This is a genomic window from Aeromonas sp. 97A, assembly GCF_051919185.1.
GTDB classification, from domain to species: domain Bacteria; phylum Pseudomonadota; class Gammaproteobacteria; order Enterobacterales; family Aeromonadaceae; genus Aeromonas; species Aeromonas veronii.
Genome location: NZ_JBQBFF010000001.1, coordinates 3,942,501 through 4,000,171, shown reverse-complemented (window position 1 = coordinate 4,000,171; position 57,671 = coordinate 3,942,501). Strand labels below are relative to the sequence as shown.

Sequence of the window (57,671 nt, the reverse complement as noted above, 5' to 3'; positions counted from 1 at the left end):
GCGGGCGGGTTGCTACTCCCCAATGACTGAGGGGACGTTTTAGCAACTCGACCGCCGCCTCACAAGGCAAATTAATGACAACTCATTCAATAAGTTGTAAGGGAATGTAACCTCACCTGCGCACCCTCCCCGCCGCCATTGCGCTGTTGGCACACCGATTGCTGTAGGTAGTTCACTATCCACAACAGTTTGGGAAGGATGAACAATGAAACGGTGGATCCAACATTTCTATCAACTGAACCGCCTCAACTGGCTGATGGTCTGGTTGTTGCTCTGCTGCAGCATCATTCTGCTGTTTCCGGCCGGGCTGATGAAAGGGGCCGTCAGCCAGTGGGCTGCGGATCATGCGGCCTGGCTGGGGGTCGGCATGCTGATCGCCATCTCCTACTTCTGCAGTCAGGGCTTCCTGATCGCCTGGGAGTGGGCGTGCGAAGAGTGGCAGGCACGCCGTCAGCAGGACCAGCTGGCCCAGATGATCGGCTTCCTCGACTTCAACGAGAAGGCGGTGCTGCGCGAGTTCGTGCTGCAGCGTAAAAGCGTCATAAACTTGCCGATCACCGAGCCCGCCGTCAAAAACCTGATGGATGCCGGCGTCCTCACCTACGCCTACGGCAAGCCGACCCGGGAGAAGGATGACGAGAACCAGATCCGCGCCCTGATGATCGCCCTGCCCGCCCGACCGCTGCTCACCTACAAGGTGCTGGGGTTGTCGCGCGGCAAGATGAGCGACGAGCAGGTGGAGCAGATCATGAACGCCCGTCCCAAGTTCGCCCAGAAGGGGTTCCAGCGCTAAACGTCCCCAACCGCCAGATGCAAAAGAGCCGGACACTGTCCGGCTCTCTCGTTTCTGCACAACATTCTGTCCCGCTCAATTCTGTCCCGCTCAGCTTTCCCTTCTGCGCCCTACCCCTTGAGGCTGGAGCAAAAGCTGACATCGTCCTGCACCGGATCATCGCTCATGCTGTGATAAAGCTCAAAGCAGGGACCATTGCCAAACTCCAGCCCAGCAGCAACGATGTCGCCGATATGTTCCTGCCAACGCGGGCCATACTGACTGCGGTCGGTAATAAGATAACGGGACTGGGCGTAACGACCGGCGGGAATAAGCTGGATCTCGACCGCTCCCATCCCCACCGTCCCCGCAGGCACCGTCACCCCGATGTCAGTGCGACACTGGGCTGGCGGAGTCACCTCGGGGTTATCGTGATAGATGAAGATCCACTCCCCACCTTCCAGACCGCGGGCGCTGGCCCACTGTTGCAGCTGACTACAAACGGGAGCATACCCCTCGCCATAGGGGCCGGTGACACGTATATAAGCCAGAGTGCGGGCGTCCATCTCGATGGTTTTCATGGTATTGCTCCTTGCTGATGAGTGACCCTCAGCATAAGGATTCGGCTGCACAAGTGCGTGTCCATCCTTGCTCATCAAGTGTCCATTCTTGCTCTTGTCGCGGCGAAACTCTCCCGGCGTGCAACCATAGTAACGGCGAAATACCTTGGCAAACGCCTGGGAGCTGGCGAGCCCCGCCCCCAACGCAATGGCCGTGACACTGGCATCGGAATAGCAGAGCAGCCAAGCAGCCCGCTGGATGCGCAGACGACGACACATCTCCCCGGGCGTCTCCCCCACCACAGCCGTAAACACCCGGTGAAAATGGTAGAAAGACAAGCAGGCACTGCTCGCCAGCGTTTCGATGGAGAGATCGGGATTCTGCTCCAGCGCCCGGATCACCGGGCGCAATCTGGCCTGATAGTCGACCATGCCGTTAGCGACTGGCACCCCCCCGCGACTCTGGCCATATGGAACACATCTACATAGCGCCCCTGGCGGAAGGCATAGTCACGAGCCAGCCCCTCCTCGGTAAAACCGAACTTGCGATAGAGCGCCTGTGCGGCCTCATTGTCGGTATAGACGGTCAGCTCAATCCGGTGCAGGTTGAGCCAGTTATCGGCCAGATCCAGCGCCGCGGCCATCAGGGCGGAGCCCACCCCCTTGCCAGCCCAGTCATCCCGCACTCCCATGCCAATACCGGCCACATGCTTGCGTCTCGGATTAGGCTCAACCAGCAGCGATAGCTGGCCTACCAGCAGGCCGTCAACCTCGGCGACCAGTGCCACCACGCTGTCGCTCTCCAACCGCTTCTGCCACTGGCTAAGGGGTGGCATAGGCAGGTGCAAAGTGCCCGCCTGGGCATTGGGCATGGCGTATAGATCCCGCAAGGCGGGGGCATCGGCGGGTTCGGCATGACGGATAGTAATCTGCATATGAAGCTCCTTCTCGAAGCCACCATCATGCAATATCCGGCGCGGTTACACATCCCCTACCCACACCCATTTGTCTTGCCTATCAAAGGACGAGGAAAGGCCCATTGGCCGAGCACGGCGCAGATCCGTAGGCTGACCCCATATCAACAAGGAGAGAAGCCATGACTGACAAGACCCTGCACAGCGCCAACGGCGCCCCCGTCGTCGACAACAACAACAGCCTCACCGCCGGTCCGCGCGGCCCCATCCTGATGCAAGATATCTGGTTGATGGAGAAACTCGCCCACTTCGACCGCGAGCGCATTCCCGAGCGGGTGGTTCACGCTAAGGGCTCGGGCGCCTACGGCACCTTTACCGTGACCCACGACATCAGCCAGTTCAGCAAGGCCGATCTGTTCAGCGCCATCGGCAAGCAGACCCCGGTCTTCCTGCGCTTCTCCACCGTGGCCGGTGAGAAGGGCGCCGCCGATGCCGAACGCGATGTGCGCGGCTTCGCCCTCAAGTTCTATACCGAGCAGGGCAACTGGGATCTGGTGGGTAACAACACCCCGGTCTTTTTCATCCGCGATCCGCTGAAATTCCCTGACTTCATCCACACCCAGAAGCGGGATCCGCGCACCAACCTGCGCAGCGCCACCGCCGCCTGGGACTTCTGGTCACGCCATCCGGAATCCCTGCATCAGGTCACCATACTGTTCAGCGATCGCGGCATCCCCAAGAGCCTGCGGGAGATGAACGGCTACGGCAGCCACACCTTCAGCTTTATCAACGATGCCAACGAGCGCTTCTGGGTCAAGTTCCACTTCAAGACCGAGCAGGGCCACAGCTTCTACACCGATGAAGAGGCCGCCACCGCCGTCGGGCAGGATCGGGAGACCAGTCAGGCGGATCTGTTCAATGCCATCGAGCGGGGCGACTTCCCGCGCTGGAAGGTCTATGTGCAGGTGATGCCGGAGGCCGAAGCCCAGACTTACAACATCCACCCGTTCGACCTGACCAAGGTGTGGCCGCACAGCGACTACCCGCTGATCCCGGTGGGCGTGCTGGAGCTCAACCAGAACCCGGACAACTACTTCGCCCATGTGGAGCAGGCCGCCTTTACCCCGGCCAACGTGGTGCCCGGTATCGGCTTCTCGCCGGATCGCATGTTGCAAGGGCGACTCTTCTCCTACGGCGACACCCAGCGCTATCGCCTCGGCGTCAACCACGGTCTGCTGCCGGTCAACGCCCCGCGCTGCCCGTTCCATCACGGCGCCCATCGTGACGGTGCCATGCGGGCGGACAGCAATGGCGGCGCCAGCCCCAACTATCAGCCGAACCGTTTCGGTACCCAGCAGCCGAGCGAACAGCACGAACCGGCGCTGAGTCTGGAAGGGGCCGCCCTGCACTACGACTTCCGTGACTACGACAGCGACTACTACAGCCAGCCGGGTAACCTGTTCCGCATCATGGACGAGGGGCAGCGCTCGCGGCTCGCCGCCAACCTGGCCCGCTCCCTTATCAATGTGGAAGATGACGCCATCGTCGCAGCCCAGCTCAAACACTTCGAGCAAGCCGACCCCGAGTATGCCAAACGGGTCGAACTGGCACTGGCCGCCTTGCAGCGCTAAGCCGCAAGCAGGCAACATCTGCAAAAACAAAACGGGGGCCTGATGGCCCCCGTTGTTATTCTGCTAAGAGTAACAAACGCAAAAACGGAGCCAGAGGCTCCGTTTTTTAATGCAGTATCAATCCCTTACGGAACGCGCTTCGCGCTCTTCCCGCTCCCTTGCCAACAGGCGTTTGTACCACCAGCTACTGCGACGACGTTGTGCATTGGAAGAGCGACGAGCCATTTCTTAGGTTCCAGCCAAGAGAAGAAAGGAGCTGCATTATGCGACAGGGATCACGTCCATGTCTTTAGCTGGATCAAGAAAAGCCTCACTGACCCACGGAAATCGTCTTCTGATCTTTTGCCCCCCGGGTGGCAGGCAACACCACCACAGGAGAGCGCCAGGCCAGTGGGCCATTGCTCTCGAGGTCGTTCTGCGGGCCGCACTCCAGCCAGATATCTCCCTGCAGAATGCGGGCCCCTTCGGAATATTTCTGATCCGCAAACCAGCAGACCCGCTCGGGCAATGAGCCCAGCGGCAACACCAGCTCGGGACTGGCAGACTCGCCCACCACAGTGGTTTTGGACGCGGCCAGAGCGGGGGCGAGCCAGAGGGAGGCCAGCAGGCAGAGCAGTAAATTTTTCATGAGAGGGATCCTGTTGCGATGGGGGGCACTCTAGAAGAGTCGACCAGCCCCGTGGTTTACTTGACTGACAATCATACTGCCTGCTGGCATTGTGGAACCAATATGGTAGCCTGCCAGCGCCTGCGGGCAGTCTCTCGCTGCCACGCGCAAACTTCCGGTGAATTTGTCACGTCCTGACAAAATATAACCTTATTTATCAAGTCGTTATTTGGATATTATCCCAATGCGTATCATGCCGTTGCTTCAGGCGGCCTGCCTGAGCCTGATGTTGTCCGCCTGCGTTGCCCCATTGCTGATGATGAGCCCCACCAGCCAGCTGATGTGGGCCCTGCTCAAGCCGCTGGTCGGCTTTGACCCGAACGAGGTCAATCTGTTCGAACAACCCCTGATTAAGGATCGGATGACCGCCATCCTTGGTCCCAACTACGACAGCACCATGCAGTTGCTCAAGACTGCCGACAAGTTACAGCAGGAGGGGCCGCTTTTCTATGTGGTCTCCGAGTATGCGCCCGTGCCGGATATCGCCAAGCAGGCGGGGATGGTGTGGAACTCGCAAACCAACCAGATGTCGGTATTGCTGCAAAAAGGGGATGGCACCACCCTGACCTTCGGCGAAAATCTGGCGGGCACGGCACCGACCTGGCCAACCGCCATGCAGGGCTGGCAGACCCCCACCAGCCAGCTCACCCCGGCGGCCAATGCCCTGACCGGGGCGGCGACCAGTCAGAGTGGCGCCTCCCCCTTCTCCCTTGGCAGCGCGCTGGGCACAGTGACCCGCGGCGTCACCGGCTCGCTGACCAACAGCGCCAGCCAGGCCATCAGCGGCACAGCCGCCAACGTCACAGGACAGGCAACTCAAGCGGTGAGCCAAAGCACGACCGCACTTACCCGCACTGCAACCACCGCAGTCACTGCACCCGCCAAACAGGCGGTGAGCAGCACCGCTGCGACCGCAACGCAAGAAGCGGCCAAAGCCGTTGCCGTTCCTGCCCAGCAAGCCGTCAGCAGCGCCGCTGCGACCGTAACCCAAGAAGCCACAAAGGCCGTTGCCACTCCTGCCAAGCAAGCCGTCAACAGCGCCGCTACGACCGCGACCCAAGAAGCCACCAAGGCTGTTGCCGCTCCTGCCAAGCAAGCCGTCAACAGCGCCGCTGCAACCGCGACGCAAGAAGCCACCAAAGCCGTTGCCGCGCCTGCCAAACAGGCTGTCAGCAGCGCCGCTGCGACCGTGACACAGGAAGCCACCAAAGCCGTTGTCGCTCCGGCCAAACAGGCAGTCAGCAGTGCCGCCGCTACCGTGACGCAAGAGGCAACCAAGGCCGTTGCCGATCCGGCCAAACAGGCTGTCAGTGCTGCCTCTCATACGGCCGGAGAGAGCGTCGCCGATGCCGCCAGAGCGGCGGAAGCCAAGGCGCGCGCCAAGGCAGAGGCGGAGATGGAAGCCCTGCTCAAATAAACAGACAGGCCACCGCAAGGTGGCCTGTTTTTTATCCCGCGACCGGATCATGACGTTATGGAAAAGGCCACATAGACTGTTAGGTAACTACCCGCACAAGGAGTGCATCATGCGTCGTCTGCTCCCTGCTCTCGCTTCTCTCGCCCTGTTTATCGCGCTCCCGGCTCCGGCACTTATCTACTATTCGGAGCAGAACATGCCGCTCAATGGCCAGGATAAAAATGGTCAGCCTGTGGGGTTAGCGGTCGAGTTGCTGCGCCTGATGTGGCGTGAAATGGGGGAGCCGGAGCACCCCATCCACTTTCTGCCCTGGGCCCGCGGCTGGTATCTGCTGACCCAGCAGCAAGAGGCCGTGCTCTTTACCACGGCGCACACCAAGGAGCGGGATCCCCACTTCCTCTGGGTCTGCCCCATCAGCCACTCCAGGGTCGCGCTGGTCGGCCGCAAGCAGGATGCCCCCAAAGTGGCCAGCAAAGCGGATCTCGCCAAGCTGCAGATTGGTGTGATGCAGGCGGATGTCGGGGAGCAGTTGCTGCTCAACCGCGGGATCAGCCCTGGCAATATGATGTCGGTAGAGCGCATGGATCAGGTGGTGCGCCAGCTCATCATGGCACGCACCGATCTGGTGGCGGGCAACGAGGTGATGCTGCGCCATCAGGCCAAGGAGCTGGGTTTTCCCAGCGAGGATTTTGTCACCGTCGCGATCATTGAAGAGCAGGATAACTGCTTCGCCTTCAACCTGAGGGCAGACAAGCAACAGGTTGCCCGCCTGCAACAGGCGCTGGACAAGGTCAAACAGGGGGATGAATACAAGCAGCTGATGAAGCGCTACCAGTTGCTCAGTATCCTGCCCGAAACCACTCCCACCATCCCGCGCATCGAGTAACTCCGGCCCACCCTATGGCGGGCTCTCTCTATCTCCCGCCGATGACGCCTGCGATGCATCCACCGGCGCCGTAATGAGGTGGTTCAGAAAGAGATTGAACAGCTCGGCCCGCGAGCCGAGCCGCAGCTTGCTATAGAGATGCTTGCGGTGATTCTTCACCGTACCACAGCCAATCCCGAGCGCTGCGGCAATCGCCTCGGTATCCAGCCCCTGCAGCAGCAACTCCGCCACCTGCCGCTCGCGCCGGGTGAGCAGATCCCCCCCGACACTCGCCATCGCCTGCTCCACCGCACTCCGGAGGCTGGCGCTGTCTGGCAGCACAGTGCTCTGGGCCAACAGCGGCTGGCTCTGCCGCCACTGCTGACGACAAAGCGAATGTACCAGCGGGAACAGCTGCTCCAGCCTCGCCAGCTCGTCACGGCTGAGGGTACTGCGCTTGTCGAGTCGCCCCAGAAACAGCATCAGCGTCAGTCCGTCCCGCACCGGCAGGATCAGCCCCACCTCCTCCTGCCAGCCGGTGGCCTGATAGAAGTGGTGGCGATATTCGGGATCGAGCCGCCCTTGGGAGACCTGCGCCAGCGTCCAGACGCCGGCAGGCAAGCCCTGTTCCAGCGCCTGCATAAAGGGATCCTGACTGAAGTGGCTGGTGAGGTAGCGATCAAAGAGCAGGGCCCGCTGATGGTTGAGGTTGTCGTAGAGGTAGACGGGCCGCTGCCCCACCCCGAGCAGCAGGGCACAGTCAAACGCCACCTGCTGCTGGATCAGCCGCACCAGCGCCGCCGCAAAGGCGCTGCTGTGCAGGGCATCGACCACCTCGGTCATGCTGCGGGTCAAGGCATCTTTGGTGAATGGCTGGGTCATGGTGGCACGTTTCCGGTAACGGGGAGCGATTCCCCGCTATGGCTGAATGCTAGCACGAGAGTGGCAAAACTGTCCCTCAGGGGACATATCCGCCACTGGCCAGAACGGCGAGGATGACGGCTTTTCCCCTGTTGTTGGAGCACACATGATCAACCCCCACCTGCTCGATGAGCTGACCGAGCGCGGCCTTGTGGCCCAGAATTCCGACCCGGCGGCCCTGGCCGATCATCTTGCCACCCCGCGCACCGTCTATTGCGGGTTCGATCCCACCGCTGGCAGCCTGCATATCGGTCATCTGGTGCCGCTCTTGATGCTGCGCCGCTTCCAGCTGGCGGGCCACACCCCGGTGGCACTGGTGGGCGGGGCAACCGGCCTTATCGGCGATCCCAGCTTCAAGGCGACCGAGCGCAGCCTCAACAGTGCCGATACCGTGCAGGGTTGGGTCGCCAGCCTGTCGGCCCAAATCAGGGCGCTGTTGCCCGCCGATGATGGTCTGTCGGCCCCGCAGCTGGTCAACAATGGCGACTGGATGGGGCAGATGTCCGCCCTCGATTTTCTGCGGGATATCGGCAAGCACTTCTCGGTCAACGCCATGCTGGCGCGGGAATCGGTGCGTCAGCGGCTGGCTCGCCCGGATCAGGGCATCTCGTTCACCGAGTTCTCCTACGCTCTGCTGCAATCCTACGACTTTGCGGTGCTGCACCAGCGGCTCGGTTGCACCCTGCAGATTGGCGGCAATGACCAGTGGGGCAATATCACCAGCGGCATGGATCTCACCCGTCGCCTCCATCAGGCGCAGGTGCACGGCATGACCCTGCCCCTTATCACCAAGGCAGACGGCACCAAGTTCGGCAAGACCGAAGGTGGTGCAGTCTGGCTCGATCCGGCGCTCACCTCCCCTTACGCCTTCTACCAGTTCTGGCTCGGCACCGCGGATGAGGATGTCTACCGCTTCCTGCGCTACTACAGCTTTATGTCGCTGAGCGAGATTGATGCACTGGAGGCGGAAGACGCGAAGCGGCAGGGGCGCAAGCAGGCCCAGCAGGTGTTGGCGAACGAGCTGACCGAGCTGGTACACGGCAAGGCGGCGCTGGCTGCGGTGCAGCGCATCAGCGAGCTGCTGTTTAGCGGCGATGTAGCTCGCCTCGGCGAGAGCGATCTGGCCCAGCTGGCGCAGGATGGCATGCCGTGCAGCACCGTCAGCGGCGAGACGGATCTGGTCAGTCTGCTGGTCAGCTGCGGTCTGGCTAACTCCAGGCGCATCGCCCGCGAACTGCTGGCGGCAGGGGCCATCAGCCTCAATGGTGTACTCAAGCAGGATGAGCAGCTGAATGCTGCGGATCGACTGTTTGGCCGCTACCTGCTGCTGCGCCGGGGCAAGAAGCAGTATCAACTGGTGGAGTGGCAATAAGCCGCAGGGCGGGGAGCTCAGCTTCCCCGCCCGCACCATGAAACCCTTTTGAATCCTGAGTTGCGATCCCCCTCACAGCCCGTTTTTCAATCAGCCACCATACTGGCACCGGCGAACATGGAGTACGCCACACAATCTGTTCCTCACGAATCAACAAGGATGCTGATGATGAAGAGATGGCTTCTGGTGCTGCTCTGCACCCTGCCCATGCTGGCACACGCCAGCGGATACACCCAGACCCGCTACCCCATAGTGCTGGTGCACGGCCTGTTCGGCTTCGACAAGTTACTCGGGGTCGATTACTTCTACGGCATTCCCCAGGCCCTGAGCCGGGATGGTGCCAAGGTCTACGTGGCCCAAGTGTCGGCCACCGCCAGTTCGGAGCAACGGGGCGAGCAGCTGCTCGCCCAGATTGAGCTGCTGCTGGCAACCACCGGCGCCGAGAAGGTCAACCTGATCGGCCACTCCCACGGCGGCCCCACCATCCGCTATGTCGCCTCGGTCGCCCCCGAGCTGGTCGCCTCCGCCACCAGCGTCGGCGGGGTCAACTATGGCTCCGAGATTGCCGATCTGGTGCGGGCCAATGCCGCCCCCGGCAGCGCCGCCGAGAAGCTGGCGGCCGCCGCAGCCCACGCCCTCTCCGGCATGATTTCACTGCTCTCGGGCGGGAGCCAGCTACCGCAAGATCCGGTCGCCGCCCTCGATGCCCTCACCAGCAAGGGGGCCAGCCAGTTCAATCAGCGCTACCCGGAGGGGCTGCCCAGCCGCTATTGCGGTGAGGGGCCGATGCAGGCCAGCAACGGCGTCTACTACTTCTCCTGGAGCGGACGAGGCAATCTGACCAATCTGCTGGATCCGGTGGATCCTGCGCTGGCGCTGACCGGCGCCTTCTTCAAAGAGCCCAATGACGGACTGGTCGGGGTCTGCAGCAGCCACCTCGGCAAGGTGATCGGCACCAGCTACCGGATGAACCATCTGGACGAAGTGAACCAGTCCTTCGGCATCCACCATCTGTTCGAGACCGATCCGGTCACCCTCTATCGCCAGCATGCCAACCGTCTCAAGGAGCTGGGACTATGAAGATAGCCACCCTGCTCGTCGTGCCCAGTGCCATCACCCTGCTGCTTGGCGGGGTGTTGCTCTGGCCCACGGCTCCGACGGCAGACTCATCCCCCGCTCAAGCCAGCCAGCATGCACAGAGCCACCCGCACGATCCCGAGCAGGAGGCCGCCGATGCCCTGCAGGCGCGCTATCGCACCTTTGTCTCCGCCCAGAGCAGCCTGACGGTGCCCACCGAGATCTCCCTCGCCAGCCTGCAGATCCTGTTTGACGAGCGGGAGCAGCTGCGCCAGCAGAGCTTTACCCCGGCCGAGCAGGCCCAGCTGTTTGCCGAGGATCGGCTGATGGAGCAGCTGACCCTGCGCCGCAGGGCGCTGGCAGAGGCAAGAGACAGCGACAAGTCGCAGCTGGCCAGCGAGCTGGATCTCTGGCTGGCGGAGCAACCGGGCTGGTTTCGCGAGGCGGAGGCCAACAGCCATCTGCTTGAGGAGTTGCAAGGGCTGGCGCAGATGGACCCGGCCAAACGGGAGGCTCTGCTGCTGGAGACGGGGGGGCCGGAAGCGGTGGATCGGATGCGCCAACTGGAGCAGAACCGGCAAGGGTTCGAGGAGCAGCTCAGCGGCTTTCTGGCCGAGCTCAGGCAACTGCCGAACGAAGCCCGGGCCGAACAGCAGCAGGAGCTGCTGGCCCGCTGGTTCGATCCAGGACAGTGGCGCCGGGTCGAGGCGCTCACCCGGCTCAAACTGGGGGAGCCACACACCGAATGAGAAGGGGGCCCGTGATGGGCCCCCTTGCTATTGCGCTTATTGCGGCTTGTTGGCCCCCGGCAGCGGCTGCCAGGTGAGGCGGGTTACCTGAGTGCCCTGCACCTCGCACTTGAGGCTCAGCTCCTGCCACCCCTTCTCCTGACGCAGGGAGACCTCCCCCTCGATCCCCTGCTCGCCAATCTTCAGCTTATCCTGCTCGAATATCACCTTGTCGCCGTGGGCGAGATCCATCAGCTTGCCGTTGCAGAGCCAGTGAGCGAGATCCGCTCCCTTCAGCTTGACGCCACCCTTGGCCGCCTTCTGTTCGGCCGCGCTCACCACAAACAGCTTGCTCAGCTCGGCGGCTCGCTTGGTGAGCCACTCCTGACGCTGCTGCATGCTCATCTTGCTGACGAACTCGGCGGGCTGACCCTTCTCGTCCAGCCATTGGGTCAGCTTGCCGCTGTCGTCAAAGGCGAACTGGGCGGCGGGCTCTTTGACCCCGAACAGCTTGCCGCCCTTGAAGTAGTAGCGGCTCTCCCCTTCCAGCTTGCCCAGCTCGTTCATGATGGGCACGGCGATGATAACGGGGGCGCCATCGATCCAGGCCTTGATATCGACGCCGTCATGGCTGAATTGACGGGTATCGAGGGCGCTCTCGGCCCCCTTCTCCATCAGGGTAAACTGCTCGGCGAGAGAAGCGGCCAGAGAAGGAAGGGAGCAGAATCCCAGGGTCAGCGCGATCGCTGTGTTGCGCATTGAGTTGTACATAACACTCCTGTGATGGGCCATCCGGCCCGTGGTTAACTCTCTGTCAGCCAGGCCCGCAGCCCTTCCCGGTGAGCATCACTCAGGGGCAGGGATTGGCGGGCCCGGTAGTCAAAATGGATCAGGGTCGTTTCGGCGGTGACGGCCAGTTCGCCGCCCTGCCAGGCCTCCTGCCAGACCGTAAAGGAGCTGGTGCCAATGCGGCGCACGCCGGTCTTGATGGTGACCGGCTGGCCGTAGAACAGCTCCCGTTTGAACTGCACCGTATAGCCCGCGATGATCAGATGCCAGTTATGCACATCCAGATCGGGAGAGAAGATCCGGAACAGGGGATCCCGCGCCGATTCGAACCAGACCGCCGGCACCGTATTGTTGATATGGCCGAGGGCATCCGTCTCTTGAAAGCGGGGTTGGATCTGCATTTCCAGCATGAGTTGACTCCTTGTCTCTTTGTTCTGTCCTTGTCCTGTTGATTGGACATCAGTGGCCAATGGGGTGACAGCCGGGCATCACCAGCGGATCAGCATGTTACATGATACTGCTGGCCCAAGCACAGGGATGCCAGCGCCCCTGCGCGACCGGCCAGCGGGTGTCGCAGCGCAACGGATTGTAGGGCTGCACAGAAAAGCGGGCAGTAAAAAGCCCCGCACATCTTGGGTGTGCGGGGCTGGTGCAGATAACCAAACGGCTCGGGGACTAGCCCAACAGATCGAAGCGATCCGCATTCATCACCTTGTTCCAGGCGGTGATGAAGTCACAGACAAACTTCTCCTTGTTGTCATCCTGGGCATAGACCTCGGCATAGGCGCGCAACACCGAGTTGGAGCCGAACACCAGATCCACCCGGGTGGCCGTCCATTTCAGGGCGCCGCTGCGGCGATCGCGGATCTCGTAGAGATTGCTCGCTTTCGGCAGCCACTGGTAGCCCATGTCGGTCAGGTTGACGAAGAAGTCGTTGCTGAGCACCCCGACCCGATCGGTAAAGACCCCGTGCCCGGTACCGCCGTGGTTGGTGCCGAGCACCCGCATCCCGCCGACCAGCGCCGTCATCTCGCTGGCGGTGAGCCCCATCAGCTGGGCGCGATCCAGCAGCAGCTCCTCCGCCGTCACCACATAGTCCTGCTTGAGCCAGTTGCGGAAGCCATCGGCCAGCGGCTCCAACACCTCGAACGAGGCCACATCGGTCTGGGCCTGAGTGGCGTCCCCCCGGCCCGGCGCAAACGGCACGCTCACCGTCACTCCGGCAGCCTGGGCTGCCTGCTCGATGGCGAGGTTGCCCCCCAGCACGATGAGATCCGCGACGCTGACGCCACACTCGGCCGCCAGCTTGTCATAGACCGCCAGCACCTTCGCCAACTTCGCCGGTTCGTTGCCCGGCCAATCCTTCTGCGGCGTCAGCCGGATGCGGGCACCGTTGGCTCCGCCCCGCTTGTCGGAGCCACGGAAGGTACGGGCACTGTCCCAGGCGGTAGTGACCCGCTCGCTGATGGAGAGGCCACTGGCGGCGATCCTGGCCTTCACCGCCGCCACGTCATAATCGGCACGTCCGGCTGGCACCGGATCCTGCCAGATCAGATCTTCTGTCGGCACATAGGGGCCGACATAGCGGCTCTTCGGCCCCATATCCCTGTGGGTCAGCTTGAACCAGGCGCGGGCAAAGGCGTCGGAGAAGGCCGCCGGATCATCGCGGAAACGCTCGGCAATCTTGCGATACTCGGGGTCGAATTTGAGCGCCATATCGGCATCCGTCATCATGGGTTTGCAGCGGATCGACGGGTCCTCCACATCCACCGGCATATCCTCTTCGGCGATATTGATCGGTTGCCACTGATGGGCCCCCGCCGGAGATTTTTGCAACCACCAGTCGTACTTGAACAGCAGCTCGAAGTAGCCGTTGTCCCATTGGGTCGGGTGGGTGGTCCAGGCCCCTTCGATGCCGCTGGTCACAGTGTTGCGGCCGATACCGCGGCTGTGGTGATTGATCCAACCCAGTCCCTGCTCCTCGAGGCTGGCCCCTTCCGGCTCGGGGCCAAGCTGTTTGGCGTCGCCGTTGCCGTGAGCCTTGCCGACAGTGTGGCCACCAGCGGTCAACGCCACCGTCTCTTCATCATCCATCGCCATGCGGGCGAAGGTAACTCGCATATCCTGCGCGGTTTTCAGGGGATCGGGCTGGCCATCCACCCCTTCCGGGTTGACGTAGATAAGCCCCATCATCACCGCCGCCAACGGGTTTTCCAGATCCCGCTCGCCGGAGTAACGACCACCCGGCTTGCCGCTGGGCGCCAGCCATTCCTTCTCCGATCCCCAGTAGATATCCTTCTCCGGGTGCCAGATATCCTCGCGGCCAAAGGCGAAGCCGAAGGTCTTGAGCCCCATGGACTCATAGGCCACGGTGCCCGCCAGAATGATCAGGTCGGCCCAACTGATCTTGTTGCCGTACTTCTTCTTGATGGGCCACAGCAGGCGACGGGCCTTGTCGAGGTTGGCGTTGTCCGGCCAGGAGTTGAGGGGGGCGAAACGCTGGTTGCCACTGCCGCCACCGCCGCGGCCATCGGCGATGCGGTAAGTCCCGGCTGAGTGCCAGGCCATGCGGATCATCAGGCCGCCGTAGTGGCCCCAGTCGGCGGGCCACCACTCCTGACTGTCGGTCATCAGGGCGGTCACATCCTGCTTGAGGGCCGCCATATCGAGCCCCTTCAAGGCTTCCCGATAGTTGAAACCGGCCCCCAGCGGATTGGTCTTGGTATCGTGTTGGTGAAGAATGTCGAGGTTGAGGCTCTTCGGCCACCACTCCATTCTGGACGTCTCGACGGAGGTGGTTCCCCCGTGCATGACCGGGCATTTTCCTGCGGAACTGTCTGAATTGTTGCTCATCGTTTTCCTCATTTGCTCTGCTGTCCATAACCTGAAACAGCATGGCACAGAGGCGTGACACAAACTGTGCAGCAGCGGCCGATTTACGGATCTTGCACGCAAGCGGCCACGGAGCGCCCATCGGCCGCGACAGAAATTGGACGAGCTATGGCGCCTCTGCGGGCTGATGGGTCGGCTCGGGCCGCAGCCAGGCGCTGCGAAAATCGAACCAGCCGAGCGCTGTCATCCGCACCCCGTGCACGCCGACCCGGCTCTCCAGCTCCAGCCAGTGGTGAAACAGCGGCACAAACCAGCTCTGCTGCTGCACAGTTGCCAGCAGGGCGCGAGGGCCAGGCTCCTCACCGCTGGCCCGCCACTGCATCAACCCTTGCCACAACTCATGCTGACAGCTCCACACCTTGCGCAGCAACGGGGTGCCCTGCAACCAGGCGTAGGGGGCAAAGGGGCCGGCATGTTCGAGGTTGAGGGTGCCGAGCCAGAGATCCACATCCTCATCCTCGCCGCTCACCCAGCGACCGTAGTCGAGGGTGCGCACCTCCAGCCGGATCCCCTGTTCGGCCAGCAGGCTGCTCATGGCGTTGGCGCACTCGTTGAATTCCAGATGCTGGTTGAAGCAGGCGAGCACCAGTCTCCCCGGCAACTGCGCAGGTGTGGGCAAGGGCGTGGGCAGCTCTTCGCGCCAGTGGGGCAGCAGGCCGAGGGCGCTGGTCCAGCCCCGTTGCAACTCGGGGGCGACCCGCCCCATCAGAGCCACCGGATTGAGCAACTGGCCGAGCCACTGGCGCAGGGAGGGATCCTGCAAGGATCCGGAGCGATCGTCCTGCAGCAGGAAGTAGCAGCCCGACTCCAGCTCCGATTCGCCGCGCATGGTGCCGAGCTCGGGGCTGTCGCGTCCCAGCTGCAGGTGGGTCTCCAGTCGCTCCGCCAGTTCAGGCAGCATCCAGATATCGATCTCGTCGAGCAGGGCGCGCAGGCCGAAGTAGTCGTCAAACGCCGCAAGGCAAAGATGCAGGGGATCGTTGGCAGCGACCCGGTAAGGGCCGGTGCCCACAGGTTGCAGGGCAAAGCCCGCCTCCCCCTTGAGCTCTCGCGGCAAAATGGTCGCCACCGGCTCCGCCAGCAGGTGGGGCAGCCAGGGATCCGGGCTGTCGAGATAGAGATCCATGGTTCGCGGCCAGGGGCTCTCCAGCCGAGTCAGATGGGAAAACAGCGGCCGATCCCGCAGGGCCAGCAGGCTCTCCATTACATCTTCCACCACCAGCTCGCGGCCATGGTGAAAACGCACCGCCGGGCGCAGGTAGAAGCGCCAGTGGCAAGGGCCCAGACACTCCCAGTGGTGGGCCAGATCCCCTTCGATTTCCCCATTTTCCTCATTTCGCCGGGTGAGGCCGTTGAAGATCTGGCGGCTCAGGTGAATTTCGGAGCGGCGCATCGGGCCGGTGGGCAGCAACTGCGGCAGCGGCCGGTAGTAGGGCACCCGCAGGATCTGGCGCCCCTCGCGGGTGGCCTGACCGAGCTGTTCGAGCAGCAGCGGAGTGAGCAGATCGAGGCGATCTTCGGCCAGCCGCACCGCCTGCGCCAGCTGGCCCTGACTGAGCAGATCCCGCAAGCGGCGCCGGGTCAGGCTCTCCTGACTGTCGAGCAAGGTGAGCCGGGAGCGCCGCCCCCGCCCCGCTTCCGCCGACCAGCTGAGCCAGCCCTGATCCTGCATCCGCCGCAGCAGCAGGCGAGCGTTGCGCGGGGTGCAGCAGAGCAGATCCGCCACCTCGGCGAGACTGATCTCCCGCTCGTCGCTGCCAAGCAGCTGGGCGAGTCGTTGAAATTGCTGATAGAGGCGACCGGTCGGCATAAAAGAGGAAATCCCGTTGCTGTAAGTCATCAGTTTTTACTTCCGCATTTTAGCTCAATACTGCTGATGAACGTGAGAACCACAGTAGAGGAGCACCATCATGAGCCACGCCAACCCCCTCAAACCTAACCGGATCCAGCAGACCTTGCGCCGTTACTTCAAGCGGATCCTGCCGCGCCCGCTGGCGCTCATCGAGGATCCCATGCAGCAGCTCAACCGCCTGATGCAGTGGGATATGAACCAGATCGATGACAAGGAGTATCGCCGTCGCCTCTGAGTGCGGGCCATGCCAGCCACTCGGGACGCGCATCCCCTGCGGGCGACATTGCTTTGCCGGATCTTGCTGTTTACATCGGCCACGGGCCTGATAGATTGGACGTCTATCCATCTATAACTGCGACAAGCAACATCCAACAAGGAGTGTGTGATGAAAGATGCGACCCTGGCTCTGCACCATGGCTTTTCCAGCGACCCCACCACCAAGGCGGTCGCCGTGCCCATCTACCAGACGGTGGCCTACGAGTTCGAGAGCGCCCAGCACGGGGCGGATCTGTTCAATCTGGCGGTGCCGGGCAACATCTACACCCGCATCATGAACCCCACCAACGATGTGCTGGAGCAGCGGATGGCCGCGCTGGAAGGAGGGATTGCCGCGCTGGTGGTCTCGGCAGGTTCCGCCGCTATCACCTACGCCATTCAGGCGCTGACCGCCGCCGGTGACAACATTGTCTCCACCCCTCAGCTCTATGGCGGCACCTACACCTTGTTCGCCCACATGCTGCCGAGTTTCGGGGTCGAGGTGCGTTTCGCCAAGGATGACAGCGCCGAAGCCATCGCCGCCCTCATCGACGACAAGACCAAGGCGGTCTACTGCGAGAGCATCGGCAACCCGGCGGGCAACATCGTCGATCTGGCCGCACTGGCCAAGGCAGCCCATGCCCGCGGCGTGCCGCTTATCGTCGACAACACGGTCGCCACGCCGGTCTTGTGCAAGCCCATCGAACACGGTGCCGACATCGTGGTCCACAGCCTGACCAAATATGTCGGCGGCCACGGCAACTCGCTGGGCGGCGTGGTGGTCGACTCGGGCAAGTTCCCCTGGGCGGATCACGCCGAGCGCTTCCCCCAGCTGACCAAACCAGAGCCCTCCTACCACGGGGTGGTCTATACCGAGGCCTTTGGTCCGGCTGCCTTTATCGGGCGGGTACGCACCGTGCCACTGCGCAATACCGGCGCGGCGCTGGCGCCGATGAACGCCTTCCTGCTGCTGCAGGGGTTGGAGACCCTCAGCCTGCGCATGGAGCGCCACGTCGATAACGCCCTGCGGGTTGCCAACCACCTCAAGCATCACCCCAAGGTGGCCTGGGTAAGCTACGCCGGTCTGCCGGGCCACCCGCACTATTTGCTGGCGGAGAAGTACATGGCCGGTCGCCCCTCGGCCATCCTCTCGTTCGGTCTGAAGGATGGCTACGAGGCGGGCGTGCGCTTCTACGATGCGCTCAAGATCTTCAAGCGACTGGTCAATATCGGTGACGCCAAGTCGCTGGCCTGCCACCCGGCCTCCACCACCCATCGCCAGTTGAGCGAGGAGGAGCAGGCCAAGGCTGGCGTGAAACCGGAGATGATCCGGCTGTCGGTAGGGATCGAGGCGATCGAGGACATACTGGCGGATCTGGATCAGGCGCTGGAGGCCTGAGTCAGTCAACGAGGGAGCGGGCATCAAGCCCGCTCTTTTTTCACTGCCGGTGAACCGCCCCCTCGTCCGTTCGTATACCCCACCCTGCCACCGAATCGAGGTCGTTATGATAGTCCTGCACCACCTGAACAAATCCCGCTCCCAACGCATCATCTGGCTGCTCGAAGAGCTGGGCATGCCCTATGAGATCAAGGCGTATCAGCGCGATGCCACCACCTTTCTGGCACCGCCCGAGCTGAAAGCCATTCACCCTCTCGGCAAGTCGCCGGTCATCGAGTTCGACGGCCGGGTGCTGGCGGAATCGGGGGCCATCACCGAGTACCTGATCGCCCGCTATGCTGCCGATCGGCTGGCACCGGCACCAGATAGCCCCGACTATCCCGAATACCTGCAGTGGCTCCACTTTGCCGAGAGCTCCGGCATCCTGCCGCTGCTGCTCGACATGTTCGTGCGCAAGGATGGCAGCCCGATGCGCTTCCTGCCGGACTACGCCAAGGCGGAGTGTGCCAAGGTGCTGGGCTACCTCAATGAGGTACTGGCGAATCGCCACTATCTGGTGGGGGATCGCCTCTCCGGCGCCGACATCATGAACTCCTTCCTGGTGGATCTGCTGGCGCAAAGTGGTCAGCTGGCCCACTTCCCGCACCTGCAAGCCTACTGGCAGCGCCTCAATACCCATCCGGCCCGTCAGAAGGCCATGGAGCTGGAGCGCGAGCTGGATCAGCGCCCCTGATCCGAATCGCCATCATGCAAAACGCCCCGACTGTCGGGGCGTTTTTGTTATGCAGCGGGCTGCGGTTTACTTGGTCGCAGGCACCTTGTCCCGGCGCGACTTCCACCACCACCTCAAGCGGATCTGGGAGATCAGCATCCCCGCCAGCATCAGGGCACAACCGGCGATAGCGCGCTCGTCCAGCGTCTCACCCAACAGCAACACGCCACCCACGGCGGCAAAGACGGTCTCCAGACTGAGGATGATGGCGGCGTGGGCCGGATGAGCGCCCCGCTGCCCCACCACCTGCAGGGTATAACCGACCCCGACCGACACCAGCCCGGCATAGAGCAGCGCCTGCCAACCGGCCACGGCACCGCTAACAGTCGGGGTTTCGATAACAAAAGCAGTGGCAAGGCTGAGCAGGCCGCAGACTATGAACTGCACCCCGGCGAGCTTGATGGGAGCAACCCGGTTGGAGTAGTGATCCACCAGCAGCAGATGCACAGCCCAGAACAGGGCACCAACTACCTGCAACAGATCGCCAAAGCCGATGGTGAACTCGTCGGTGACGCTCAACACATAGAGACCGGCCAGTGCGATGATGGCGCCGATCCAGGTATTGATACCACTCTTGTGGCGCAGCAGCAGCCCCAGTACCGGCACCAGAATGATGTAGAGCCCGGTGATGAAACCGGCCTTGGCGGCAGTGGTATAAAGCAGCCCCACCTGCTGCAGGGAGGCGGCACAGAACAGCACCAACCCGGCCAGCACACCACCGATCAGCAGCTGGCGATGGTCGCCCGCGACGGCAACAGGTTGTCGGGATTTGAGCCACCAGAGCAGCGGCAGCAGGGAGAGGGCGCCGAGCAGAAAGCGCAGGCCATTGAAGGTATAGGGCCCCATGTGATCCATCCCGAGGCGCTGGGCGACAAAGCCCATACCCCAGATGGTGGCAGCCATCAGCAACATCAGATTGGAGCGCATGGCGATTTCCTTAAATCGGCGCGTGACGGGTTATCCGATCCAAGATACCCGCCTCCCTATCCTCTTGTCTCCACTCTTTGTCTTCGTTCTCGCTCTCCACGCTCTGCATCGCACTGCTTTTGAGCACAGCGAGTGTTACAGCAGCGAAGGCTTGGTGAACACGGCCAACAGGGCAATCAGTAGCAGATTGCCACGCAGGATCCACACCACCCGGAAGTGCTGCTGGATGGAGATCATCGGCGCCTTGCCCAGACGCAGGGCGCGACGCCAGCGATAGAAGAGGCGGCTGGGATAAACGAGGGAGCCGACAATCAGCAGAAACAGCCCCATCTTGAGGCCGTGGGCAGGATGGGCAAAGATCTCTGCCACCGAGCTGGCATGCTCGAGGGCCAGCAGACACCCGGTGGCAAAGATGGAGAAGAGCGCCAGCGCCGCCACCCCATCTGCCAGCAGCAGGCGGCGCACTCGCAGCATGTTCAGGCCGCGCCTAAATATCAGATACTCGACACAGAGGGCAAGGATCAGTACCGCTATGCTGCCATAATGAATCATTGAGAGCAGAGTGTGGTTCAACATCGGAAACATCTCATTTTCTGCCTTTAGACGAGCCGCACAGCATCATATATGCTGGTGCCACCCGAGACGAAAAGGATCTGTTCATGTCCCCCGCCAAGCCCAAGAACACTTGGTCTTTGATCACCCGCATGCGGCTGGGCCTCCTCTTGCTCTTTATCCCTGTGTTGCTGCTCGGCAGCATCTACTACCTGCATATGGAGCGCACCCTGCGCCACGAGCAGCAACAGAACCTGATTGCTCGCAACACCCAGTATTTCCATACCCTGATCGAACCCTATCTGGCGACCCTCAAACGCCAGTTTACGCTCATTTATCAGCAGGTAAATTATCAGGATTTCAGCGGCCCGGAGATCCTTAACGGCGAGCGCTACCTGCAACAGTGGCAGGCCTATCACAAGGTGATGGAGCTCGATTACGTCTACGTGGGCACCGAGCATCGCAAGATGCTGATCCACCCCTCCTGGCAGGCCGACGAGAAGTTCGATCCCAGAACCCGCCCCTGGTATCTGCTGGCATCCAGCCATCCCGGACAGATTGTCTGGACTGATCCTTATTACGACTACACCTTGGGCACCCTCACCATGGCGCTGGCCCGGGTGATTGAAGATCCTGACGGCAAGCGGGTTGGCGTACTCTCGCTGGATACCCAGCTCACCCCCCTCGCCAGCTGGCTCAACAGTCGGCATGATCAGAGTCACCATTTGGGCAATGGCTATCAGATCCTGCTCAACCATGACGGGCTGGTGCTGGCCCATCCGGATCGCGAACGGGTATTCAAACCCCTCGCCCACCCCGACTGGCTGGCCCGGATGCAACTGCCGCAGGGCTTTTTCCTCGATGATGCCAGCGGCCTGATGGTCTCCTACTACCGTATCCCCGAGCAGCGCTGGATCCTGCTCAGCGTCGAGCCGACTGCCAGCATGCAGCAGGTGATCGACAGCGTCTCCATCAACGTGCAGCTGATGATTGCCGTCGCCTGCATCCTCTATCTGCTGCTGGCCCTGCTCTGGTCCCGCTACTTCCGCCGGATGCTGGGGGAGATCACCCTGCTGATCCGCGCCAGCCGCTCCGGCGGTATCGCCTACAACGGCCGCCGCATGCTGGAGCTGGCCAAGGTCTATGAAGAGATGGATGCCGCCAGCCAGGACTTTGCCCAGATCCGCCTGCAAGCCCATCAGGACAAGCTCACCGGGCTCTACAACCGTCGCTTCTTCGACGAGTGCCTGCAAAAGCAGCTCAACAGTGGCGCCCCCTTCGGGGTGGTGATGTTCGATCTGGATGATTTCAAACGGGTCAACGATACCCACGGCCATCAGGCGGGGGATGTGGTGCTCAAGCGGGTGAGCAAGCTGGGCATGAATCTGTTCCACGAGTGGGGCTGGTTCTGCCGCTATGGCGGCGAGGAGCTGGTGCTGATCTTCCGTTACGGCGAAGAGCAGCCGATGCTCCCCTCCCTGCTGGAAGCTTTCCGGCTCGGGGTGGAACAGCTGGAGTGGCGCGAACCCGATCTCACCATCACCATCAGCGGCGGGGTGGCTTTCAGCCGCTCCGGGCTCTCGGCCAAAGAGCTGGTGGAGCTGGCCGACAAGGGGGTCTATCAGGCCAAGCGGGAGGGGAAAAACCGTATCTGCTTCCCGCTGCGCCACGCCCCTCACCAGAGTGCCGAGGAGGGCGTTCCCGCCTTTGGCGAGCCCCGACAACAAACCAACGAGGAGTAGCCACAGCGGCCAGCCTCAACCACAACGCTGTCCGCAAAAACAAAGAGAGAGGCACCAGCCTCTCTCTTTGTTTTTCATGCTTCTGTCACACGTTAAGCCTGTGTGGCGCGCGACTCAGCGCTGCCACTCCCACACCGGCCAGCCCAGCTCCTCGGCTTGCTGGCGCAGCGCGGGGGCAGGATTGACCGCATGGGGATGGCTCACCGCCCGCAGCATGGGCAGATCGTTGTGGGAGTCGCTGTAGCCAAAGCTACCCTGCCAGAGGTGGTCCCTGCCGGCAAACAGCTGGTTGATGCGGGCCACCTTGCCTTCGCGAAAACTGAGAGTGCCGCGGGTCTGGCCGGTCAGCATCCCCTCCTCCTCATCGAGCAGGATGGCGACGCAGTGATCCATCCCCAGCATCTTCGCCATGGGGGCGACCAGATGCTCGCCGGAGGCGGAGATGAGCACCAGATCGTCGCCCCGCTCCCGATGCCATTCGATACGTGCCAACCCCTCGGGGTAGAGGCGCTCGCGCAGCACCTGCTCGGCAAAGCGGGTAGAGAGCGAGTCGAGCCACTGGCGCGTCTTGCCCGCCAGCGGTTGCAGGGTGAAGGCCATGTACTGGTGCATATCCATCTTGCCTTGATGGTAGAGGGACATCATCCCCTGCTCCTCGGCGATCATACTGGCGGGGGCCAGCTCCTCGGCCACCATGTACTCCAGCCAGAGGCTGGCGGAATCCCCGGCAATCAGGGTCTCGTCCAGATCAAACAGTGCCAGTGCCATGGGCGCTCCTCGCAGTAAAAATGGAAATGAAATGCCGCCTCATGCTACCTCACAGAGCTGATCCCGGGCCACCACCAGGGTCACGGCGCGCCCCACCGGCAGCAGCTCGCGGGCCGAGCGGTTGAGGCAATCCACCATCAGCACGCCTGCCTCACAGGTTACCTGATAGCGGATCACGTTGCCGAGCAGCTGTTGCCCGCTGATCACCCCCGGCAGGTGAGGTTCATCGCTGTGAGCGCCGGCCGGCAGCAGGGAGAGGGACTCGGGTCGCAGCGCCAGCTTGCCCTGAAAACGGGGGCCAAACAGCGACTTGCCTTGCTCTGCGCCAAGCAGGTTGTAGTTGCCGATAAAGCTCGCTACAAACTCGCTGGCGGGACGGGTGTAGATCTCCTCCGGCGTACCACTCTGGACGATGGATCCCTTGTTCATCAGGAAGATCCTGTCCGACATGGTCAGCGCCTCCTCCTGATCGTGGGTCACGAAGATGGTAGTGAGCTCAAGGCGCTGCTGGATCTCACGGATCTGCTGGCGCAGGCTGCGACGGATACGGGCATCCAGCGCCGAGAGCGGCTCGTCCAGCAGCAGGATCCGCGGCTGCACCACCAGAGCCCGGGCCAGCGCCACCCGCTGGCGCTGACCGCCGGAGAGCTCGGCCGGATAGCGGCGCTCGAAACCGGTCAGCTCCACCAGCTCAAGCGCCTCCTGCACGCTGGCGGCGAGATCCCGTCCCGGCTGGGGTTTCATCTTGAGGCCGAAGGCAACGTTGTCCCACACCGTCATGTTGGGGAAGAGCGCATAGCTCTGGAACACCATGCCGATGCCGCGCTTCTGGGGCTCCTGCCAGGTGATATCTTCACCGGCCACCCGCACCTGACCGCCATCCACCGGAGTGAGCCCGGCCAGCGCCCGCAGCAGGGTCGATTTGCCGCAGCCGGAGGGGCCGAGCAGGGTCACCAGCTCCCCCTTGCGGATACCGAATTCAATCCCCTCGAACACCTTGGTGTCGCCGTAGGATTTGTGCAGTTGATTCACTTCTAGATGGAACATGTTGATTCACCGATGAAATCTGTTGGCCGCCCAGGTGAGCAGCAGGGTCAGCAGGAAGTAGCTCATCACCAACGCACTGGTGAAGTGGCCCGAGGTTGAACGCATGTTGTAGAGGTAGACCTGCAGAGTCTCGTAGCGGGTGCCCACCAGCATGTTGGCAAACACGAACTCGCCGAGCAGGAAGGAGAGGGAGAGAAACAGCGCCGCCAGCAGCCCCTTGCGCAGGCAGGGGATCACCACCAGCAAAAAGGCGCGCCCGCTGCTCGCCCCCAGCAGGTGGGCGGCATCCATCAGATCTTTCAGCGGCACCCCTTGCAGGCTGTTGGCCAGCGCCCGGTACATAAAGGGGAGCACCACGGTGAACCAGGTGCCGATCAGGATCCACGGCGTGCCGATAATCGGCAGCACGCCGTCAGCGTAGATCTGCAACAGCCCGACTGAGGAAACCACTGGCGGCACCGCGAAGGGGAGCAGGATCAACAGGTTCATCCAGGGATCCAGCTTGGGGAAGTAGTAGGCCACCACCAGCACGGTCGGCACCAGCACCAGCGTCCCCAGCAGCAGGGTGGCGAAGCAGACCAGGAGGCTGCGTCCAAACGCCGCCAGAAAGCGCGGATCGCCCCACAGCTTGAGATACCAGTCGAGGGTGAAGCCATCCGGCAGCAGGGTCGCCCCCCAGCGGGTGGAGATGGAGTAGAGAAACGTGGCCAACAGCGGCAGCAGCAGGGTGGCGACCAGTCCACCCAGCACCCACTTTGGCCAGCGCGGCGTCAAATCATGCATGGGATTGCCCCTTGTTCACATAGCTCTTTTTCAGCAGCCACTGGTTGGCGGCCGTCACCACTCCCAGCAGCACCATCAGGATCACCGCCAGCGCCGCCGCCATATTGGGCTCGAGGAAGATGTCGCCGGAGACCAGACTGGCCACCCGGATGGTCACCAGATTGAAGTTGCCGGTGGTGAGTGCGTAGGCGGAGGCATAGGCCCCCACCGCGTTGGCAAACAGGATGATCAGGGTGCCGAGCAGCGCAGGCGTCAGCACCGGCAGTGCCACGTGCCACACATATTGGCGCTTGCTCGCGCCGAGCAGCGCGGCCGCTTGCGGCCACTCATCCTGCAGCGCATCGAAGGCCGGATAGAGCAGCAGCAGGGCGAGCGGGATCTGGAAGTAGGTGTAGATGAGGATAAGGCCCGACCCCGAGTAGAGGTTGAAGCCGTCGATCAATCCCCAGGATTTCAGCAGCAGGGTCACCGCACCGTTAATGCCGAGAATGATGATAAAGGCGAATGCCAGCGGCACACCGCTGAAGTTGCCAGTCATGGTGACAAAGGCCAGCAGCAGCCGTTTGACCCGCTCGCCGCTGTGGCGCAGCGCGGCTGCCCCGAGGGTACCGATAGCCAGCCCCGCCAGACTGGCGATACCGGCGATACGCAACGAGTTGCCGAACGATTGCAGGTAGAAGGGGGAGCTCAAAATCTCCCGGTAGTAGTCGATGCCCCAGCCATCCGGGGTCTGAAAGCTGCCCACCAGCACCCACACCATGGGGGCGAGCTGGAACAGGATCATCAACAGGATAAAGGGCAGCAATACCAGCGCGGGCAGCCAGTGGCGGCGCACCTTGCGCTTGGTTGCCACGGGTTGATCCACGAGAATCTCGGTGGTGGCAGGCATCATCAGTGCACCTCGCGCATAAAGGCCGCCTTGAGCAGCGGTGGCGCTGCCGGCTTGTCGTGGGGGATGCCCAGCAGATCCGCCATCAGGGCGCAGAGCTGGGTCTGGGCGATCACCACTCCATCCGGCCAGCGTTCGATAAAGGCATCGCCAAACAGCCAGAGCGGCACGGTGCGCTCTTCGGGCAGGGTGCCGCCGTGGCTCAGGTCGTTGTTCATGCCGTGATCCGAGGTGACTACCACCTGATACCCCTCCGCCAGCCACTGGGGCAGCAGATCGGCCAGCAGGCTGTCCATGCGGCGTGCCTGATTGCGGTACTGGCGGGAATCGAGGCCAAACTTGTGGCCCGCATCGTCCACCCCCATCGGGTGGATCAGCAGAAAATCGGGGTCATATTGGGTTCTGAGCCATTCCCCATCCATCAGCAGATGGCTGTCGGGATAGTAGTCATCCCAGTAGAAGCAGCCGTGCTGGATGGGCAACTGCTCATCGTGAGTAAAGCGATCGCGGGCCGCCAGCCAGGGGCTGCGGTTGTAGAGTTCGCTCACCCAATGGTAGGCCGCCGCTGCGGTGCGTTTGCCCGCGGCGCGGGCCAGATGGAAGATGGAGTCATGCAGACTGAGGCGACTCACCCCGTTGTGGGTGATGCCGCTCACCACCGGCGGCACGCCGGTCAGGATGCACTCGTAGAGAGGCCGGGAGAGAGACGGCAGGGCTGCATTCAGGGTCGTATGCAGGCCCCGCCCCGCCTCCACCATGCCACCGAGGTAACCCATGGTGTGGGCTACCTCGGCTGCCAGACCATCCACAAGTACCACTATCACCTTGTGTTGCACTGGATTCCCTTACTGCATGTTGATCATGACGGTTTCTTGCCACTGGCGCGGCAGGGCTTTGGAGCTCTGCTCCCAAACGGCGTGATCCTGCACCGGCTTGGCATTGGCGTACTGCTCGGCTGGCAGCAGCTTGGCCTTCACGTCATCCGGCAGGGTCACATTGCTGCGGATCGGGCGGGCATAGCCACGGGCCAGGTTGATCTGACCGGCATCGGAGAGGATATATTCCCGCGCCAGCTTGGCGGCGTTGGGGTTCTTGGCCCATTTGTTGATGATGGTGGTGTAACCGGCGATGACGGAGCCGTCGCTCGGGATCACCACCTCAAACTTCTTGGGGTCGATCTGGTCGCGGTAGTTGAGGGCGTTGAAGTCCCACAGCACACCCACTTCCACCTCGCCCTTCTCGATGTTGGCGATGGTCGGGTCGTTCAGCGACAGGCGCCCCTGCTGGGCCAGCTTGCCGAACAACTCCAGGGCGGGCTTGAGATTCTTCTCGCTGCCGCCAGTAGCATAGGCCGCCGCCAGCACGCCGTTGTTGGCCTGCGAGGCAACGCCCACATCACCCAGGGTCACCTTGTAGTCGCCACCCAGTAGGGATTGCCAGCTGGTGGGGGCGGCCTTGACCAGATCCTTGTTGATCAGGAAGGCGATGGTGCCGGTATAGGCCAGCATCCAGTGACCGTCGGCGTCCTTGGCCCAGTTGGGAATATCAGCCCAGGTGGAGGGTTTGTAGGGCTGGGTGACCCCCTGCTTGACCGCAACCGGACCGAAGGCGCCGCCCACATCGCCGATATCGGCGGTGGCATTGGCCTTCTCGGCGGCGAACTTGGCGATCTCCTGCGCCGAGCTCATGTCGGTATCCTGATGCTTGATGCCGTAGATGCTGCCCAGCTGCTGCCAGGTATCCTTCCAGTTGGCCCAGCTGTCGGGCATGCCGATGCTGTGGAGCTGGCCTTCACCGCGGGCGGCCTTTTCGAGATCCGCGATATTTTCGGCTGCATAGCTATTTGTAGCAAACAACGGTTGGCTGATGGCCACCATGGCCAGTGCACTTGCGATCACGCTTTTCATCATCCCATCCCTCTGGACTAGGTCAGTTAAGGTTCGAGAGGGATGCTAGAGGGGAAATATGACGGTGGCGGGGCGCTTTGATGGCAGTTTCGTGACAATCACCCTGTCATGGCGCTGTCATCCACAGCGGTTACAACTCTGAACCCGAGTTAGGCTGGACTATTCCAGTAAGGGATTGGCCAGCCACCCGCCTTCTGAATAAGCAACAGGGACAAGAGTGTGACCGAGCCGAGATTGAGCGAGCAGAGAGTGAACGAACAGAGCATGGCCGATGGCCGCTCCTCCTCCAAGTGCGAACAGATTTGCCAGACCCTGCGCCGCTATATCGGCAGCGGCCAATTGGGGGCCGGACAGCAGCTGCCCGCCGAACGGGCCCTGAGCGAGCGCTTCGCCACCACCCGCATCACCATCAAGGAGGCGCTCTCCAGCCTCGAAGCGGACGGCCTTATCTACCGTGCCGAGCGGCGCGGCTGGTTTGTGGCACCACCCCGCCTCACCTACGATCCCGCCATCCACACCCACTTTCACCAGTGGATCGGCGAGCAGCAGCGCACCGCCGAAACCCGGGTGCTGGCCCACGGCAGCGAACTTGCCAGCAGCGAACTGTGCCGCTGGATGGGGCTGGAACCCTTCACGCCGCTCTACGAGATCCGCCGCCAGCGGCTGATCGACGGCCGCCCGGTGCTTCATGTCAGCCACCACCTGCTGGCGAGCCGCTTTCCCGATATCGCCAGCGCGCCGCTGGCCAGCTCCCTCACCGAGCTCTATCAGCAGCGCTATGGCATAGGCCAAGGCGGGGCGAGTCTCGAGATCACCCCCTCGGCAGCGCGCGGCGCCATCGCCCGCGCCCTCAATCTGGCGGAGGGGAGCGCCGTGCTGCGGCTGGTGCGGGTCAACTATGACGAGCGTGGTGCTCTGGTGGATTGCGATATCGAGCACTGGCGACCGGATGCGATCCGTATCTGTCTCGATACCCGGGCGTTGCAACCGATCGCAGGCAAGCTGCAACAAACCCGGGTCGCCGATTAGACTCCAGCCAACAGAGCGGATCCCGCAGGATCCGCCGGGATCAGTTGTCGATATTGGGGATCATGTCGTCGAAGCTCTGGTAGCCGCAGTCAGCCAGTTGCAGCGACATGGTGTAGGTCTTGGCGTGCTCCTGCTGACCGATGGCGGGGCGGTTGAGCTTGATCTCCTGATGCCAGTACTCCTTCATCCGGTCGATCAGCGCCATCGCCTCCCCCTCGTTGAGGTGCAGCTGACAGAGCGCCATATAGTTGTTCGACTTGTGCATGTTCTCCACCAGATACTCCCCCAGCACTGACATCGCCTGCCGCGCCTGCTGGCGGGCGAAACGGCTGTGCTGCTCGAAGCTGATCCGCTCGCTGATCAAGAAGTGGTAACTGTTGTCGATACCGAGCTGCAAAATGCCGAGCTTCTCCAGCTTGCGCAGATAGAGGTAGCAGGAAGCATCGGTCAGGCCGTATTCCCGCTTGAGATCGATCAGCGTCTTGTCGCGCCAGAAGATATTGGCGAGAAAGGCGTAGAGCCCCGGCTCGTTGTGAAACGCCTCGTCCTGCTCCTGAGTGAAGACGGCGCGGCGGCTCTGGGCGTCCTGAGTGCGATCCAGCAACTCTTCGAACGAGAGCCCCACCAGATGGCAGATCTCCAGCAGGGTATCGAACGGCAGGGAGGGCTTGTTCATCATCCTCTTCACGGTCGCGATGGAGACACCCATGGCTTCTGCCAGGGTCTGATAGCGGATCCCCTTGTCGGTCAGGGTCTTCTTCAGGGTGTCGAGAATATTGTTGGCCAGGGTCTGGCTGTAGGTCATGCCACTCTTCCTTGTTATCGCACTTTCATTGCATGGTTATGCCGAGTCAGCTTCTGACCTGTTTTTACCTTCAAGGCTCAGATATTGACACCGAAAAAACAGCCTAGAGAAAAAATCGCCTACAACGCCCATCAGGACAGACCAGTTGAACGATGAGGTCGCAAAATCTGACACCAGACAGTGCATATCTTTCAACCCGCAAACATTTTGCTAGTGCTGCATAGAACATCGCGCATAATCGAAACGTATCGAATTCAAGACCCTTCCTGGTTGAGAAATCGATTGTTTGCTTCCAAATTTTTATCTTTTAAACCGTAAGGTTTTTTCTCTTTCCTGGCATTGGGCGGCGCTGATAGCACCGCCCTTTTCTTTTCCCTGAATTCGCAGGTCAGGTCAAGGGCCCCGGCAAGGGGAAGTGTCACCGGCCACCCGCCGCCAACCGATGCGCCAACCATCACGATCGTTCTGGCAAGGTATCCTAAACGATCATCAATACCGTGTTATTGCCATGCAATATATTTAAATGGCTTGCTTGGAAAGCTTCATTAAATATAAAAGCGAATATAATAAAGTTATTTAAAACTCCAAAAATCTATCTTTTAAATAGCTTGTATATATAAGCAAACAAAATTAATCAGACCACACGTCCCATATCTGCTTATCACACCTCATGCCCACCCCAACAACTGCGGCCGGGTGAAGAGAAAAGCCACCCACAAGCACCCATTCGCGTATCTGATGGGTAGCATGGCCCACGCATAAACAGCCTCAAAAGACCACCAAAAGCCACGATGGGAACAATCCCAAACCTCAAAAAGAGCAAAAAACAGGCAAAAAGATAGATTTTTTTCTCATGGTTTCACCTTGTGAGGCGTTCAAAAAATCATCGAAAAGAGCCTGACGCCTGTGAGTGACATCTGAGATGCCAATTTTTAGACAACTCATCACGGCTACGCTCGAATGAAAATTTAATACCAATACAAATCAATAACATAGAATCAAAGCCTAACTCTCAGCCTGTCATTTGCCTCACCAGTTAATTATTTAAACCTCAATAAAGCTAAAACTCTAATAACACCATTTATTAAACAAAATGACCCTGCTTGCAGCCAGTCATATTTAGAAGGATGGGGAAATCACTCTCTTGTTATTCAGAAATGTGCTGACTATACTGCGGCCCCTCTGTGAAAGCAGAGCAATGACGGAAATATAAAAAGCTTCATGGATTGAGCAATATAAATCACACGCAGTTCACGCAACACAAGGTTATTTATCCATGAACAAGTTTAATAAAATTGCCGCTTTCTCCATGCTTGCTCTGGCCATGAATGGCGGCGCCCATGCCGAAGGCTGGTATGCAGGTCTGGATCTGACCACCTCCAAGATGGATCTCGACGGTGACCTCCAGCGCGTTTATGACGCCAAGCTCATCGATGACCAACTCGACGGCGGCAGCCTGATCGTAGGTTACAGCTTCAAACCCTGGTTGGCCGTTGAAGGTGGCCTGCACGCCCAACAGATGGATCAGCTGACCTGGGTGACCTCCCCGATTGCAACCGGCTTTGCCGACACCACCATCGAAACCCGCAGCATCAGCCTGGCCGCCAAGCTGAGTCAGCCGCTGGCCTGGGGCTTCAGCGCCTATGCCAAACCGGGCATCGCCTACACCCGCACCGAAGTGGAAGTTGTCGGCAACGCCACCCTCCTCGGCTTCAGCGGTCAGGTAAACGAGAGCGCAACCAAGAGCAAGGTACACCCCAATCTGGAAGTAGGTCTGGACTACGCTTTCAACGACCACTTCTCTGCAGGTATCGGTTACGAGCGCCAGTTCAACGCCCTGAGCCTGGGTGACGAGCACTACTCTCTGGATACCTTCAAGCTGGGTCTGCGCTACCACTTCTAAGTCGCGCCGCGTCAGTAACAATACAAAAGGGCCGCAGGTTTCAAACCTGCGGCCCTTTTTACTGCTCTTCTTTCCGTACCCTGCGCGTTAGCAGATCTGGTCTTTACCCAGCTGCTTGGCCTGATAGAGCGCCCGATCGGCACGCACCATCAGGCTCTCCTTCTGCTCATCCTGCTGATACTCCGCCAACCCGAAGCTCATGGTAGCGGGCGCATGGGGGCAGATGGGCTCGCTCGCCATCAATGCCTGAAACTTGCTCGCCACCACCAACGCATCCTCGCGGCCGGTGTTGGGCAACAACACCATAAACTCGTCACCGCCCCAGCGGGCCAGCAGATCGATCTCGCGGATATGGCGGCGCACCAGCGCCACTATGTTGATCAGGGTCTGATCCCCGGCGTTGTGGCCATAGCTGTCGTTGATCTGCTTGAAGTTGTCCACATCCATGGCGATCACCGTAAACGGCTGATGGAAGCGGCGCGCCCGCTCGCACTCCAGCTGCAACGCCCGCTCCAGCCGATAGCGACTGGCGGCGCCAGTCAGGGCATCGGTCTCTGCCAGCAGACGGTTCTCCTCGGCTTTCTGTTGCAGCGCCTCGTTGAGTCGCACCAGCTCGGCGGTGCGCTCGGCTACCTGCTGCTCCAGCGACTGATTGCGCCGCTCCAGCTGTTCCAGCAACAACTTGCTGGCGTGGATATCGCGATGGGCGCCGATCATCCGCGCCACAGACCCGTCGGGATTGCGCTCAATGATGCGGCCGTAATCCTCAATCCAGAGGTAACTGCCATCCCGGCAGCGGCAACGGTACTCGGCGCGATACTCATGGGCGCTGCCGCTCAGGCAGAGATCGAACTTCGCCATCACTGCCGCCAGATCGTCGGGGTGGATCACGTTCTCCCAGGTGAAGACGGTATTGCCGAGGGAGTGAGGCTCGTACCCCAGCATCCGGTACCAGCCCGGGTTGCGATAGACAAAACCGGTATTGGCATGCCAATCCCAGATGCCATCGCTGGTCACCTCCAGAATGCCATGCACCACGGCCTCGCTGACATCCGAGATCCTGATCGTGTCACTGTCCTGCACCATAGCAGTTATCCTTGTTCTTCCGCCCCGCGCCACCACGGGAAATCGCGCTGTTGTCGTGAGGCGCTACCTTGGCATATTGCAACAGATCTGTCAGCCAGAACCCCACCGCACCAACGTTTCCACGGTTATCGGCCACTCACGGCGCAGGCTGAATCAGGGTGGCCATAAGTGTGGCTCAAGCGCGCCCCATTTACCGGATTTAACTCACGATTCAGTCATTTGGGGGATGGAATAATCGGGCGGCGCAAGAGGGGTGACCAAGTGCAGCATATTGTGCCAACCCGCTCCCCTCACCCATAGGGAGAGGGGATAAAGCAGCACCGGAAATATGATCGCCAACAACACCGGTTCGATTGGAGAAACTTAATCTGGGCGCGGGAACGAGATTATCCCTTATTTACTTGCTGGAGAGCGGTTGGCGGTGAGGGGATAGAAAAATAAGATTTGTCTGGATATACCTTGTAGCTCTCCAGGTATGAACCCGCCTCGTTAACCCTAGTTTTCACCCATACCTCACCATAATTCCGAATCTGTGCCTTACCAAGCTCACTATCACTGTAACAAAGATCAAACCAATGCCCTGTATGCTTATCTTTTATTTTTAAGCCTGCCTCACAACGGCCGTATTTGCCTTTGGATGGTCCGGGATGAACCACTTTATATTCCGTATCATAACTGATCACTTTATCTGGATAATAATAGACGTACATATCATAGCCATACCATGACGTTATAAGCATCATAAAGAAGCAATTACCAAACGCTTTTGCAATATATTTTAAGGCATGACGTCTGGGACATCGAAAAGCAGTTACTATCGCACCAACTAATCCAAATAACGTACTGATAGTAATGTAGGTGAGCGACTCAGGAACCAAGTCAGCAATAAGTGTTTTATCTGATAATTTTGTCTTGAATAAGATACTTGCCAACCATAGAACAACCAGAAATATAAAGCCAACCCCAAGCAGCATGTTTTTTTGCCGTTCACTTTTAAAACTATGAATTGTCATTTTACTGCCTGATTCATTATTAAAAACGAAAAGTATCCCACCATTTTGCAAGATAAATATGGGCGGTGCAATTCACTTCGTTCATTGCACCCTACCCGATTTTACGAAATGGGCATTGTGTAAACCTGCTCCCCTCACCCTAGCCCTCTCCCAGAGGGAGAGGGGATAAAGCAGCATCGGGGATATGGTATTCGCAATCGCGTGTAAATTCGAGATATAGCCACGGGGCCAAACCTCCCTTCTCCCCTTGCGGGAGAAGGGCCGGGGATGAGGGGAAGGAAAAAAGAGATGATGCAGTAAACGTTGGGCTTCGCTACGCTCAACCACAACCTACACAATCGGTCGGTTGGTGCTGTGCCTGCGAAGCCCAACATATAAGATTGATGAGAAATGGCATTCATAAATTATTGAATGTAAGTAGCAGCCATAGCATCTCATAATAACAAATCACCACAATATATTTAAGACTCGAACATCCTCATAAAGTTAAACCTAGACTTTCCTTTGACTGGTCTCAAATCAACAACACTTCTATATAAAAGACTATTCTCAACCCCAATAGCATGTACGCTTTCATCATCAACAAAATAATTATACTGGGCTATCCCCTGATTACTGAATACTTCAGGAGACAAAGGATATGTCGCATATGGATTGTGAAATACATATAGCCCATCAACAACTTTTTCATGATACTCCCTCAGGTCTTGTGACCTCTTCTCCGGAGTACCATATTGATCTATAGACCAAACGGTGTCGACCTTACAGCCACTAAAAAAATTATGCTTCATAGCGCTTAACTTTCCCCATGTTGCAGTACAGGAGAAAATTACAGCACTAACATCTTTCATCCGATCATTAGTGAATAATCCCAGCTGAATCTCAGCACCATTCTCCTTCTCTATAAAACCAAGTTTTTTAACAGGAGGTCCTTTTGGGTAGTTACCTGGATTATCTAAATATTCATCCTCATCAACATAATGATCATACAGAACAGAGCATATTGGTCTCGTATATTGCAAGTTAAACCAAGGCTGCTCAAATGGAGCAGCAGCTATTACAAATGGCTTCCCTTTTACATGTTCGAGATATTTATATTTATTAACATACAGTCGATATTTAGATAATATTGAGTTAGACAGTCTAACCATTGCTTCGTGATTTATTTTCTTGAACCTCTTGATGGACTCCATAGATTCTTTTGTAAAAGTTTTTTCCCACTCTTTTGCCTTGCCATCTGCAGAGTTAGAAACAACAGCTTCTACTATAAATTCACAATATCCTTTAGCTAAGTGAAAATCAGGAGATGGATTCTGCCACTTGATAGAGAACCCTAACTCCTTAAAAACTCTATATAAATATACTTCCCAAAATGTTGAGTTAAATGTTGTCTGGAACTCTTTAACTATTTTTCCATCTCGGTCTATAAATCCATCAGCCCATTGAGAGAATATTTGTCTCTCTAAATGATAAGCATCATGTAAAACTGACTTAAAATTAACATGCTGTTTTTCATCAGGAACAATTATCTTGAAAAAAATCCATTTTTCCCTTCTCCATAAAAAACACACGGTAAAATCTAAAATTCCTAACTATAAACTGAAATCAATTATTCACCCCCAACCTCTCCGCCAATCCGGAATAACGCTCGGTCTTTTTCCGAACCGCTTGTGCCAGCAGGGCACGATCGCCGTAGAGATCGAGGCGGGACTTGGCGCGGGTGATGCCGGTATAGACCAGCTCGCGGGTCAGCAGCGGGCTGGGGCTGTCGGGCAACACCAGCACGGTATGGGCAAACTCCGAACCCTGGGATTTGTGGATGGTCATGGCGTAGACTGTCTCGTGGGGCGGCAAGCGGCTGGGCAACAGGGCACGCAGGGTACCGTCCGGCTGCTCAAACCATACCTTTAACCGGCCAGTTTCGTCGGGCAGGCAGAGCCCCATATCACCGTTGTAGAGGCCGACCCCGTGGTCGTTGCGCACCACCATCACCGGGCGGCCGGCATACCAGTCGCCATCGCGGGCAATCAGGCCAGCCCGTGACAGGGCCAGTTCCAGCCGCTCGTTAAGTCCCAGTACCCCGAACGGGCCATCGCGCAGGGCGCAGAGGATCTGGAAGCTGTTGAATGCCTTGAATACGGCGGCGGGCGCTTCCCCCGCGCGGGCCGCCTTCAGATAGCTGCCGTAACCGGCTACCCCCTGAGCAATCAGGGCATCGTAGGCCTCCCCCGCCCAGGGGTGCAGGCTGATATCGGCGAATCCTGCGCCCCAGACTGATTCCACCGCCGCGGCATCGCCGCTGTTGCAGGCGCGCGCCAGCTGGCCGATGCCCGAATGCTGATCAAAGCGCCAGCTCTTGGCCAGCAAGCAGAGGCTGTCGCGTACCGGAGCACCCGCGGGCGTACCCTGCAAGCGGTAGCCGGTCTGGCGGGAGAGCCACTCCGCCTGCGCGGGGCTGATGCCCTGTTCGATAAAGCTGCAGATATCGCCGAGCACGGCCCCCGCCTCCACCGAGGCGAGCTGATCCTTGTCGCCGAGCAGGATCAGGCGAGCGTGGCTGGGCAACGCATCGAGCAGGCGCGCCATCATCGGCAAGTCGACCATGGAGGCCTCATCCACCACCAGCAGGTCGAGGTGCAGCGGGTTGCCCGCGTGGTGGCGGAACTGGCTGCGCCCCGGAATGACCCCGAGCAGCCGATGCAGAGTGCCCGCCTCGGTGGGGATCGCCTCCACCCACTCGGGGGGCAGATCGAGGGCCTGCAGGGCAGAGCCGATACTCTCGGTGAGGCGCGCCGCCGCCTTGCCGGTGGGGGCCACCAGCCGGATCGCCGGTGCCTTGCCTGCTTGCAGCCCGGTCTCCACCAGAATGGCGAGCAGTTTGGCCACAGTCGTGGTCTTGCCGGTGCCGGGGCCACCCGAAATCACCGCAAAGGGGCGCGCCGCCGCAGTGGCCGCCGCCAGCTTCTGGCCGTTGCAGCAGAGCGCCTCGGGCACCAGCGCATCCAGCTTGCTCAAGTCGCTCGCCGCCTGGGCGCTGGCCAGCAGCCCCTCGATGGCGGGCCAATCCACTTCATTGGGGAACACCAGATCCAGATACTTCTCGATAAAGTGGCGGGCCGAGAAGTCGGGGGCGAGGCGGGCCTTGAGCAGCGCCGCGAACACCAACCCGTAGTCGCGGGCAAACAGCCGCGACAGAGCCGGTGCAATCTCCGGCCATTCGGCACGTTCGCTCAAAGCGCGCAGATGGCGGGCCACCCCCAGTTCAAAATCGTGGTAGCGGGTGAGATAGAGCCGCCCGTGCCACAGCCGCAGCGGCCAGCGCGGGACGAGCCCCTCATCATGTTCCGTACCAACCAGGGGACTCTCTGCAAACAGCGCGGGCCAGCGGGCAGGATCCGCCAGATCTCCCAGCAGATCCAGGCTCTGCTGGGGATCCAGCCCGAACGGGCGCAGGGATCCGGCAGTCAACATTTCAAGCGGCAAACAGACATGGCCACGCCCCAGTTCGAAGCAGGTGAGCGCCGCCCCCAGCACCAGCTCGGGGCTGCCGCCAAGGTCGGCCACCAGCCGGGCAAATTGCAGATCCAGCTGGCGGATGCGGCCAGCCAGCGCCAGTGTTTTCAACCGTTCAACCATCATTGCGCTGGCTGCGGTGCTGATCATGGTGCCGCTCATGCCTCTACCTCGTTTAATTCTCTTGATGAAACACCGCCAGAGCGATCACCGTTTCTAAACAACTCATCCAGCCCCAGCACCAGTTCACGGCTCGGGCGGGTATGGAAAATGCCCCTCTGCGGCATGCCGCGCAGGAACAGATAGAAAACGCCGCCAAAGTGCTGCTCGAAGTCGTAGCCCGGCAGGCGCAGGGTGAGCAGCCGGTGCAATGCCAGCGAGTAGAGCTGGTATTGCAGGTCGTAGCGATGCTCCGCCATCGCCCGCTCCAGCGCCGGACGGCTGTAATCGGCGGGGCTCATGCCGAGGTGGTTCGATTTGTAGTCGAGCAGATACCAGCGCCCCTGCCACTCGAACACCAGATCGATAAAGCCCTTGAGCATCCCCTGCACGGTGGCAAAGCTCAGCGGCTTGTTGCCCCGCGACAGCGGGTCGTGCTGCTGGCAGAGCGCAGTCAGCGCCGGTGCCGTCACCCGTCCCATGGGCAGGAAGAACTCCAGCTCCACCTGTTTGCGCTCGGGGGCCAGATCCCGCAGCCGCACCGGCTCGCCAAAGCCGGTATCGAGCGGAGTATCGAGCACCGCCTCCACCTGCTGTTGCAACACAGGGGCCCAGTTTTCGTCGAAGCCGTCTTGCAGCAACAGACTGGCGATATGCTCTGCCAACGGCTCGCCCGCGGCGCTCTGAAAATCGATGGTCTCGAACAGGCTGTGCAGCAATGTGCCGGGGCGCGCCCCTTTCGGGAAGGTAAAGATGGAGGGCTGGGGCGCCTCCTCCGGCTGCTCGGAAAGCAATGCAGCCGCCTCGGTCACTACCTCGTCATCGAAGCCGGGGTTGGCAAGCACGCCCTTGCTGTGACCGTGACCCTGCGCCGCCAGCCCGGAGTAGGAGCTGATCCACCAGTCCCGCTCAAGGGAGCCGGTAAAGTGGCGCACCTGCGGCTCGCCCAGCTGCTCCTCCTCTGGCGGCAGCGGGGCCGGACGGGTGAGCGAGGGCTCACCGACGGCTACCCCGGGCAGCACCTGTGCCAGCTCGGTCAGGGCGGTGGCCAGCGTCTGCGCATCCCCCTCCTCGCCCTTTTGCAGCAGGTAACCGATGGCGGTATGGTGCAGGTCTGTCTTCTCCGACTTGCCCGCCCCCGCCCGCACCGGTGCCAGCCCCAGCCAGGTGGCGTAGACGCCCCGGGTCAGCGCCACATAGAGCAGCCGCAGATCTTCAGCAAGGCGCTCCCTGTCCGCTTCGGCGAGCGACGAGTCGGCGCCGGTCAGATCGAGAATGGTGCGATTGCCCGCCTCATCCGCCTCGTGATAGAGCGGGGTCTCGGCGGTTCTGTGGCTGCAGATAAAGGGCAGGAACACCAGCGGATACTCCAGCCCCTTGGATTTGTGGATGGTGACGATCTGCACCAGCTTGCGCTCGGATTCGAGGCGCAGTACCTGCTCCGCATCCTGCCCGTTGGGGCGACTCACCGCCTCCCCCAGCCAGCGCAGCAGGGCATATTCCCCGTCCAGCTCGCTGCTCACCTGTTGCAGCAGCTCGCCGAGATGGAGGAAGTTGGTCAACCGCCGCTCGCCGTAGGGGCTCGCCAACAGCGAAGAGGCGAGATTGCGCCGGTGCAGCAGGGCCCGCAGCATCGCCAGCACGCCGCGGCGGTGCCAGATCTTGCGGTACTCCATAAACTCCTGCACCGCGCTCTCCCACGCTCGCTCGTCGCTGGCCAGCCCATCGAGCGCCTTGGCGTCGAGGTCAAACAGGCCGGTCGCCAGCGCCGCCCGCAGGCTGCGCTCTTCGCTCGGGTTCTGGCAGGCGTGCAAAATCAGCAGGATCTCCCGCGCCTCCACCTGTTCCAGCACGCTCTCACGGTTCGACAGATAGACGGAGGCGATGGCAAGCCGTGCCAGCTCCTGCTGCACCAGCTTGCCCTCGGAGCCGGTGCGCACCAGCACGGCGATATCCCCGGCCTTCACCGCCTTGTCGCCGATCAGCGCCTTGCCCTCGCGGGCCAGCGTGAGCAGGCGGTGGATCTCGGCGGCGGTGGCGCGGGCCATCTTGCTCTGGTAATCCCCCCGATTGAAGGTCGGCTGGCCGGTCAGCTGCCAGCAGTGGAGCACAGGGGCGGTGACGCCATCGAGCAGCAGCGCCTTGCTCTTGCCCTGCGCCTCCACCGGCAGGAAGGGGATATCAGCCTCGTAGATAAAGGGATCTTTTGCCCGCTCGAACAGGCCGTTGACCGCCCCCACCAGCGCACTGCTGGAGCGCCAGTTGCGCCCGAGGGTGTAGTGGGCGCTCACATTTCGCCGCGCCTGAATGTAGGTAAAGATGTCGGCGCCACGAAAGCCGTAGATGGCCTGCTTGGGGTCACCGATCATCAACAGCGCCGTGTCGGTGTGGCCGCCGTAGAGACGATGGAAGATGCGGTACTGCTGGGGGTCGGTATCCTGAAATTCATCGATCATCGCCACCCGGTAGGTGGCGCGAATGCGCTCGCAGAGCCGCTCGCCAAGGCTTGAGCCAAGCGCCCCGTCGAGGTCTTTGAGCAAGTCATCGAACGAGAGCTGATGAGCCTGCCGCTTGCTCGCCTGCATCCGGCTGCGCACCACTTTGGCCGCCCGTTGCAGGATCAGATCCCGAATACCGGGGCGGCTCGCCAGCAGCTCATCGATTTGGCTGAACAGCGGCAGGGTCGGCACAGCGCCCCCCTTCTTGAGGTTCTCCTCCAGCACCATCTGGCCAAAGCGCTCCAGCTCCTTGGGAATGGCGTAGCCACTGCTCTCGTCCTGTGCCCAGTCGGCTATCTTGGCAAGCCACCCTTCGTAGTTCTTGCCGGTGTAGCGGCTGATTTGGCCGTCGGTCTGGCGGCGGATCTCGTCCATCTGCGCCAGCCATTCACTCTTCACCGCCGCGATGCAGGCCATGGCCGCCTGATGGCGGGCGGCGAGGGTCTCGTCCCCCAGCGCGGGGTGGATCTCCAGCTCGCTGTTGTCGAGCCAGCTGCCCATCTCCCGCAGCAGGGCGGCGGGGCTCGGCCAGAGCGCGCGCACGGCGCTGGCGAGGGCTTTATCCACCGGATAGAACTCGGATCGCCAGTAGTCGCTCACCGCCTGCAGCCTGAGCTGGCTGTCGTCGGTAAGAAATTCGGTTTCAAAGAGGGCACCCGATTCGAAAGCGTTCTGCTTGAGCATCCGCTGGCAGAAGCCGTGGATGGTAAAGACCGCCGCCTCGTCCATCTGCCGCTCGGCGGCCAGCAGGCGGCGGGCCGCCAGCTCGTGATCCTCCACCTCGGCCAGCAGTTGGGCCAGCAGGGTGTCACTGCTATGACCGCGCATAAAGGCGAGCCGCGCCTCGTGAATGCGACCGCGGATCCGCCCGCGCAGCTCGGCGGTGGCCGCTTCGGTAAAGGTCACCACCAGGATCTCGGTCACCGAGAGCGGCCGCTCGTGGGCGCTCGGCTGACCGGCATCGGCCCCCTCCTCAATGAGCGGGCCGTGACCCAGCAGCAGGCGCAGGTAGAGACCGGCGATGGTGTAGGTCTTGCCGGTACCGGCAGAGGCTTCGATCAGTCGTTCACCATGGAGGGGAAAACGCAGGGTATTGAGCGGGTTAGCCATTATTTCAGCTCCTCCAGGGTCTTGAGCAGCGGGGTCAGGTGTTCGCGGGCCAGCGCCTGCAACTGACCCAGCACCTCGTCATCGAGTTCGGGGAAGCAGCGGGCGACGTAAACGTCTTGCCCCTCCCCATTGATCATCCAGCCGCCGTTGAAACGGGTGAGAGCCGCCTTGTCGGCCGCCTCCGGCTTGTCGGGATCCTTCTCGATCGCCTTGAGCCAATCCCAGGCGGTGTTGGGGAAAAACGGCAGCGGCCGTTTCATCCCCTGTGCCCAGCACGCCACCAGCGCCGCCAGCTTGGGCCGCGCCTCGTCGGCTGCGAGCTTGGCTAACCGCAGGCTCTGTTTGGCATCGAACAGCAGGGTGTCGCCGGGGGCGCTGCTCAATGAGAGGCAGAGGTGCTGGATCCAGCCCAGCAGCAGATCCTTGCCGTTGAAGCTGCCGGGTTTGACCACCAGCAAGCGCCCCTTCTGGGTGTCGATCCACCCTTGCAGCTGGCCCTGAGTCAGCGAGATATCGATCTCCACCGCCTGTTTTTCTGACTCATTGGCCGCAACCCAAGGGCGCAGCCGATCCGCCAGCGTGCCCATTTCGGCATCCAGATCGTCCAGCAGCAGGCTGCCGAACCACCCTTGCGGCAGCAGGCCGGTAAGCTGCAACCGCTCGCGCCGCTCGGTACTATCTCCTTCCGCCAGATGGGCATCGAGCAGCAGATCTTTCAGCTGATAATGTTGCAGGCCATCCAGCTCGAATGGCTCGCTGTCCTCGATGTTGGCTTCGTTCAGCTCAAACCACACCTTGAGGCGGCGGTTGAGGAAATATTTGGTGGGCTGGCGATAGAAGCGCAGCAGCTCGGCCAGCTCCAGCCCCTGCTCCTTGCCCCATTCGGGGGGCAAAGGCAGCTCGCCACTCTGGAAGTTGGCCGCGCCACGCACCGGATTGAGGGCGGGCAACCAGTCGGCGGCATAGGTAAAGAGGCGCGAACCCGGCTCCGGATAGAAGTAGTTGCGGCTGTAGGGGGTGAGCGGATGCGCCACCATCAGGTGCTTGAGCAGCCGCTTGCCGGAGGTTTCGTCGTCGAGATCCTCATCCCCCGCCAGCATGAAGCCCTGTCGCACATAGTCGATCAGCTCCGCCAGCAGCACTGAGGGTACCTTGTCGCTGTTGTCCTGCGCACTGAAGCCCTGATAGCTGATATAGAGCCCCTGCTGGGCGCTGAGCAGTGCCTCGAGGAAAAGGTAGCGGTCATCATCACGACGGGAGCGATCCCCGCGCCGCGACGCCACCGCCATCAAGTCGAACCCCATGGGGGCCAGAGTGCGCGGGTAGACGCCGTCGTTCATGCCGAGCAGGCAGACCTGCTTGAAGGGGATGGAGCGCATCGGCATCAGGGTGCAGAAGTTGACCTGACCGGCGAGGAAGCGCTGGCTGGAGCGGGACTCCCCCAGCACGCTACCGAGGTAGTCCTGCAGCAGGTCGGCGGTAATGGGCTGCTCGAAACGGGCCTCGCCAAGTCGGGTCTGCCACTCGGCCAGCTGGCTGCGAATAAGCTGGAGCTGACGCTCTTCATCCTCGTCGGCCAGATAGAAACGCTCCAGCAGCGCCAGCAGGCAGGCGTTCCACTCGGCCAGCGGCTGCGCCTGTTGCAGGCGGGGCAGGAATTCGGCCAGCGAATCGACAAACCAGGCGAGCTTGCCGAGTGCCAGCCCCTGCTGACCCTCGATATCGGCGTAGGGCAGGATGCCCGCCACCGGCTCGCCATCCCCCATGGCAAAGCCGAGCAGCATGCGGCGCAGGCCGAACAGCCAGCTGTTGCCGGACATGGGCGGCAGATCGAACCGGACGGGGTAGCCGTCGTCCAGCCCCCAGCGGATGCCGGTCTCCTGCACCCAGACCCGCAGTTGGTTGAACTCGTCGTCATCCAGCTCGAAGCGGCGTAGCACGGCGGGCACCTCGAGAATGGCGAGCAGCTCCCCTGCCCCGAAGCGGGCGTTGGGCAGCCTGAGCAGGGCGAGGAAGCTTTGCAGCAGCGGGCTCTCCTGACTCGCCGCACGATCCGAGACCGCAAACGGGATCTGGCCGCGCGCGCCAAACACCGCCTGAATATAAGGGCCGTAGCTGTTCACATCCGGCATCATTACCACCACATCTTTCGGGGTGAGGGACGGGTCCTGCTCGAACAGCGCCAGCAGCCGGTCGTGCAGCACCTCGAGTTCACGCATCGGGCCGTGGCAGGCGTGGATCTGCAAGGATCCATCCGCCGGGCTGATGGGGCTCTTGTGGTGGCTGCTGTCGAGATCGAACTGACCGGCGCCCCGTTCGGCCAGCTCCAGCACATCCTTCTGGATGGCGCGCAGCAGGCTGACATTGCCCTTGGCATCCACCTCGTCGATATCGACGAAGGCCTCGATTTGCGGCACCTCCAGCTCCATCAGCTGATGCAGGTAGTCGCGTCCCAGCTTGCCCATGGAGGCGAGCAGCGGGTTGGCGGGGCCTTGCAATGTCTCGATATCGGTGCCGGGTTTAAGCTTGTTCTCCAACCGAGCCAGGGTCTTGCGATCCAGCAGATCCCCCCAGTAGTAGCGGCAGGGGTTGGTGACGAACAGGTGCACCTCCACCTCCGGCCGACTGCCGAGGGCCAGCAGCGCCTCCACATAGCGCGGCGGCAGCGCCGAGATGCCGAACACAAAGACCCGCTGCGGCAGCTTGCCCGGCAGATCGGCGGTACGCGCCAGCTCGTGGATAAACTCCTCGTAGAGGTTGGCACGGTGGTAGCCGCTCGGAGAGAGTGCCAGAGTGCGGGCCACCAGCTCACGCCACAGCTCCGGCTGCCAATCCTGACCGCTCACCCCGGCCAGCTCCTGACTCAATCCTTCCCCCTCTTCCCAACGAGCGATCCAGTCCGGCCGGTAGACCAGATACTGGTCAAAGAGATCCGCCACCTTCTGGCAGAGCTGCCACAACCGCACCTGCTCGGGCTCCTTGGCAGGATCCGTCTCATCTCCTCCGCCCAGATAGGCGGCAAGCGAGGCAAAGGCGGGGCGCTCCAGCAAGGCGGGCAAAATGGTCATCAGCTGCCAGCTCATGGATCCCTTGTTGTAGGGGCTCTGACGCGGCACATCTGCCAGCACCCGGGTGAACATCTCCCAGATAAAGCTGGCGGGCAGCGGGAAATCGATATTGGCGGCGATGCCGAAGGCTTTGGCCAGCTCCAGCTTGAGCCACTGGGCCATGCCCGGACTCTGCACCAGGATCTGCTCCCGATCGAAGGGGTGAGAGAGAGGGGCCTGCCGGATGCGGCTCACCAGCAGCTCTTTGAGCAGATCCAGCTGATTGGAGTGGTAGAGGGTAAACATGAGCAATTCCCGCCTGTGGATGAGAGGGGGCGAGGGAAAAGGCGAGCCATTTCCGTCACTTCACAAGAGAGGGAATTGTCAGGGATCGGGGGATAAGATGCAAAAGGCACTTGTGGCCAGCAGGCGGGCAAACCGCTGAACCATGAGGGGCGCCGCAGATTTGTGCCGTCGCGTCACCTATCCGGAAAACGTAGACAGAAAAAAGCCGGTGCAGTTGCACCGGCCAAAAGGCATTGGAAAACTTGACTCTTCAGGGCATTACCAGTTTTTGCCGAGACGGGCATCCACACTGAAAGCCCCTGCTCCGGCCGCCGCCAGCGCCAGGAAACCACCGGCAACGGAGACGTTCTTCATAAACATCAGCATCTGCATCTGTTCGGCAGGCTGATAGTGGAAAATAAAGGCAGCCATCAGGGTGAAACCGGCCAGCAGCAAGGAGAGGCTGCGGGTAAAGAGACCCAGCACGACGGCAAGGCCACCACCCAGCTCAAGCAGGATTACCAGCGGCAACATAAAACCCGGTACGCCCATCGCTTCCATATAGCCCTGGGTTCCGGCATAGCCGCCGATCTTGCTCCAGCCCGCCATTACGAACATCAGCGCCAGCAGTACACGACCCGCCAGCAGCGCTACATCTTTCATCTTGTCCATTTCATCTTCCTCGTTTGTGTCACATCACCGCTGACTGCTTCAGGGTAGGTCAAATAACAGGGCTTGGCTGGCACTGGTCGCAACCAGCTCCCACCGGTATTCATCACGACTGAGTACCCCGTCGCCGGGTCGGGCAGCCAGACCGTTGGCGGTCAACTCCCCTGAAATCATCTGCAGGTAACCGTGTCGGCCAGCCAGTCCCCATTCGAGCGTCTCACCCGGGGCCAGTTCCAGCCGCCATACGCGGGCCTGTTGGCGGATCACGAAGGATCCCGCCTCGCCATCCGGTGACGCCACCAGCGTCATGCCCGGTCTGGACTCGATCTTCTTCTGCTGATATCCGGGTGGCGTGCCGAACTCGTTCGGCTCGATCCAGATCTGCAACAGGGAGAGAGGATCCGCCTGCGAGGGGTTGTACTCGCTGTGGCGGATCCCGCTGCCTGCGCTCATCAGCTGGAAATCCCCTGCCGGGATCTGCTCGGCATGGCCGAGGCTGTCCTTGTGCTCTATGGTGCCTTGCAGCACGCAGGTGAGGATCTCCATATTGGCGTGAGGGTGGGTGGCGAATCCGCCACCCGGCGCAACCAGATCCTGATTGATCACCCGCAGTACCGAGTGCCCCATCCACTCCGGGTCATAGTAGTGACCGAAGGAGAAACTGTGGCGCGCGTCCAGCCAGCCAAAATTGGCCTTGCCCCGCGCTTCTGCGGCTCTCAATTGCATCATGGTGTGCTCCTCACCTACCGGGATGGTTGATTAACGCTGTTTGCCGCTACCGATGCCGAACGGAATACGGTATTCGCTGCTCTGGTCAGCCAGGCTGACGGTCAGGTTGCCCTGGGTACGGCTCGGGATCCGCACCTGCTGGGTGCCTGTCAGATTGGCGTGGACTGATGCCAGCAGATCGCCAGACTCGTCACGCACTTCAAGCATCGGATTGGCTTTGCCATCCATTGCGGCAGTGGCGTTCCAGTTCACAAACAGCACGCCGGGCATGGCATTGAAGTCAGCCGGTACGGAAGCTTGGGCGAAACCAGTGGTCATCAGGCCTGCAACGGCCAGCATCTTGATTACGTTTTTCATGTTCATTCACTCTCTTGTTTTATATGTCATTGCCAAGGCCAGCTCGGCCAGAATCAATGCATCCATGCAAGAGGTTATTCAAATAGTGTGTTGTTCTTTCACCGACATCAGACAGACCGATTTGGTGTGTCACAGTGCGGAACTACCCGCATATTTGGCCGCTCGACGTTCCTGCCTAAGCGTTGATTGAATATTAAAGTGACATGACCTAACTTGTTAGCGAGATAAACTGGCAAACATATTCAAAAAAATTGAAGGTGAGGAATGGCCAAGGAATCGAACAAGGAGCGGGCGCTGACCCTGGAGGCAATCCGGGTGCTGGATGCCATCGACCGCCGCGGTAGCTTTGCGGCGGCGGCCGACGAGCTGGGCAAGGTGCCCTCGGCATTGAGCTATACGGTGCAGAAGCTGGAAGACGAACTGGATGCCATGCTGTTTGACCGCAGCGGCCACCGCACCAAGTTCACCCCGGCGGGACGCATGCTGCTGGAGCGCGGCCGGGTGTTGCTGGAGGCAGCCGAACATCTGGTAGGTGAGACCCGGGCGCTGGCCCGTGGCTGGGAGACCGACATCACAGTCGCCGTCGATGCGCTGGTCCCGGTGCAGGCCCTCTACCCCTTGGTGGAGAAGCTGGCCGAGCAGACCGATACCCGACTGCGGCTGCGTGCCGAGGTGCTGGCGGGTAGCTGGGAGTGTCTCGAAGATGGCCGTGCCGATCTGCTTATCTCCTCCATCAATCCGGACATCATGATGACCGGCATCAAGCATCAGGTGATCAAGGACGAGGTGATGCTCTACGTCGCCCATCCCGATCATCCGCTGCATCAGGAGCCCGAACCCTTGGCCGACGAGACCCTGCGCCGCTACCGCGCCATCGCGGTGGCCGATACCGCCCTGCGCAAACCGGTACTTACCTACCGCCTGCTGGACAAGCAGCCGCGCCTCACCGTCAGCACCATGACAGAGAAACGGGATGCCCTGCTGGCAGGGATCGGCGTCGGCACCATGCCACAAAGCTGGATTAAGGAGGACATCCGGGCCGGACGACTCAAGGTGATCAGCCCCGAATATCGCCATCAACTCCAGGTCGTGCTGGCCTGGCGGCGAGACACCATGGGCAAGGCCAAAAGCTGGCTGGTGCGGGAGATCCCAAAACTATTTGCAGCTGGTGAAAAATGAGACACAGTTAACAGACCGCTCAATAACTGCCTCACTTGACACCCAGCTCTTTTATTGGTTCCATAGCCGCCTCATTTGAACCAATGGAATCTGTAAAAAATGAAAAAGACTTTGCTGGTAGCCCTCACCACCCTGCCCCTGTTTGCCAATGCTGGCCTGATGGACTCGCTGACCGACAGCGTCACCAGCAGCGTCAAGGATGCAGCTAATACCGCCGTATCCGGTGCAGTGGACAGCGCATCCAACGAAGCCATCAAGACGGCACTGGATATCAAGGAAGGCGGCTCCAACAAGCAGGCTATTAAAGAGAAGCTGGGTGCTCCTGCCACCACCAAGACCGAATCCGGTCTGGAAGTGTGGACTTATGATCTGGATGCCCTGAAGAAGGCCTCTCCGCTGCTGGCAGAAACCACCAAAACCCTGCTGAAAGATACCGACGCAGCCAAGAAGAACGTCGTTATCAAGTTCGAAGGTGATACCGTCAAGAAAGTAGACCTGACCGACAAGGCTCAGGGCTAAGTTTGCTCGTCCGGTGGAGTGGCTGCACGCCCGCATCGGCACAGATAGCAAGAGGGGGAGCACCGGGCTCCCCCTCTTTCATTATCGGTTTGTTACACCTTGAAGCGATGTACCAACGCCACCAGCTGGCGATTGGACTCCAGCAGGGTGGCCGAACTCTGTTCGGTATTCTGACCGTTATCCACCAGCAAATTGACCATGTCGCGGATCGTGACCATGTTGCGGTTGATCTCTTCGGTCACCCGGCTCTGCTCCTCTGCCGCAGTCGCAATCTGGGTACCCAGATCGTTTATTTGCACCACGGCATCCGCCATCTTGTCGAGCCCGCCTGTCACCTGCTCGGTATGCTCGGTCGCCGCCTGACAGCTCTGCTTGGTGTGCTCCATGGCCACCACGGCTTCGGCCACCCCCTGCGTCAACCGGGAGAGCATGCTCCCCACCTCGGCAGTGCTATTCTGGGTTCTCGCCGCCAGTGCGCGCACCTCATCAGCAACCACGGCAAAACCGCGCCCCTGCTCACCGGCCCGCGCCGCCTCGATGGCCGCGTTGAGTGCCAACAGGTTGGTCTGGGCAGCAATATCGCCGATCACGCTGAGTACACTGCTGATCTGGCGAGCATCTTCCTGCATCCCCAATACCTTGGTCGCAGCAAGATCCACTTCATCGATCAGCGCCGCCACACTGGCAGAGGCCTGACCCACTACCTGACGGGACTGAATCGCCTGACCATTGGCAGACTCGGTAAAGCTGGCGGAATCGCTCGCGTGGTGCGCCACATTGTCGGCAGTGGAGCTGAGCTCGGTCAGGGCTGTCACTATCTGATCGGTCTCGGCGGCATGCTCACCGAGAATGCGTCTGGCCTGCCCCGTCTGCTGATCCAGCTGGGCCAATTCACGGGTAATCAGCTCTGTGGTCTCGGTCACCTGCAACATCATCTGCTGCAGATAGGCGATAAAGCGGTTCACCGATTGAGCGATATGGTCCAGCTCATCGTGCCCCTTGACCCGGATCCGGGCAGTCAGATCAGCATCTCCGGCCGAGAGCGCATCGATGTTCTGCTTGAGGGTGTCGAGTCGACTGCCCAGCTGCTTGATGGCCATCAACATCAGCGCAAACAGCAGCACCACTAGCGGTAGCTGGATCGCAGCCAGCGTCTTGAGCACCTCCTGACTGTCGTGGGTCAGGGTGCTGGTCGGCAGCGCCGCCGCCAACAGCCAGGGGGTTCCTTCGATGGGTTGCATCAGCAATGTCTGCTCTTCACCCAGATCCTGAAAGGTAGTGCGCTGCAACGCGGCGCCATTACCCGGCCCCAGCAGGCTGGCGATGGCGCTGGCAAAGGGATAGTCCCCGTGAGATGAGAGGTTGCCCAGCACCACATCCCCGCTCAAACGACCATTCTTGCTGAGGATCTTGCCGTCGGCCTCGACGATCATCACCTGACCACCGATCTCCTGCTCTTTTTTGGCGACCAGATCATTGAAGAAACCCAGCGTCACATCGATGGTAGACACTCCGTAAAGGGAGCCGTCACGATAGATCCCCATGGCACAGTTGGTGCGCGGCTGTTGGCTGGCACCATCCTTGTAAGCCGCCGCCCAGACACACATGCCTTTCGCCGCCTGCTGCCCGGCTCTGTGCCAGGGCTGCTCGAAATAGTTGGGCGCCTCGGCCGAGTTCCAGTAGGTGTTGGGGATCAGCTTGTTGGCACCATCCCGATGAAAGAAGGTACTGAACTTGATGCGACCGGCTTCCCGCTGATCCGGCATCGGCCAGATGCCGCCACCAAACACCATGGCATTGCCATATTGATCGATCAGAGCAGGGAGAACAGCATCGATTTGCTCACTCGGCAGTTGGGCAACCAGCTGAGTGATACTGCGTGACTGGCTCTGCACCCCGTTGAGCTGATCGCGAATGTCGGTCGCAATCTCGCTGACCCGCAGCACCAGATTCTGCTCACCCGCCCGTTGCAGCTCGGGTTTGACCCATAACTGGATGCCGATTACGGTCAGCACACAGACCGCCACCATGAATCCCAGAAAAACGGCGGTATATCGCCCCTTGATTGTCCCCAGATCCCAACCCATACCCCCTCCTGTTTTCGGCCACTGCTAACTGCAGCTTGTTATATGAGCGGGCATTATCTTGCAATTCGCTCACGGCGCGTTTGCCATCGCTCACATAAGCGACAGCAAGATAAGGATTCGGGCGAAAATGGATCGATACGATCACAAAAAGGGTGGCCTCGGCCACCCTTGGGTTGATAACAGCAGGCGCTGTTACTGGTTCGCTTCGGCGAACTGCTTCATCGCTTCTGCGTGCTTGGTCATACCGGCGGCGCGCTCGTTGAGCTTCTTGATAAACTCCGCCTTCTTGGCCGGATCTTCAATGCGGTCATAACGTTGCTGCAGGTTCGCCTGGATCTGCTCCGGGGTCATGTTCTGCATACGAGCCATCTTGTCGTGGCGACCACCGTGGTGTTTGCCACCCATCATGCCGCCGCCGTCCATCGGGCAATCCACCATGGCACCGGGCTGGCCGGTGGGGGCTGCTTCACTGGCTGCATAGGCACCCAGCGGCAGGCCAAGGATCAGGGTGGCGGTCAGCAGGGTTTTGGTCAGCTTTTTCATGGTCTATCTCCTGTAGGGATGATTCTGGTTAGGCGCTCTTGCCTTGCCCTCAAGTAAACACCCTGTCGGTGTCTGAACTTTGCCAGCATCGCCCTTTTTTGTAGCAGAGTGTGGCATCGTGCGGATCTGGCACACTTTGACACAAACCGCCGTCCGGATTTTCGTATACTCGGGCCAACGCTAAGCAGGGGAGGTATTCATGAGCCAGGGCAACACCCACATTCTGGTGGTCGACGATCACAGCGAGATCCGCGATCTCTTGAAACGCTTTCTGGAACAGCACGGCCTGCGGGTCAGTTGCGCCCGGGATGGCAAGGAGATGAAGCGACTGCTGGAGGAGCGGGAGTTCGACCTGCTGGTGCTGGATCTGATGATGCCGGGTGAAGATGGTCTGACCCTCTGCCGCGAGCTGCGGGTCAAATCGAACCTGCCCATCATCATGCTGACTGCTATGGGGGAAGAGACCGACCGCATCATCGGATTGGAGATGGGGGCCGACGACTATCTGGCCAAGCCCTTCAATCCGCGCGAGCTGCTGGCGCGCATCAAGGCGGTGATGCGCCGCACCCAGGCGGATAACCAACCCGCCGCCGAAACCCTGACCCGGGATCTGCGCTTCGATCGCTGGCTACTCGACGTCAATCGCCGAGAGCTGGTCGATGAGGATGGGGTGGGTCTCAGCCTCTCCACCGCCGAGTTCGATCTGCTCAAGGTGTTTCTCGAACGCCCGCAGCGAGTGCTGAGCCGGGATCAACTGCTGGATCTGGCCCGTGGCCGCGAGGCGGTAGCCTTCGATCGCGCCATCGATACTCTGGTGAGCCGCCTGCGCCGCAAGCTGGAGCGGGATCCCAAGAATCCGGAGCTGATCAAGACCATCTGGGGTGGTGGTTATATGTTCTCCGCCGACGTGACGCAGGTTTAAGCAGTGGGAACCTTGCGACGACTGTGGGCACGGATGTGGCCCAAGGGGCTGACCGGCCAGATCATTCTAGTGGCGCTGGCGGGCTTGATCCTGATCCAGCTGCTCAGTATCCAGATCTATCGCACGGATCGGGAGGAGGCGCTCGGCTTCGTCAACAGCCGCAACGCCATGCAGCGGATCATCTCGGTGGTGCGGCTGCTCTCCCTCTCCCCCCGTCCCTCTATGACGAGATCCTCAAGGCGAGCCGCAGCGAGACCCTGCTGCTGCGCCTCTCCGACGAGCCGCTGCAACCGGATAACCGCAGCCCCCGCTTCGAGCAGCTGGTGCGCTCGCGCCTCAACTATCCCCCCGGCCTCACCGTCGAGATCAGCGCCGAGCTGAAAGAGGATACTCAGCGCAGCAAGGCGTGGGAACATCATGCCCGCATGATGCGGGATCGCAAAGGGCCGCCCCCGCCACGGGATATGAGGCTCTACGGATCCATCGAACTGCCGCAGGGGGGCTGGCTGCAGTTCAGCTCGCTGGTCGACAAGGAGGCGGGCAGCTGGTCGTGGCAGACCACCCTCAATCTGATGCTGGTCGCCAGTCTGGTGATCGGACTGATGGTGCTGCTGTTTCGCCGTGCCACCCGCCCACTCAAGCAGCTGGCAGGCAATGCGGAGCGGCTCGGACGGGGCGAGGATATCGAGCCCTTGAAAGAGGAGGGGCCGACCGAGATCCGCGAATCGATTCAGGCCTTCAACCGGATGCACACCCGGCTAGACCGCTTCGTGCAGGACAGAACCCGGATGCTGGCGGCCATCTCCCACGATCTGCGCACCCCCATCACCAGCCTGCGGCTGCGTACCGAATTTCTGGCCGATGGCGAGGACAAGGAGCGGATCCAGCAGACCCTGCAACAGATGGAGCAGATGCTGGCGGCCACCCTCAGCTTTGCTCGCGAGGAGGGGCAGCAGGAGGCTACCCGCGAGCTGGATCTGGTCAGTCTGCTGGTCAGCCTGTGCGATGACTATGCCGATACCGGCCAGCCTGTCACCTGTCTGGCGGAGGGCAAAGAGGTCTACGCCTGTCGGGCCAACACCCTGCGCCGAGTGCTGCAGAACCTGATCGGCAACGCCATCAAATATGCCGGCAGCGCAGAAGTGTCGCTGGAGCGGCGCAAGGAGGAGCTGTTGATCCGGGTCTGCGATAACGGGCCGGGGATCGATCCGGCGCGGCTGGAGGATGTGTTCAAGCCGTTCGTGCGGCTCGATGAAGCGCGCAACACCGAGTCAGGCAGCGTGGGGCTCGGGCTCTCCATTGCCCGCACTCTGGTCCATCAGCACGGCGGCGAGCTAACCCTGCTCAATCGGCCACAGGGGGGACTGGAGGCGCGGATCAGCCTGCCGCTGTAAGTAGTCACTCTATCCGCCAGCCTTGTCATGGCGCCATTTGCATCATGCAAACTTCATCATTTGGGCGCTTGTTCTTCGATGAGAAAGGCAGTGATAATCGATGACCACGGGACGGTATACGGCAACGGATTGGAGCAAGGATGGCCTCTTCCAGGACAGGAGTCATAGTCAGTATCGGGTGGGGGCTCCTGCTACTCGCCCTTGCTCTGCCTGTCTGGGCCAAAGCCCCGGATGAGCCGATCATCATTACCAACTCCAAAGCCTGGCAGCCCTTCTCCTATATCAATGAGTCGGGCCAGCCGGATGGCCTGCTGATCGATTTGTGGCGTGAATATGCCAGGGTGACCGGCCAGAAGATCGAGTTCAGGCTGGTCGACTGGCAAGGCTCCCTCGACCTGCTCCATGAGGGGAAAGCGGATGTTCACGCCGGACTGCTCTGGTCGCCGGAGCGAGACAAACTGTTCGACTATGGCCGGCCTCTCGCCCAGCTCGACTCCCAACTCTTCTTCTCGAGCGAACTGCGCGGCACCGATGTACATTACTACCTGCTCCATGAAACGGTCGGTGTGGTAGCCGGTGGCTACGAGGAGTATTACGCCAGACGCTACTTCCCCGGCACCAGACTGCAGACCTTCAATGACAATGACACCCTGCTGGCGGCGGCCTTTCGGGGCGACATAAAAGCCTTTATCGCCGATCTGCAGGTCGCCAACTTCTACATCTATACCTCCGACGATCCCACCCGCTTTATTCCGGTTCGCCACCTCTATACCGACCAGATCCGCTTTGCAGTGAAAAAGGGCGACCTTGCCCTGTTACACCGGCTGGAAGAGGGGTTCGCCAAGCTCAAAGAGAGCGATCGAGAGCGGATCATCCGAAAGTGGATGCATGTCGAAACCGTCTACCCCATCCATCTCGGTCCCTGGCTACTGTTTGCCGGAGTGTTAATCATGGTGGCCTACATAGTGCAACTGCGCCGCGCCGTTGCCAGCCGCACCACCGAGTTGAGCCGCGCCAACGCCAGACTGGAGAAACAAGCCAGTACCGACCCCCTGACCGGCCTGCTCAACCGACGGGCATTCATGCCCGCCATGGAGCAACGACTGGCAAGCGGGGCTCCCTGTGCTCTGCTGCTGTTCGATGTGGATCACTTCAAGGAGACCAATGACCGCTTTGGTCATGGCATCGGGGATCTGTTGCTGGAAAAGCTGGCCACAACTGTGACCAACCTGTTGCCCGAAGAGGCTCTGCTGGCTCGCATCGGCGGCGAGGAGTTTTGCCTGCTGCTGCCGCTGGCCACACTGGCAGAGACAGAACAATGGGCCGAGCGTATCTGCCTGGAGAGCAACCGGCAAACCCTGTACACCAGCAGCGGCGAGGTGACCCTCTCCATCAGCACCGGGGCAGTCTGGGTAGCCGCAGAGAGAGAGGCTGATGCCGACCAGCTACTACGGCAGGCTGACGCCCTCATGTATCAGGCCAAGGGACTGGGGCGCAATACCTGGCAAGCCGCCCCCTATCAGGCATAGCCCCCTGACGGACGCGCAATAAAAACGGCCACCATCGGAAGATGGCGGCCGCATGACAGGTTCCCTATCAGAAGTTGTAAGTCACGCCCAGGTTGTAACGGCGACCATCCAGCACAGTGCCATAGCTACTGTAATCTACTGTCTTGTCGAACAGGTTGTAGACCCCGGCAGTCAGATCCAGATGCTTGTTGGCCTTGTAGACCAGGCCCATATCAAAGAAGGTGTAGGAAGGGGTCCCTTCCGCCATCTTCACACGACTCAGGTACTCGGAGGTCTCGCCACGGAAGTTGACCCGTGACCAGAGGCTGAGATCCTCGGTGGTTTGCCAGTCAACACTGCCGTTGAACATGTGACGGGGCATCTGGTTGAGGGCATGGCCCGCCAGTGGACCACTCTTCTGCTCGGACTGGGTAAAGGTGTAGCTGGAGCTGACCGACCAATCCTCGTTGATGGCCCAATCCATCATCCCCTCGACACCGCGCATATTCGCCTTGTCGACGTTGACCCGATCACTGATGAAGTCATAACTGTGACCATTGAGGGTACAAGCGGGATCACTCTTGCTGGTGCAGCGACGCACTTCGGAGATCTTGTTCTTGAAGTCGGTGTTGAACAGGGTAACACCGGCGTTGAAGCCCTGATGACCGTTCCACAGCAGGCCGATCTCTTCACTCACGCTAGTCTCGGGTTTGAGATCAGGATTACCGACCAGCATGCCATCCAGGCTACCACCACCGGTGACCTGACCCCAGTTGGCCGCTGACATCCGCAAGTCAGGAGAGCGGTAACCGGTCGAGACGCCTCCTTTCAAGGTCCAACTGTCATCCAGATGCCAAACGCCGTAGAGGCGAGGGCTCCAGTGAGAACCGTAGTTCTGGTCCCGATCCATGCGGGCGCCACCGGTCAGGGCAAAGCTGTCAGTGAGTGACCACTCATCCTCGACAAACATCGCCCAACTCCAGCGGGTCAGCTGCTCGGCAGGGTTGGCCACTTTCAGGGTATTGCCCTGATCGTGCAGATCCTCATAGCGATACTGACCACCGACACTCAGGTAGTGATCACCCAGAATAAACTGGGTATGGGTATCGGCGATGGTGTTGGTAAGTTCCATCTTGCGGCCGGGGTTGGTGTTGGTCTCCTGCTGCAGATAGCTGCTGGAAGAGCCGAAATCATACTGGCCATCATGGGTCAGCGCATAGTTGGTGCGCTCGTATCGGTTAAGGCTATCTTTCGCCTTGGCAGCCAGCGAATTGCCGGCCGTGCGATCCCGATCCTGCAGACTGCGACTGGCTTCCAGATCGAAGCGGTTATGGTCATCAGGCTTGAAGCTGAGCACCGCCGTGCCACTGCGAGTCTCCTGCTCGGCAAAACCCTGGATAAATTTGTCTTCACCACGATGGGCAAGCTGACCGTTGAAACGCAGCCCCAACACGTCATCGATCAGTGAACCTGCGGTATAGGCATCGGTCTGGAAGCTGTTGCCAGCATCCTTGTTCTCCTGGAAGGTAGAATCAGCATGAACCGAGCCCTGCCAGGCCAGACCGGTGGTCTTGCGGGTAATCACGTTAATCACGCCCCCCATGGCATCGGAACCATAACGGGATGACATGGGGCCACGGACGACCTCAATGCGCTCAATCGCCTGCAGTGGCGGCAGCCAGCCCTGTTCGATACCCGGACCATCGCTGTTCGGGCGAGTGCCACGGCTATCCACCTTCTTGCCATCAACCAGCATCAGGGTGTATTTCGACCCCATACCGCGAATGCTGATATCACTGCTGCTGCCACCGCCAGTCACCACAACACCGGGAACATCCTTCAGGGCATCGGTCACATCGCGATATGCCCGTTTCTCCAGCTGCTCACGGGTAATCACGGAGATGGAGGCAGCAGAGTCTTCAATCTTCTGCTGGAAGCCGGAAGCGGTGACGACCATCACCTCTTGTTCGGCAGCATAGGCCTGGGTCGCAAGAAGGGAGCAGACCAGCAAGGCAAGCTTGTTCGGTTTCACTGTTGTCATGTTTTAGCCTGAACATTATTAGTAGGAAGGTGACGTATTCCCTTACTTCACTCATTACAACGCCCTGGCATCCGGCCAGACGCAACATTAGAAAAGGCTCATTTGAAAAGCACTTTATTAATCAGCCCGCATTGTAACGACCCCACTCCGATCATTCAAACAATAATCATTATCATTTATATCGTGTGGCATTCCTGCTGCAAAACAGCTCATTCTTGATAAGAGACTGTTTTAATGGAATAAATCCATAAGCAAAAAAGGGATTAGACAAACAAGTGGAAGCGATGACGTACCGTTGCAAGATGGCCTGATTTAATCCTCAAGCTCTATCAGCTCGCAGCAGAACAATGTGGCCAAGATGGGATGTGCTGCGATACAGAGGTGGAAATAGTAGCAAGAACGTCAATAGGGGAAGGTATTGGCATCGTGGTGGGATGTCGGCTGCTCACCAGCAGGCTAAAACATCAAAACCCGGTCGTGAGACTGGGCTTTGTGTTGGTTCCGGTGTGCAACCATCGGGGTCAGTAGGTAAAAACGCCCATAGCAAAAAGGCCTTCCCAATCAGGAAGGCCTTCAAATTAGTGGCGGAGCGGACGGGACTCGAACCCGCGACCCCCGGCGTGACAGGCCGGTATTCTAACCGACTGAACTACCGCTCCGCATTCGGTTAGCTTGCGCTAAATCATTTGCCGCTTCTTCTGAGGTGTCATCCTCGCAGCCGGCTATGTGTTTTCACATCACCGTTTAATTGGGTGCCTGGCAGTGTCCTACTCTCGCATGGCGAATGCCACACTACCATCGGCGCTACCGCGTTTCACTTCTGAGTTCGGCATGGGATCAGGTGGTTCCACGGCGCTATGGCCGCCAGGCAAATTCTTAATCTAGAAAGCTGACGTGAGTAGTGATGTTGCGCTTGGCTTGTCACTATCACTGAATTTGAGTAGTTCGCTTGGTATCTGTTACAAGCCTTAGAACACTTCTTGGGTGTTGTATGGTTAAGCCTCACGGGTAATTAGTATGGGTTAGCTCAACACGTCGCCGCGCTTACACACCCCACCTATCAACGTTGTGGTCTCCAACGGCCCTTTAGGACCCTCAAGGGGTCAGGGATGACTCATCTCAGGGCTCGCTTCCCGCTTAGATGCTTTCAGCGGTTATCGATTCCGAACTTAGCTACCGGGCAGTGCCACTGGCGTGACAACCCGAACACCAGAGGTTCGTTCACTCCGGTCCTCTCGTACTAGGAGCAACTCCCTTCAATCATCCAACGCCCACGGCAGATAGGGACCGAACTGTCTCACGACGTTCTGAACCCAGCTCGCGTACCACTTTAAATGGCGAACAGCCATACCCTTGGGACCGACTTCAGCCCCAGGATGTGATGAGCCGACATCGAGGTGCCAAACACCGCCGTCGATATGAACTCTTGGGCGGTATCAGCCTGTTATCCCCGGAGTACCTTTTATCCGTTGAGCGATGGCCCTTCCATTCAGAACCACCGGATCACTATGACCTACTTTCGTACCTGCTCGACCTGTCCGTCTCGCAGTTAAGCTGGCTTATGCCATTGCACTAACCTCCTGATGTCCGACCAGGATTAGCCAACCTTCGTGCTCCTCCGTTACTCTTTGGGAGGAGACCGCCCCAGTCAAACTACCCACCAGGCACTGTCCGCGAGCCCGATTCAGGGCCCTGCGTTAGAACATCAAACATACAAGGGTGGTATTTCAAGGACGGCTCCAGCGCAACTGGCGTCACGCCTTCAAAGCCTCCCACC

At 60.4% G+C, this 57,671-nt stretch carries 47 protein-coding genes, 1 tRNA gene, 2 rRNA genes, 1 pseudogene and 1 riboswitch (2 of these 52 cut by a window edge); of the genes and pseudogenes, 18 read left to right on the top strand and 33 right to left on the bottom strand.

Annotated features, from left to right (window positions below):
- A riboswitch (yybP-ykoY riboswitch) is annotated at positions 1–33 on the bottom strand; it reaches 75 nt to the left of the window's first position.
- A gap of 172 nt (positions 34–205) precedes the next feature.
- Complete coding sequence (locus ACTG27_RS18240; RefSeq protein WP_005336432.1) at positions 206–793, top strand: superinfection exclusion B family protein; 588 nt, start codon at positions 206–208, stop codon at positions 791–793.
- A gap of 110 nt (positions 794–903) precedes the next feature.
- Here the strand turns inward: ACTG27_RS18240 and ACTG27_RS18235 are convergent, their stop codons facing one another.
- Both ACTG27_RS18235 and ACTG27_RS18230 read right to left on the bottom strand, forming a co-directional pair.
- Entirely contained in the window at positions 904–1,764 is an 861-nt protein-coding gene (locus ACTG27_RS18235; protein WP_439980541.1) for an AraC family transcriptional regulator, read from the bottom strand.
- Positions 1,731–2,267 (bottom strand): GNAT family N-acetyltransferase, encoded by a 537-nt coding sequence (locus tag ACTG27_RS18230; protein ID WP_439980127.1) that lies wholly within the window; start codon positions 2,265–2,267, stop codon positions 1,731–1,733. The genes ACTG27_RS18235 and ACTG27_RS18230 overlap by 34 nt, the downstream gene beginning before the upstream one ends.
- A 161-nt stretch (positions 2,268–2,428) precedes the next feature.
- On the opposite strand from ACTG27_RS18230, the gene ACTG27_RS18225 reads away from it, so the two are divergent.
- Positions 2,429–3,877 (top strand): catalase, encoded by a 1,449-nt coding sequence (locus ACTG27_RS18225; RefSeq protein WP_005355226.1) that lies wholly within the window; start codon positions 2,429–2,431, stop codon positions 3,875–3,877.
- Positions 3,878–4,187: 310 nt separating this feature from the next.
- Here the strand turns inward: ACTG27_RS18225 and ACTG27_RS18220 are convergent, their stop codons facing one another.
- Positions 4,188–4,505, bottom strand: coding sequence for a YnjH family protein (locus tag ACTG27_RS18220; protein ID WP_323889047.1), 318 nt, complete (start codon positions 4,503–4,505; stop codon positions 4,188–4,190).
- A gap of 223 nt (positions 4,506–4,728) precedes the next feature.
- Between ACTG27_RS18220 and ACTG27_RS18215 the strand changes: the two genes are divergently transcribed.
- A complete protein-coding gene (locus ACTG27_RS18215; RefSeq protein WP_439980126.1) occupies positions 4,729–5,961 on the top strand; it encodes a hypothetical protein in 1,233 nt (410 codons plus the stop codon).
- A 109-nt stretch (positions 5,962–6,070) separates the two neighbouring features.
- Complete coding sequence (locus tag ACTG27_RS18210; protein ID WP_421343249.1) at positions 6,071–6,847, top strand: substrate-binding periplasmic protein; 777 nt, start codon at positions 6,071–6,073, stop codon at positions 6,845–6,847.
- A gap of 12 nt (positions 6,848–6,859) precedes the next feature.
- Here ACTG27_RS18210 and ACTG27_RS18205 read toward each other — a convergent pair whose 3' ends face one another.
- Entirely contained in the window at positions 6,860–7,708 is an 849-nt protein-coding gene (locus tag ACTG27_RS18205; protein ID WP_439980124.1) for a helix-turn-helix transcriptional regulator, read from the bottom strand.
- 145 nt (positions 7,709–7,853) lie between these two features.
- Here ACTG27_RS18205 and tyrS point away from each other — a divergent pair, with 145 nt between their 5' ends.
- From tyrS to ACTG27_RS18190, 3 genes are all read left to right on the top strand, one after another.
- Positions 7,854–9,119, top strand: a complete 1,266-nt coding sequence (tyrS, locus tag ACTG27_RS18200) for a tyrosine--tRNA ligase (protein ID WP_439980122.1) — start codon at positions 7,854–7,856, stop codon at positions 9,117–9,119.
- A gap of 168 nt (positions 9,120–9,287) precedes the next feature.
- Entirely contained in the window at positions 9,288–10,199 is a 912-nt protein-coding gene (locus ACTG27_RS18195) for a lipase family alpha/beta hydrolase (protein ID WP_439980540.1), read from the top strand.
- A complete protein-coding gene (locus ACTG27_RS18190; protein ID WP_439980121.1) occupies positions 10,196–10,945 on the top strand; it encodes a lipase secretion chaperone in 750 nt (249 codons plus the stop codon). Before ACTG27_RS18195 ends, ACTG27_RS18190 begins: the two co-directional genes overlap by 4 nt.
- Positions 10,946–10,981: 36 nt before the next feature.
- Here the strand turns inward: ACTG27_RS18190 and ACTG27_RS18185 are convergent, their stop codons facing one another.
- The 4 genes from ACTG27_RS18185 to sgrR all read right to left on the bottom strand — a co-directional run bounded on the left by ACTG27_RS18185 (position 10,982) and on the right by sgrR (position 16,415).
- A complete protein-coding gene (locus ACTG27_RS18185) occupies positions 10,982–11,683 on the bottom strand; it encodes a hypothetical protein (protein ID WP_042081272.1) in 702 nt (233 codons plus the stop codon).
- 44 nt (positions 11,684–11,727) lie between these two features.
- Positions 11,728–12,123, bottom strand: a complete 396-nt coding sequence (locus ACTG27_RS18180) for an acyl-CoA thioesterase (protein WP_005336457.1) — start codon at positions 12,121–12,123, stop codon at positions 11,728–11,730.
- A gap of 265 nt (positions 12,124–12,388) precedes the next feature.
- Positions 12,389–14,566 carry a catalase/peroxidase HPI gene (gene katG, locus ACTG27_RS18175; protein ID WP_439980120.1) on the bottom strand — a complete coding sequence of 726 codons (2,178 nt, stop codon included), beginning with the start codon at positions 14,564–14,566 and terminating at the stop codon, positions 12,389–12,391.
- 145 nt (positions 14,567–14,711) lie between these two features.
- Entirely contained in the window at positions 14,712–16,415 is a 1,704-nt protein-coding gene (gene sgrR, locus ACTG27_RS18170) for an HTH-type transcriptional regulator SgrR (RefSeq protein ID WP_439980539.1), read from the bottom strand.
- A gap of 100 nt (positions 16,416–16,515) precedes the next feature.
- Here sgrR and ACTG27_RS18165 point away from each other — a divergent pair, with 100 nt between their 5' ends.
- The 3 genes from ACTG27_RS18165 to ACTG27_RS18155 all read left to right on the top strand — a co-directional run bounded on the left by ACTG27_RS18165 (position 16,516) and on the right by ACTG27_RS18155 (position 18,844).
- A complete protein-coding gene (locus tag ACTG27_RS18165) occupies positions 16,516–16,692 on the top strand; it encodes a hypothetical protein (protein ID WP_101323416.1) in 177 nt (58 codons plus the stop codon).
- Between the two features lie 150 nt (positions 16,693–16,842).
- Positions 16,843–18,111, top strand: a complete 1,269-nt coding sequence (locus tag ACTG27_RS18160) for an O-acetylhomoserine aminocarboxypropyltransferase/cysteine synthase family protein (protein WP_042013457.1) — start codon at positions 16,843–16,845, stop codon at positions 18,109–18,111.
- Between the two features lie 106 nt (positions 18,112–18,217).
- A complete protein-coding gene (locus tag ACTG27_RS18155) occupies positions 18,218–18,844 on the top strand; it encodes a glutathione S-transferase family protein (protein WP_139477795.1) in 627 nt (208 codons plus the stop codon).
- Positions 18,845–18,910: 66 nt separating this feature from the next.
- Here ACTG27_RS18155 and ACTG27_RS18150 read toward each other — a convergent pair whose 3' ends face one another.
- Positions 18,911–19,810, bottom strand: coding sequence for a DMT family transporter (locus tag ACTG27_RS18150; RefSeq protein WP_439980118.1), 900 nt, complete (start codon positions 19,808–19,810; stop codon positions 18,911–18,913).
- A gap of 135 nt (positions 19,811–19,945) precedes the next feature.
- Entirely contained in the window at positions 19,946–20,386 is a 441-nt protein-coding gene (locus ACTG27_RS18145; RefSeq protein ID WP_005355246.1) for a DUF2214 family protein, read from the bottom strand.
- Positions 20,387–20,469: 83 nt separating this feature from the next.
- On the opposite strand from ACTG27_RS18145, the gene ACTG27_RS18140 reads away from it, so the two are divergent.
- Positions 20,470–22,104, top strand: a complete 1,635-nt coding sequence (locus tag ACTG27_RS18140) for a sensor domain-containing diguanylate cyclase (protein ID WP_439980116.1) — start codon at positions 20,470–20,472, stop codon at positions 22,102–22,104.
- Positions 22,105–22,218: 114 nt separating this feature from the next.
- Here the strand turns inward: ACTG27_RS18140 and ACTG27_RS18135 are convergent, their stop codons facing one another.
- Genes ACTG27_RS18135 through ACTG27_RS18110 form a run of 6 tightly spaced genes read right to left on the bottom strand, consistent with a single transcriptional unit; the run spans position 22,219 to position 27,498 of the window.
- The gene (locus ACTG27_RS18135; protein ID WP_439980114.1) at positions 22,219–22,872 is read right to left on the bottom strand and encodes an HAD family hydrolase; all 654 of its coding nucleotides are present in this window, start codon (positions 22,870–22,872) and stop codon (positions 22,219–22,221) included.
- A gap of 39 nt (positions 22,873–22,911) precedes the next feature.
- On the bottom strand, positions 22,912–23,919 hold the full coding sequence (locus tag ACTG27_RS18130; RefSeq protein ID WP_421319611.1) for an ABC transporter ATP-binding protein: 1,008 nt from the start codon (positions 23,917–23,919) through the stop codon (positions 22,912–22,914).
- A gap of 6 nt (positions 23,920–23,925) precedes the next feature.
- Complete coding sequence (locus ACTG27_RS18125) at positions 23,926–24,702, bottom strand: ABC transporter permease (RefSeq protein WP_257696199.1); 777 nt, start codon at positions 24,700–24,702, stop codon at positions 23,926–23,928.
- Complete coding sequence (locus tag ACTG27_RS18120; RefSeq protein WP_159162729.1) at positions 24,695–25,594, bottom strand: ABC transporter permease; 900 nt, start codon at positions 25,592–25,594, stop codon at positions 24,695–24,697. Before ACTG27_RS18120 ends, ACTG27_RS18125 begins: the two co-directional genes overlap by 8 nt.
- Complete coding sequence (locus ACTG27_RS18115; RefSeq protein ID WP_439980112.1) at positions 25,594–26,427, bottom strand: alkaline phosphatase family protein; 834 nt, start codon at positions 26,425–26,427, stop codon at positions 25,594–25,596. Before ACTG27_RS18115 ends, ACTG27_RS18120 begins: the two co-directional genes overlap by 1 nt.
- Before the next feature lie 9 nt (positions 26,428–26,436).
- A complete protein-coding gene (locus ACTG27_RS18110; protein ID WP_439980538.1) occupies positions 26,437–27,498 on the bottom strand; it encodes an ABC transporter substrate-binding protein in 1,062 nt (353 codons plus the stop codon).
- Positions 27,499–27,762: 264 nt separating this feature from the next.
- Here ACTG27_RS18110 and ACTG27_RS18105 point away from each other — a divergent pair, with 264 nt between their 5' ends.
- Positions 27,763–28,527, top strand: a complete 765-nt coding sequence (locus ACTG27_RS18105) for a UTRA domain-containing protein (RefSeq protein WP_106843552.1) — start codon at positions 27,763–27,765, stop codon at positions 28,525–28,527.
- Between the two features lie 40 nt (positions 28,528–28,567).
- Here ACTG27_RS18105 and ACTG27_RS18100 read toward each other — a convergent pair whose 3' ends face one another.
- Together ACTG27_RS18100 and ACTG27_RS18095 are read right to left on the bottom strand one after the other, a co-directional pair.
- A complete protein-coding gene (locus ACTG27_RS18100; RefSeq protein WP_005336490.1) occupies positions 28,568–29,332 on the bottom strand; it encodes a helix-turn-helix domain-containing protein in 765 nt (254 codons plus the stop codon).
- Between the two features lie 254 nt (positions 29,333–29,586).
- A complete protein-coding gene (locus tag ACTG27_RS18095) occupies positions 29,587–29,790 on the bottom strand; it encodes a hypothetical protein (RefSeq protein ID WP_149151939.1) in 204 nt (67 codons plus the stop codon).
- Between the two features lie 818 nt (positions 29,791–30,608).
- Here ACTG27_RS18095 and ACTG27_RS18090 point away from each other — a divergent pair.
- Positions 30,609–31,235, top strand: a complete 627-nt coding sequence (locus tag ACTG27_RS18090) for a porin family protein (protein WP_439980110.1) — start codon at positions 30,609–30,611, stop codon at positions 31,233–31,235.
- An 87-nt stretch (positions 31,236–31,322) separates the two neighbouring features.
- Here ACTG27_RS18090 and ACTG27_RS18085 read toward each other — a convergent pair whose 3' ends face one another.
- From ACTG27_RS18085 to ACTG27_RS18045, 9 genes are all read right to left on the bottom strand, one after another.
- On the bottom strand, positions 31,323–32,321 hold the full coding sequence (locus ACTG27_RS18085; protein ID WP_236768710.1) for a sensor domain-containing diguanylate cyclase: 999 nt from the start codon (positions 32,319–32,321) through the stop codon (positions 31,323–31,325).
- 386 nt (positions 32,322–32,707) lie between these two features.
- Complete coding sequence (locus ACTG27_RS18080; protein ID WP_245147990.1) at positions 32,708–33,334, bottom strand: hypothetical protein; 627 nt, start codon at positions 33,332–33,334, stop codon at positions 32,708–32,710.
- A 461-nt stretch (positions 33,335–33,795) separates the two neighbouring features.
- A complete protein-coding gene (locus ACTG27_RS18075) occupies positions 33,796–34,905 on the bottom strand; it encodes a hypothetical protein (RefSeq protein WP_439980108.1) in 1,110 nt (369 codons plus the stop codon).
- A gap of 34 nt (positions 34,906–34,939) precedes the next feature.
- Positions 34,940–37,009: an exodeoxyribonuclease V subunit alpha gene (gene recD / locus ACTG27_RS18070; RefSeq protein WP_439980107.1), complete on the bottom strand. Its 2,070-nt coding sequence runs from the start codon at positions 37,007–37,009 to the stop codon at positions 34,940–34,942.
- Positions 37,006–40,614, bottom strand: a complete 3,609-nt coding sequence (recB, locus tag ACTG27_RS18065) for an exodeoxyribonuclease V subunit beta (protein ID WP_439980106.1) — start codon at positions 40,612–40,614, stop codon at positions 37,006–37,008. The genes recD and recB overlap by 4 nt, the downstream gene beginning before the upstream one ends.
- A complete protein-coding gene (gene recC, locus ACTG27_RS18060; RefSeq protein ID WP_439980104.1) occupies positions 40,614–43,967 on the bottom strand; it encodes an exodeoxyribonuclease V subunit gamma in 3,354 nt (1,117 codons plus the stop codon). The genes recB and recC overlap by 1 nt, the downstream gene beginning before the upstream one ends.
- A gap of 258 nt (positions 43,968–44,225) precedes the next feature.
- The gene (locus tag ACTG27_RS18055; protein WP_439980103.1) at positions 44,226–44,618 is read right to left on the bottom strand and encodes a DoxX family protein; all 393 of its coding nucleotides are present in this window, start codon (positions 44,616–44,618) and stop codon (positions 44,226–44,228) included.
- Positions 44,619–44,657: 39 nt separating this feature from the next.
- The gene (locus ACTG27_RS18050) at positions 44,658–45,344 is read right to left on the bottom strand and encodes a pirin family protein (protein ID WP_439980101.1); all 687 of its coding nucleotides are present in this window, start codon (positions 45,342–45,344) and stop codon (positions 44,658–44,660) included.
- Positions 45,345–45,374: 30 nt separating this feature from the next.
- Positions 45,375–45,707 carry a hypothetical protein gene (locus ACTG27_RS18045; protein WP_013723379.1) on the bottom strand — a complete coding sequence of 111 codons (333 nt, stop codon included), beginning with the start codon at positions 45,705–45,707 and terminating at the stop codon, positions 45,375–45,377.
- Between the two features lie 258 nt (positions 45,708–45,965).
- Here ACTG27_RS18045 and ACTG27_RS18040 point away from each other — a divergent pair, with 258 nt between their 5' ends.
- Together ACTG27_RS18040 and ACTG27_RS18035 are read left to right on the top strand one after the other, a co-directional pair.
- Positions 45,966–46,880, top strand: a complete 915-nt coding sequence (locus ACTG27_RS18040; protein ID WP_439980099.1) for a LysR family transcriptional regulator — start codon at positions 45,966–45,968, stop codon at positions 46,878–46,880.
- A 99-nt stretch (positions 46,881–46,979) separates the two neighbouring features.
- Entirely contained in the window at positions 46,980–47,399 is a 420-nt protein-coding gene (locus ACTG27_RS18035) for a hypothetical protein (RefSeq protein WP_330124756.1), read from the top strand.
- A gap of 92 nt (positions 47,400–47,491) precedes the next feature.
- On the opposite strand, the gene ACTG27_RS18030 is transcribed toward ACTG27_RS18035, so the two are convergent.
- Positions 47,492–49,486 carry a methyl-accepting chemotaxis protein gene (locus ACTG27_RS18030; RefSeq protein WP_330124757.1) on the bottom strand — a complete coding sequence of 665 codons (1,995 nt, stop codon included), beginning with the start codon at positions 49,484–49,486 and terminating at the stop codon, positions 47,492–47,494.
- A gap of 192 nt (positions 49,487–49,678) precedes the next feature.
- A complete protein-coding gene (locus tag ACTG27_RS18025) occupies positions 49,679–50,029 on the bottom strand; it encodes a hypothetical protein (RefSeq protein ID WP_005355311.1) in 351 nt (116 codons plus the stop codon).
- A gap of 199 nt (positions 50,030–50,228) precedes the next feature.
- On the opposite strand from ACTG27_RS18025, the gene ACTG27_RS18020 reads away from it, so the two are divergent.
- The 3 genes and pseudogenes from ACTG27_RS18020 to ACTG27_RS18010 all read left to right on the top strand — a co-directional run bounded on the left by ACTG27_RS18020 (position 50,229) and on the right by ACTG27_RS18010 (position 53,874).
- Positions 50,229–50,951: a response regulator gene (locus ACTG27_RS18020; RefSeq protein WP_058057076.1), complete on the top strand. Its 723-nt coding sequence runs from the start codon at positions 50,229–50,231 to the stop codon at positions 50,949–50,951.
- Between the two features lie 33 nt (positions 50,952–50,984).
- Positions 50,985–52,345: pseudogene (locus ACTG27_RS18015) on the top strand (ATP-binding protein).
- Between the two features lie 140 nt (positions 52,346–52,485).
- Positions 52,486–53,874: a transporter substrate-binding domain-containing diguanylate cyclase gene (locus ACTG27_RS18010; protein WP_439980098.1), complete on the top strand. Its 1,389-nt coding sequence runs from the start codon at positions 52,486–52,488 to the stop codon at positions 53,872–53,874.
- 67 nt (positions 53,875–53,941) lie between these two features.
- Here the strand turns inward: ACTG27_RS18010 and ACTG27_RS18005 are convergent, their stop codons facing one another.
- From ACTG27_RS18005 to ACTG27_RS17990, 4 genes are all read right to left on the bottom strand, one after another.
- Entirely contained in the window at positions 53,942–55,894 is a 1,953-nt protein-coding gene (locus tag ACTG27_RS18005) for a ligand-gated channel protein (RefSeq protein ID WP_439980095.1), read from the bottom strand.
- A gap of 582 nt (positions 55,895–56,476) precedes the next feature.
- Positions 56,477–56,553: transfer RNA gene (locus ACTG27_RS18000), tRNA-Asp, on the bottom strand.
- Between the two features lie 95 nt (positions 56,554–56,648).
- Positions 56,649–56,763 (bottom strand): 5S ribosomal RNA (gene rrf, locus ACTG27_RS17995).
- A gap of 122 nt (positions 56,764–56,885) precedes the next feature.
- Positions 56,886–57,671, bottom strand: a 23S ribosomal RNA gene (locus ACTG27_RS17990); it runs 2,104 nt beyond the window's last position.

Excerpts from the sequence above, each read along its gene's own strand:
- ACTG27_RS18080 (WP_245147990.1), bottom strand. The coding sequence starts at position 33,334 with ATGACAATTCATAGTTTTAAAAGTGAACGGCAAAAAAACATGCTGCTT.
- ACTG27_RS18135 (WP_439980114.1), bottom strand. The coding sequence starts at position 22,872 with ATGGCACTGGCACTGTTTGATCTGGACGAGACCCTGATTGCCGGGGAT.
- ACTG27_RS18140 (WP_439980116.1), top strand. The coding sequence starts at position 20,470 with ATGTCCCCCGCCAAGCCCAAGAACACTTGGTCTTTGATCACCCGCATG.
- ACTG27_RS18125 (WP_257696199.1), bottom strand. The coding sequence starts at position 24,702 with ATGCATGATTTGACGCCGCGCTGGCCAAAGTGGGTGCTGGGTGGACTG.
- ACTG27_RS18180 (WP_005336457.1), bottom strand. The coding sequence starts at position 12,123 with ATGCTGGAAATGCAGATCCAACCCCGCTTTCAAGAGACGGATGCCCTC.
- ACTG27_RS18030 (WP_330124757.1), bottom strand. The coding sequence starts at position 49,486 with ATGGGTTGGGATCTGGGGACAATCAAGGGGCGATATACCGCCGTTTTT.
- ACTG27_RS18215 (WP_439980126.1), top strand. The coding sequence starts at position 4,729 with ATGCGTATCATGCCGTTGCTTCAGGCGGCCTGCCTGAGCCTGATGTTG.
- ACTG27_RS18005 (WP_439980095.1), bottom strand. The coding sequence starts at position 55,894 with ATGACAACAGTGAAACCGAACAAGCTTGCCTTGCTGGTCTGCTCCCTT.
- ACTG27_RS18195 (WP_439980540.1), top strand. The coding sequence starts at position 9,288 with ATGAAGAGATGGCTTCTGGTGCTGCTCTGCACCCTGCCCATGCTGGCA.
- ACTG27_RS18230 (WP_439980127.1), bottom strand. The coding sequence starts at position 2,267 with ATGCAGATTACTATCCGTCATGCCGAACCCGCCGATGCCCCCGCCTTG.
- ACTG27_RS18090 (WP_439980110.1), top strand. The coding sequence starts at position 30,609 with ATGAACAAGTTTAATAAAATTGCCGCTTTCTCCATGCTTGCTCTGGCC.
- ACTG27_RS18150 (WP_439980118.1), bottom strand. The coding sequence starts at position 19,810 with ATGCGCTCCAATCTGATGTTGCTGATGGCTGCCACCATCTGGGGTATG.
- ACTG27_RS18145 (WP_005355246.1), bottom strand. The coding sequence starts at position 20,386 with ATGTTGAACCACACTCTGCTCTCAATGATTCATTATGGCAGCATAGCG.
- recD (WP_439980107.1), bottom strand. The coding sequence starts at position 37,009 with ATGAGCGGCACCATGATCAGCACCGCAGCCAGCGCAATGATGGTTGAA.
- ACTG27_RS18055 (WP_439980103.1), bottom strand. The coding sequence starts at position 44,618 with ATGGACAAGATGAAAGATGTAGCGCTGCTGGCGGGTCGTGTACTGCTG.
- sgrR (WP_439980539.1), bottom strand. The coding sequence starts at position 16,415 with ATGCCGACCGGTCGCCTCTATCAGCAATTTCAACGACTCGCCCAGCTG.
- ACTG27_RS18160 (WP_042013457.1), top strand. The coding sequence starts at position 16,843 with ATGAAAGATGCGACCCTGGCTCTGCACCATGGCTTTTCCAGCGACCCC.
- ACTG27_RS18085 (WP_236768710.1), bottom strand. The coding sequence starts at position 32,321 with ATGGTGCAGGACAGTGACACGATCAGGATCTCGGATGTCAGCGAGGCC.
- ACTG27_RS18035 (WP_330124756.1), top strand. The coding sequence starts at position 46,980 with ATGAAAAAGACTTTGCTGGTAGCCCTCACCACCCTGCCCCTGTTTGCC.
- ACTG27_RS18240 (WP_005336432.1), top strand. The coding sequence starts at position 206 with ATGAAACGGTGGATCCAACATTTCTATCAACTGAACCGCCTCAACTGG.
- ACTG27_RS18020 (WP_058057076.1), top strand. The coding sequence starts at position 50,229 with ATGAGCCAGGGCAACACCCACATTCTGGTGGTCGACGATCACAGCGAG.
- ACTG27_RS18210 (WP_421343249.1), top strand. The coding sequence starts at position 6,071 with ATGCGTCGTCTGCTCCCTGCTCTCGCTTCTCTCGCCCTGTTTATCGCG.
- ACTG27_RS18185 (WP_042081272.1), bottom strand. The coding sequence starts at position 11,683 with ATGCGCAACACAGCGATCGCGCTGACCCTGGGATTCTGCTCCCTTCCT.
- ACTG27_RS18190 (WP_439980121.1), top strand. The coding sequence starts at position 10,196 with ATGAAGATAGCCACCCTGCTCGTCGTGCCCAGTGCCATCACCCTGCTG.
- recC (WP_439980104.1), bottom strand. The coding sequence starts at position 43,967 with ATGTTTACCCTCTACCACTCCAATCAGCTGGATCTGCTCAAAGAGCTG.
- ACTG27_RS18105 (WP_106843552.1), top strand. The coding sequence starts at position 27,763 with ATGGCCGATGGCCGCTCCTCCTCCAAGTGCGAACAGATTTGCCAGACC.
- ACTG27_RS18045 (WP_013723379.1), bottom strand. The coding sequence starts at position 45,707 with ATGAACATGAAAAACGTAATCAAGATGCTGGCCGTTGCAGGCCTGATG.
- ACTG27_RS18040 (WP_439980099.1), top strand. The coding sequence starts at position 45,966 with ATGGCCAAGGAATCGAACAAGGAGCGGGCGCTGACCCTGGAGGCAATC.
- ACTG27_RS18010 (WP_439980098.1), top strand. The coding sequence starts at position 52,486 with ATGGCCTCTTCCAGGACAGGAGTCATAGTCAGTATCGGGTGGGGGCTC.
- ACTG27_RS18025 (WP_005355311.1), bottom strand. The coding sequence starts at position 50,029 with ATGAAAAAGCTGACCAAAACCCTGCTGACCGCCACCCTGATCCTTGGC.
- ACTG27_RS18165 (WP_101323416.1), top strand. The coding sequence starts at position 16,516 with ATGAGCCACGCCAACCCCCTCAAACCTAACCGGATCCAGCAGACCTTG.
- ACTG27_RS18130 (WP_421319611.1), bottom strand. The coding sequence starts at position 23,919 with ATGTTCCATCTAGAAGTGAATCAACTGCACAAATCCTACGGCGACACC.
- ACTG27_RS18050 (WP_439980101.1), bottom strand. The coding sequence starts at position 45,344 with ATGATGCAATTGAGAGCCGCAGAAGCGCGGGGCAAGGCCAATTTTGGC.
- ACTG27_RS18120 (WP_159162729.1), bottom strand. The coding sequence starts at position 25,594 with ATGATGCCTGCCACCACCGAGATTCTCGTGGATCAACCCGTGGCAACC.
- ACTG27_RS18225 (WP_005355226.1), top strand. The coding sequence starts at position 2,429 with ATGACTGACAAGACCCTGCACAGCGCCAACGGCGCCCCCGTCGTCGAC.
- ACTG27_RS18205 (WP_439980124.1), bottom strand. The coding sequence starts at position 7,708 with ATGACCCAGCCATTCACCAAAGATGCCTTGACCCGCAGCATGACCGAG.
- katG (WP_439980120.1), bottom strand. The coding sequence starts at position 14,566 with ATGAGCAACAATTCAGACAGTTCCGCAGGAAAATGCCCGGTCATGCAC.
- recB (WP_439980106.1), bottom strand. The coding sequence starts at position 40,614 with ATGGCTAACCCGCTCAATACCCTGCGTTTTCCCCTCCATGGTGAACGA.
- ACTG27_RS18220 (WP_323889047.1), bottom strand. The coding sequence starts at position 4,505 with ATGAAAAATTTACTGCTCTGCCTGCTGGCCTCCCTCTGGCTCGCCCCC.
- ACTG27_RS18100 (WP_005336490.1), bottom strand. The coding sequence starts at position 29,332 with ATGACCTACAGCCAGACCCTGGCCAACAATATTCTCGACACCCTGAAG.
- ACTG27_RS18155 (WP_139477795.1), top strand. The coding sequence starts at position 18,218 with ATGATAGTCCTGCACCACCTGAACAAATCCCGCTCCCAACGCATCATC.
- tyrS (WP_439980122.1), top strand. The coding sequence starts at position 7,854 with ATGATCAACCCCCACCTGCTCGATGAGCTGACCGAGCGCGGCCTTGTG.
- ACTG27_RS18110 (WP_439980538.1), bottom strand. The coding sequence starts at position 27,498 with ATGAAAAGCGTGATCGCAAGTGCACTGGCCATGGTGGCCATCAGCCAA.
- ACTG27_RS18235 (WP_439980541.1), bottom strand. The coding sequence starts at position 1,764 with ATGGTCGACTATCAGGCCAGATTGCGCCCGGTGATCCGGGCGCTGGAG.